This window comes from Vicinamibacterales bacterium (assembly GCA_041659285.1).
GTDB lineage: Bacteria > Acidobacteriota > Vicinamibacteria > Vicinamibacterales > UBA2999 > 12-FULL-67-14b.
In genome coordinates this window covers 344165-401835 of the sequence record JBAZYO010000005.1, presented here as the reverse complement: position 1 = coordinate 401835, position 57671 = coordinate 344165, and the positions used below count along the sequence as shown (strand labels likewise).

The window sequence follows — 57671 nt, the reverse complement described above, 5'->3', positions numbered from 1 at the left end:
TTATGAGAACAGGGGCATCAACAGCGCCCCGACGGTCAGGTTTTTGGCCGACAACCTCGCTGCGATGGCTACCGCGACAGTCAGGCCGAGCAGCGAGTTGACAGCCGTGTGGAGCGAGGGCGGAAGCTGATGGCGAGCGGCCTGAGCGAGGGCGAACGACAGGAGCCATTGCTCTGCGCGCGCCCCAACGGCGGGTGCGCCCCGGACATTGCCGTGATCGTGGGCGCCCCGAGCGCGTGTAGAATGCTGACGTGGCTACCAAAGTCGACAGCAGCGAAGCCCTCGGAATGGTCGAGACCCGCGGCCTCGTGGGGATGATCGAGGCGGCCGACGCCATGGTCAAGACCGCCAACGTCGTGTTTGTCGGCTGGCAGAAGGTTGACGCCGGTCTCGTCACCGCCATCGTCCGGGGCGATGTCGGGTCGGTGAAAGCCGCCACCGACGCCGGCGCCGCCGCGGCGCGCCGGGTCGGCGAGCTGGTCGGCGTGCACGTGATTCCGCGCCCGGCCGACGACCTCGAGAAGATCTTTCCGATGCTCCGGCAGAAGATCTAGGAGGCGCGAGCGCCAAGGTGTCCTCCAGGTCGGAGGTGCCCTCCCGTCAGGTTCGTTATAGGCTCTGCAGATGAAGCGCTTCGCTCCACCCGTCTTCCTCCTCGCCCTCGTCAGCCTCCTCGTCATCGCCACGGCGCCCGTCCAGCTGCAACAGCAGCCGGCGGCAGCCGATCGCTTCGAGGTGAGCGACGTGATGATCCCGGCGCGCGACGGCAAGCGCCTACACACCAAGATTTTCACACCCCGCCTTCGCCAAGGCTCCGGCGAGGCAGGCCCAGCCGGTGAGCCCCTCCCGATCATCTTCAAGCGCACGCCATACGGCATCGAGGGATCGGCCGGCAACTTCAACGCCTATTACAAGGCGATGGCCGAAGACGGCTACATCTTCGTGTTCCAGGACATCCGCGGCAAGTTCGGGTCCGAAGGCGACTTCATCATGCAGCGTCCAGCGCGGGCGCCGGGTGACACCACGTCGCTCGACGAAGGCACCGACACCTACGACAGCATCGAGTGGCTGATCAAGAACGTGCGCAACAACAACGGCCGCGTCGGCATGCTGGGCGTGTCGTACGACGGCTGGACCACCATCATGGGCGCCATCGAGCCGCATCCGGCGCTGAAGGCCATCTCACCGCAGGCCTCGCCCGCCGACATGTGGATGGGCGACGACTTCCATCACAACGGCGCGTTCCGATTGAGCTACGGCTTCGAGTACGCCGCGATGATGGAAAGCGGCAAGGACGTGCAGCAGTTCTCGTTCGACCGCTACGACACCTTCGACTGGTACCTGAGCCTGGGTCCGCTGGCCAACGTCAACGCGAAGCACCTGCACGGCAAACTTCCCACCTGGAATGACTACGTCGCGCACCCGGACTACGACGAGTTCTGGAAGCGCCAGACGATGATCCCGCATCTGAAGAGCGTGAAGGTGCCGACGCTGAACGTGGCCGGCTGGTGGGACCAGGAAGACTTCTATGGCCCCGTCCGCATCTACGACGCGCTCGAACAGTACGACACGCAGGGCATGAACTACCTCGTGGTGGGCCCGTGGCGCCACGGCGGGTGGGCCAACGGCGCCGGCGACGCCCTCGGCGCCATCCCGTTCGGCAGCAACACCTCCGAGTACTTCCGCGAGAAGGTGCAGGCGCCGTTCTTCGCCTACTTCCTGAAGGACAAGGGGACGCGCGACTTTCCGCAGGCGCTGACGTTCGAAGCCGGCGCCAACGAGTGGCGGCGTTGGGACGCATGGCCGCCGAAGGCGCAAACGGAAACGCGCGCGCTCGCGTTCGGCCCGAACGAAACGCTCACGCTCGGCGGTCGGGCGGGAGCCGAACCCGGCTTCGACGAGTTCGTCTCCGACCCCGCGCACCCAGTGCCGTATCGTCAGCGGCCGATCCAGCCGACCTATTTCCCGGGCGGCTCCAAGTGGTCGACGTGGCTCGTCGAAGATCAACGCTTCGTGGACGACCGCGCCGACGTGCTCAGTTGGGAGACTTCCGTCCTCGACCGGGACGTGACGATTGCCGGCGACGTGGTGGCGCACCTGTTTGCCTCGACCACCGGAACCGACGCCGACTGGGTGGTGAAGCTGATCGACGTGTATCCGGAAGACAACCCGTCGAACTGGAGCCTGGCCGGCTTCCAGTTGATGGTGTCAAACGAGGTGTTCCGCGGACGCTATCGCACCAGCTTCGAGAAGCCGGCGCCGATCGAGCCGAACGCGGTGCTGGAATACACGTGGAGCCTGCACACGCAGAACTACACGTTCAAGAAGGGGCACCGCATCATGGTGCAGGTGCAGAGCACGTGGTTCCCGATCATCGACCGCAACCCGCAGACGTTCGTGCCGAACATCTTCGAGGCAAGAGACGGCGACTTCAGGGCCGCGACGCACCGCGTTTATCGGACGCCGCAGTACCCTTCGCGCGTCGAGGTGCCGGTCGTTCGCGGGCGATGAGCTGGCGGAGCTTGATGTCTTCGCCCAACATCAGCAGCGGCTGCGCCGCATCGTCCAGGAGGTTGAACAGGTCGCCGGCGTCGTTGCGGGCGTAGATGTTCCCGCCGTCGCCCCTCGACTTCGCTCGGGGCGACCCTGAGCTGGTCGAAGGGTCGATGAACAGGGTGACGGGGCCGCCGCCTTCGATGGCCTCGTAGAGCCGCGTCTTGAAGCGCGACTTCAGCACCTGCAGCAGCTTGCGGATTCTCTGGACGGTGAAGCCCTTGCGGCGCAGGTCGGCCAGGACCATCAGCTCGAGCAGTTCGATTGGGGTGTAACGCCGTTCGGTGAAACCGCCGGCTTCGGTCTTGTGCGACGGCACGGTGGCGATGAACAGCTTCCGCTGCTCCCACCACTGAAGCTGACGCGCGGTGAGCCCTGTCAGCTGGGCCACTTCGCGCGACGAATACAGCTTCTTGAGCTTCATCGGTGTCTAATCGGTGTTAAGCGGTGGCCTACCCGTCGCCGAACTCTTCCAGGTGCGGCAGGCTGGCGGCGACCGCCTCCGCCATCGCCGCGCCCTCGATGTCTTTGCCGGTGACACCGCCTTCCGAATGCGTCGAGTACGACAGGACCACGCGCTTGTAGTGGATCTCGATGTCGGGATGGTGATCCGCGTCTTCGGCGCCGGGCACCAGCGCGCTCACGAACAGCACGGCTTCAGGAAAATCCTGGAACACGAACTCCTTGCGGATCGCGTTGCCGGCCGGCGCCCAGCCGTCGAGCATCTTGAGGAGGTCGGTGAGTTCTGCAGCGGTCAATACGGCCATGGCGGTTGATGCCCTCGAATCTCGTCCAGTCGAACCCGCAACGTTTCGAGCCGCGTCAGCGCCTCGAGCCGCCTGGCCCGCGACGCCTCGTCGTCTCCCCGGCCGAAGGCTTGCTCCGCCGTCAGTCGATGATACGCCGCTTCGGCGGTTTGCAGATCCGCGAGCGCCTGCTGGTGGGCCTGCTGCCAGCCGGCCCACTGGGCCCGGTCATCCTTAAAGTCGGCCATGGCGGGCGGGGTCCAGGTCGCGAAGCGCCGGGTCGCCGCCCTTGTCGAAGACCAGGTCGTGGACCAACTGCACCGTGAGGGGCGTGAACATCACGCCGTTTCGATAGTGAGCGGTCGCGTAAATCAGTCCCGGCACGACCTGGGACAGGCCGAGGATCGGGAGGTCGTCGGGCCCGCGCGGACGCAGTCCCGTGCGCACGCTGGTCATGGGCGCGTCGGCAAGGCTCGGCACCAGCGAGGCGGCGACGGCGCGCAGGCCGCGCACCCCTTCGTCGGTGTGGCTTTCATCGAAGCCCACGTCTTCGACGGTGGATCCGACGAGCACGGAGCCGTCGGGCCACGGCACGAGGTAGCCCTTCGGCCCCCAGATGACGCGGCGCATGGCACCCGGCTCGGCCTGGAGCTGAATGAGCTGGCCGCGAATCGGCTTCACCGGCACGGTGTCCGCGCCCTCGACGCTGATTTGCGACGACCAGCTGCCGGCGGCGAGCACGACGCGGTCGGCGTCCCAGGCGGATCCGCCGGCTTCAACGCCGACGCGGCCGGCGGGCATCGGGTAAATGCGGATGGCGCCGGTCTCGGTCTTGAACCGGGCGCCGGACTTCTCCGCGGCCGCGGCGGCCGCCAGCGTGAGCGAGGTGACGCCCACGAACCCGTGGGTGGCAATCAGCAGCGCGCCGAGCGCGGTGGACGACACCAGCGGCTCGTGATCCGCGAAGGCCAGCGGCGGCACCCAGCGCGCTTCGACGCCTTCCTTCCACAACGCTGCAGAAAGGGCGCTGAGCCGATCGACATCCGCTTCGTCGAACGCCAGCTCGAAGGTGCCGTTGCGTTGATAGATGACGTCGTGACCGCTGTCGGCGCGCAGGCGCTCGATGAAGCCGTCGTAGAGGTCGAGGCTGCGGCGGCCGAGGCTGCGCAGCGCCGCCGACTCGTGGCCTTCGATGTAAGGGGCAAGGATGCCGGCGGAGGCGCGGGTGGCGCCCTGGCCGGGCCGGCGCGTCTCGATCACCTGAACGCGTGCACCGGACTTGGAAAGAGCCTGCGCGACGGTGCAGCCGACAATACCGGCGCCGACAACGATGACGGAGGGGGAGTTCACTCCGACAGGATACCGGGAACCGGGAGCCGGGAGCCGGGAGCCGGGCTAGAAGCCGAACGAAGCGCCGATCTCGACGCGGCGCGCGGGGCCGGCCGAAGTGGCGGTGCCGAAGAACGACGACAACTGGTTGCCGACAAACGCGTTGTAGTTCACGTTGTTGAACGCGTTCTGGATGTTCACGAACAGGTCCAGGCGGTACTTCTGGTTACCGCCCTCCATCACCATGATCTGCGGGCCGTCGCCACCGCCGCCGGGGCCGCCGGGCATCCCGCCGGGGCCGCGCTGCGCCGCCACGCCGCCGGAGGGCGGAGGGGGCATGGGCATGCCACCGGGCATACCCGGACCGCCGGCGCGCGCGCCGCCGAGGCCAATCGACTTGTTGAGGCGGATGTTCGCCGTCCACTGCGCGGCGCCGCGGCCGCTGTTGCGTTCCACGCCCGCGGCGCGGTCGTTGAACACGGTGTCGCCGTTGGCGTCGAAACCGGTCGTGACGTTGTAGGGCAACGCCGACGATCCCTGCATGCCCAGGCTGAGGCGCACGCCGTTGCGGATCGGCGAGTTGAAGTTGAAGAAGATGCGGTGACGCACGTCCTGCGCCGCCGGGCCCCAATCCAGGCTGGGGTTGTTGCTGTCGGATGGCAGCGACAACGGGCCGTCGGCGTAGTTGCGCTGGCTGCCGAACTGATACATCACCATGCCGAGGATGCGGCGCGGCATGTAGCGCATGTTCAGGGCCACGGTCGCGCGGTCGGAGGCGCGCTTGCCGGTGGACTGGATCTCCGAGATGTTGCCGACGGTCGCGTCGGGCCGCACGCCGTTGATCGGCGCGTTGACGTTGATGGAGCGCAGCGTGTTGTAGCCGCGGGTCCACATGTAGTCAGCGCGGAAGTCGGCCCACGCCGTGAGCGGACGCTCGAGGCCGAACGAGGCCTGGTGGATGATGGGCTGGCCCAGCGAGGCCGAGCGAATCAGGCTGGCCGGCAGCCGAGTGCCGCCGCCTTCGCCCACCGGGAAGCCGGGGTTCTGGATCACCGCGTCAATCTGGTGGGTGCCGTCCACACGGATGGTCTGCTCGAGCAGGTTCGACTCATACCAGTCGTAGAAAATGCCGTAGCCGCCGCGCACCGTGGTCTTCTTGGTGGCGTTCCAGGTGAAGGCCGCGCGCGGCGCGAGGTTGAATCGCGAATCGACCTGGGTCTGGATTTCCTGGCGCAAGCCGAGGCTGACCTGCAGCGTGCGCGACGGCCGGAAGTCGTCTTGCAGGAACCAGCCCGCCTTGACCTGCGAGTAGTTCACCAGCGGGTTGCCGGTGCGGATGCTGTAGGTGGCCGGGGTGCCCGCCTGGTAGGCGTCGAGGCTCGTGAACGTATAGGTGCCGTTGGCGTTGGACTGCTGGTTGCTGTCCCACCAGCCGGCTTCAAACAGCACGCCGGCGCGCATCGAGTGCTTGCGGCCGATGGTGAAGTCGAAGTTCTGCGCAATCTCGAGTTCCCTGGCGGTGCGCTCGCCCGACTGCCCGGCGCCGCCCGCGGTGAAGGCCTCGTTGACGCGAATCGCCGGCAGCGCCGAGCCCGGCCGCGTGGCGTTGGTCGAGCTGTTGAATTCGGCTCGGAACTCGCTGAACACCTTCTTGCCGATTACGTTGGTCGTGCGCAGGCGGAAGGTGTCGGTGTTCATGTCGGTGGCATAGGCGCGTTCCGGCAGGTCGAAATCGCCGACGCCGAGGTTGCTGCGTTGGTTCTGCCGGCGCGAGTATTCCGCGCGGAGCTGGCTGCTGCCGCCAAGCAGGTGCTCCATGCGGGCGCTGAAGTTCATGGCATCGGTGGGCGCCACCGCGAGCGAGTTGAGCGCGGCGCCGGTCGGCGACTGCGCCACGATGGTCCGCGAATCGTAGGAGCTGTTGCCGTCGAACGACAGCGACAGGCCGGTGCGGCCCTTGGCGAGGGGTCCCGAGAAATTCACCATGTAGCGGCGCATCTGTTCGGCGCCTTTTTCATCGGCGAAGACGTTCTTCGCGTTCAGCGATTCGTCGCGGAACCCGAAGTTCGTGCCGCCGCGCCACCCGCCCATGCCGGGCTTGGTGATCACTTCCACGCGCACCATGCCGGCCTCGTGGTATTCCGCCGAGAACGAGTTGGTGTGGAAGCGGATCTGCTGAATCTGGTCCTTCGGCGGCAGCCGGCCGCCGCGGAAGCCGTCCACGAAGATCTGCGCGCCAGGTCCGGCCATGCGCGCGAGCTCGTCGGCCATCTCGTCCGGGTCGTCCGGCAGCGAGTCGATCTCTTCCTGCGACAGGGTTTGCGTGAAGCCGTTGTCGCGGCGATCCGCCGCGCTCTGGTCCTGCACCACCACCGTCTGCTCGATCGACGCCACCGCCAGCCTCAGCGTGGTCCGGTTCTCGCCCCGGCGCACGGTGAAGGGCGTGGCGATGGCGCGGAAGCTTTCGGCCGTCGCTGTCACCTGGTAAGCGCCGGGCTCGAGGCCCTCGAACACGGCCACGCCGCGTTCGTCCACCTGGGCGGTGTGCGACACGCCCTTGGCGTCCACGATCGTGACCTGCGCGATGATCAGCGCTGCCTCGGTCTGGTCGAGCACGCTGACACGGAGGACGGACCCCGTCCCCGTGCCCTGCACCACCTGCTCGGGCACCGAAGCCTTGACGGAGGTGGCCGCCGACGCCCCGGACGTGAAGGCGAGGACGAACGAGGCGACAACCAACATGCTTCCGATAATTCGTTTCATAACGGTCTCGGCGGCACTAAAAGTGCCGCCCTCCTGGCACCAGATCTCCAAATCACCACATCACGAGATCACGAGATTCGCGTTACTTCTTCTCCCAGGTGTCGGCCTTGATGGTCGGGTTCACCTTGTACTTCTCGACCGTCCACTCCTCGTTCGGCTGGCCGTCGAGCGAGATGTCGATCTTGTGGGGCAGCATCACGCCGTCCACCTTCTTGTATTCACCAAGGTGCATCGCGTAGGTGCCAAGGGCGGGCGGGTTGCGGCGCATTTCTTCCATGCGCTTCTGCATTTCTTCAGGCGACATCTGCGGACGTCCGCCGCCAGGACCACCGGGACCGCCACGACCGGGGCCGCCCGGACCGCCGGCGATCATCACCATGGGCTTGGGATCCTGGTACTGCACCATCAACGGCAGGTGCGTGCCCTGGTCGATGAACAGCCGCAGCACGCGGCCGGTGTCTTCCTTGGCTTCGAGGATGTCGGCCTTGCCGTCTGGGGATTCGGCGATGCCGGCATCAACCCAGGCCTGCGGGCCTTCCGTGGCCAACGCCGCGAGCCAACGCTGCATCTGCACCTTCATGCGGCGCACGCGCGCTTCGTTCAACTGCTCCTCGGTCAGCGGCGCCGGGCCGCCGGGGCCACCGGGGCCGTCGCCGGGGCCGCCACGCATTACGATCTGCATGCCGCCGCCCATGCCGCCGCGATTGGCGGTGTCGTCCCATGCCTTGGTGCCGGCCAGCACCGACGTGCGCTCGACCATCGGGCCGCCCACCATGCCGCCCATGGCGATCTCTTCAACGCGGCGCATCTTGTCGGGCCGGACGATGGTCAGCGTCAGAGTGCCTTCCATGTCGCGGCCGCCCATCGAGCGGCGGAACGGACCCTCGGCGGTGAGGCCCTTGAGCCCCGCCACCTTGTCTTCCCCGCCCAGCGCCTTCTTCGCGGCCGCCAACACCTCGGCGACACGGTCTTGCGCGGCCAGAGGAAGGATGGATACGCGGTCGATTTGAATGGTGGACGCCAGCATTACGGCCGCCACGGTTGTCACTAATGCGCGCATTCTCTGCTCCTTCAACGCGGGGCCGCATTCGGGGGTCCCGACTGGTTCCAGTTGATATTACGGTGGTGCCGGAGATTCAGACGTTAAGGCTGGGCAAAGAGGTTGTTAAGGATGTTAAATGCTTGATCTGGCTGGATTTATCGCTTTTTCTGCGTGCTAGACTTTGGCCATGAAGTACGGAACGGGCAGCCCAAAAGGCTTGTCCCTTCGTGGACGACGGGTCTCGGCGGTCACCGTGCTGGTGGGCCTGGTGATGCTCCTCGTGCCGGCGCTCGCCTACATGCAGTACCAGTGGCTCGGACAACTGAGCCAGGCCGAACGCGAGCGCATGCAGCGCACGTTGCGAACGGCGGCCTCGCAGTTCGCCACGGAGTTCGACACCGAGCTATCACGGGCGCTCGTGAGCCTGCAGGTGGATGGCGCCACCATCCGCGATGAGAACTGGACCGGCTACGCGCAGCGCTACTCCGCCTGGACCACGAGCGCGACCGAGCCGCGACTGGTCCGCGAGGTGCTGCTGGTGGACACGCTGCCCGGCACTGAGCTCCCCGCCCTCGGCACGCAATCCGTCGTCCCCGTTGAGCAACTCCGCCTGCGCCGATGGAACGCGCAAGCGCTGGCGTTCGAGCCGGCCGAATGGACGGCCGACCTCGCCGCCGTCCGCGCGTCGCTCACCACCCACTTCGTCGGCTTCCAGGTCGAACGCACGCGCGTGGGCGGCGGCGCGAACGGGAGCGGCGATCGCTTCCGCCGCGAGGGCAGCGTGTCGCTCTCCCTCGGCGACGACAACACCCTGATCTCTCCCGTCACGCTGTTCGAGCTGCCCGACGACCGCCGCGGTCCGCCCAAGATTACGATTCTCGGCTTCACGGTTGTGAGGCTCGACCCCGCCGTGGTTCGCGACACTCTGCTGGCGTCGCTCGCCCGCCGCCACTTCCATGGCGATGACGAGGAAGTGGACTACCGCGTCGCCGTGGTCCACAAGGACGATCCGAACAACGTGGTGTGGGAATCGGAACCGGGCGTGGCCAAGTTGATCGCGGCATCGCCGGATGTGTCCACGAATTTCATGGGGCCGCGGCCGGACCAGATGTTCGTGTTCGCGCGCGGCGGCTCCGGCGCGATCCCGCCGCCACCCCCGGCTCCGCCAGCACCACCTGAGACCCCGATTCCCGGCGTCGCCGGCGAAACGGCCAAGGTCCACACCGAGAATCTGGTGGTGTCGATGGTGGAGCGCGAAACGCGCGGTGGGGGCGGCGCCCGTGTCATCACGCGTGCCGGCCAGTTCAACCCCTTTGACGGCCGTTGGGTGCTGATGGCCAAGCACCGCGCCGGCTCGCTCGAGGCCGCGGTGGCGGCAGTTCGGCAACGCAACCTCATGGTCAGCTCGAGTGTCCTCCTGCTGCTGACGCTGGCGATTGGGTTGATCGTGGTGTCGGCCCGCCGGGCGCAGGAACTGGCGCGCCAGCAAATGGAGTTTGTCGCCGCGGTGTCGCACGAGCTGCGGACGCCGGTGTCGGTGATCGGCGCCGCCGCGGGCAACCTCGCCGACGGCGTGGTGGGGGATCCGGCGCGCGTGCGTAAATACGGGGAGACCATCCAGGGCGAGGCGCGCCGGCTGGCGGAAACGGTGGAGCGCGTGCTGCAGTTGGCCGGCATCGCCGCCGGCCGCGCCGCCGCCGCGCAGGAGCCGATTCACCCCGCGCAGCTCGTGAACGACTCGCTCGGCGCGTGCCGGACCGAGATCGACGCCGCCGGCGTGACCGTCGAGACCGACGTCGCCGACGACCTGCGCTACGTGCTGGGCGACGTCACCGCGCTGCGGTCGGCGCTGCAGAACCTGATCAGCAACGCGGTGAAATATGGCGGCGAGGCGCGCTGGATCCGCGTCAGCGTGCGGCCGTCTGGCACCGCCGGCCAGCGCTCCGAAGGCGTGCTCTTCACGGTGGAGGATCGCGGTCTCGGCATTGACGCCGACGATCGCAAGCACATCTTCGAGCCGTTCTACCGCGGCCGGGAAGCGGTATCGAAGCAGATCCACGGCAGCGGCCTGGGCCTCAACCTCGTGCAGCGCATCGCCGAGGCGCATGGCGGCCGCGTGACGGTGTCGAGCGAGCCCGGCAAGGGCAGCGCGTTTACCATTTCGCTGCCGGCGGTGCACGATCGCCCGGCGGCGGAAGCCGAGCGATCGCTGGCGTCGGCGCACTCATAAGCCTTGTCAGAAAAGCGCCTCTTACTCGTCGAAGACGAGCCGGGCCTGCAGCTGGCGCTGAGCGATCGGCTGACGGCGGAAGGCTACACGGTGGAGACCGCCGGCGACGGCAACGTCGCGGTGGCGCGGGCCACCGGCTCGCCCTTCGACATCATCGTGCTGGACGTGATGCTGCCGGGCCGCGACGGCTTCGACGTGGCCAAGACCCTCCGCCAGCAGGGGATCCTGACACCCATCCTCATGCTCACGGCGCGCAGCCAGGTGGTGGATCGCGTGGTCGGCCTCAAGCTCGGCGCCGACGACTACCTGACCAAGCCGTTCGAGACCATCGAGCTGCTGGCGCGGCTCGAGGCGCTGCTGCGCCGCGCCCCCAGCGGCTCACCGGGGCTGTCGTTGGAGCGTTACCAGTTCGGCGACATCACGGTGGACGTGCGCAAGGCGGAGGTCATGGGCAAGGGCCAGCCTCTGGACCTGTCGGCGAAAGAGTACCAGTTGCTCAAGTATTTCATCGAGCACCGCGGGGCCACCATCTCGCGCGACGAGCTGCTGCAAGAGGTGTGGGGCTACAGCGCGATGCCCTCAACGCGCACGGTGGACGTGCACGTCGCGTGGCTCAGGCAAAAACTGGAAACCAACCCGCGCGTCCCGCAGTTCATCCTCACCGTGCACGGGCTGGGGTATAAGTTCGCCGGATAAATTGACAGCCAACGTTCTTTACGTCTCGTCGCGACGGATCCACTTGGGAACGTCGGGCACTTCAATCGTTGACAGCGTGTCGAGCAAGCGGGCCGGGTCGTCGTCCACGACGATGGCGGCGCGGTGCACCGGCTTGATGAACCCCTCCGACACCGCCTGATCGATGAACACCGCGAGGGGTGTGTAGAACCCGGCCACGTTCAGCAGGCCGCAGGCCTTGCGATGCAGGCCCAGCTGCGTCCACGTGATGGCCTCGAAGAATTCCTCGAAGGTGCCGACGCCGCCGGGCATGGCGACGAAGGCATCCGACAAGTCCGCCATCATCGCCTTGCGCGTGTGCATGGAGTCAACGATACGCAAGTCGGTGAGACCGGTATGCGCGACCTCTCGGTCCGCGAGCGCCCGCGGGATCACACCGATTACCTCCCCACCGGCCGCCAGCGCCGCATCGGCGATCACGCCCATGAGCCCGACGTTGCCGCCGCCGTAGACCAGGCCGATGCCGCGAGTGGCCAGCAGCGCCCCCATCGTGGTGGCTGCTTCGGCATAGGCTGGATTGGTCCCGACGCTCGAACCGCAAAATACGCAGAGTCTTTTCATGATCAGATCTTCAGTATGAGGCCAGTGGCGGGCTTTCCGGTGGCCGTGGTGACCGCCTCGACGTAGAGCGCGACCTGGCGCACGTACGCGTCCTGCGCGGTCGCAATTTCGATGTCGGTCTTGAAGTCGATCACCATCCAGCCCTGATCGGTCTCGTACGCCAGATCGACCTGGCCGTCCACGATCTGCGGCGCGCCGCCGCTGTCGGCGATGCGAAGCGAGATCGGCGCCTCGCGCCACACCGGGCGGCCGGCCTTCTCCGCCGCCCGCGCCTCGGCCAGGCGCGGGTGCTTCAGCACGGCGACGGCGATGGCGCGCGCGGCCGCCTGCTCGTCGTCGCTCGATCCCAGGAGCTTCGCGTGGAGGGCGGCCAGCTCCGCGACCTCCTTCGCCTTGGCGCTCAACGGCACCGACGCCAGCAGCGCGTGCACGAGCGTGCCGAACCGCTTGCCGGATGGGCGCAGGCTCTTGATCGCCGCATCCTCGAGCACTACGTGATGAGCAGAAATGATCTGCGCTATCTGCGTCATCTGCGGCCCTGGCGTATCGGCCTGCGTCATCTGCGGCCCCCTTCGACTCGGCCCGACCTCGGGTCCGGCCTCGCTCAGGGCAGGCTGGTGCACGTCGGCCATCTGCGTGGGAGTCGTGACCACCATCGACGGCGCGGAGCCGGCGGCCCGCACGGCTTCCCGCCGTTGCTTCCACTGGTCGTACCGCGCGCGGTCGGCGGCCACGTCCGCGGGGCTCGCGTCCTTGGAGATCAGATCATCACGGCGCAAGCCGCGCGGGTCGTCGGCCGGGACATCGAGCAACACCGGATCCCACCACACCACTGAGTACGCCGCCTGCGATTCCGGATCGATCAGCTCATAGGTGCCTGGACGCACGGTCGAGGCATCCGGCTGCTGGCCGTCCGGCCGGGCCTCGGGTATCACCGTGTCTTTGCCCTTGAAGAGCGGCACGCCTCGTCTCGGTGACGGCGATTGTCGCTGTTCCCTGGGTGGATAGAGCGCGCGGTTGAGCGGCCTGACCCAGCCCTTTTGATACGGGCCGTCGCCGACCGCCGGCACCACCAGCACGTCGCGGGCGCGCGTGGCCGCGACGTAGGCCAGCCGCACGCCCTCCGCTTCATCGCGCCTGGCCTCCTCGTCGTTGTGCTCGAGCAGGTCGAGCGGCGACCAGCCGCCAATCGAAACGGCGCAGAGGCCTTTGGGCGAATCCAGGTAGCGCGACGCTTTCTCCTGGCTCAACTTGCAGCCGATGTCGGCGAGGATCACCACCGGGAACTCGAGGCCCTTGGCCTTGTGCACCGTCATCAGGCGCACGCCTTCACTGCCTTCTTCCAGGATCGGCGCCTCGGGCGCGTCGGCCCGGCCCGACGCTTCGTGCAGCAGGTCGACGAAGCCGCGGAACGACAGCCCGCCTTCCATCTCGTAGCGGCGGGCCATGTCGGCGACGTGCAGCACGTTGGCCAGCACCTGCTCGCCACCGCGCCACAGGATGAAGCCGGCATGCGCGCGGGTGATCGCGATCAGCCGGCCCAACGTGTCGGCCACCGGCCGGTGGTTCCTCGTCGCGTGCAGTTCCCGCAGTTGCCCGAGCGCCTGGGTCACGGGCTGCAGGCGGGCGGGCAGGTTGTCAGGCACGCGATACGGGTGAAACACCTTCGCGGACGCGTGGTACTCGAGCAGCTCTTCCTCGCCGATGGCAAACAGCGGCCCATGCAGCGTGGCGTAGACCGACAGCTCGTCCTCGGGCCACTCGATGGCGGTCAGAGCGGTGCGAACCGCATCCACCTCTTCGCGCTCGTGAAACGTCTTGCCGCCCACGAGCAGGTGCGGGATGCCGCGCGCCTCGAACGCTTCCACGTAGTCGCGTGTCACGTCGCCGCCGTAGTGCATGAAGCGGCGGAAGAGCAGGCAGATATCGCTGGGAACAATGCGCCGCCGGGTTTCGGGGTCGTCTCGGGTCGCTCCCTCCGCCTCCGCGCGCAAAGGGCCGGTGGCGGCCTGCGGCCGCGAAGACGGGCGTTCACCAACGCTCCAGGTACATTCAGGCGAGAGCAGCCACTTGACGAATTGGCCGATCGCCGGCGGCTGTGAGCTGGCCAGCGCGCCCTGCGTGACCTCGCGGCGGCCGTAAGGACGCGGCACCGGCAGCGCCACGATCGCCGGTTGTTCGGGATGGTCGGGGCGCTTGCCCAGCAGGCTGACGTAGTCGGCCTGCAACGCGACGCGGTCGCCGTCCATGTCGTCGCGAAACGCCGCGTTCACGAAATGCTGGATGGCGGGCACGCTGCGGAACGAGGTCTGCAGCGTCACCGGCGTGGCGCCGGCGCGGCCGAGCTCTTCGCTGATCCGGCGATAGGCGCCGACGTCGGCGCGGCGGAAGCGATAGATCGACTGCTTGGGATCCCCGACGATGAAGAGGGCGCCGGGGCGGAGGGCGGCGCGTTCGGTCCCGGCCAGCAGGAGGAGCAATTCGGCCTGCAGCGGATCGGTATCCTGGAACTCGTCCACCAGCAGCACGCGGAACCGCGTCCTGAACTGCGCCCGGACCCCGGCATCATCGCGGACCAGGTCGCGGGCCTTGATCAGCAGGTCCAGGAAGTCGAGCGCGCCGGCCTCCTGCTTGCGGTCCTCGTAGCGGCTCAGGCACTCGCGCATCTCCTCGTGGAGCAGCGCCGCCAGGTCCGCATCCGCCATGTCGCGAAAGGCGCCGAGGTCCTGCAGCAACTGCGCGTGCGCGGCCACCGCCTGGTCGCGCGTCACGCCAACAGCGAACGCCGCGCCGGATCCTTTCCGCGGACGGCCGAAATCGCGATTGTCGGCCAGGCCGACGAGCGCGGCCTCCCAGCCGTCGTACACGGATTCGGGCACCATGTCGCCGACCATCCGCCGCTGCCGCTCGATCTCGGTGCTGGCGGCGCGGGCGGCCTTGGTGTCGCCCGAGAAGTTGTCGCCCTTCTTGAGCGGCCGCGCGGTCATTTCCGCGAAGGCCTTCAGCTGCTCGCTGAGGGTCTTGACGGCCCGGTGGCGATCGTACGAAGGCCGCGACCACGGCGCAGTGTGGTCGCGCCACTCGCGCAACTCGCGGGCGGCGCGGCGCAGGCGTTCGATGGGCCCGTTGGTTTCCTCGTCATCGGGCCGCCACCGCACGGGTCGCCTGAGCGAGCGCCGGACGCCTTCGCGCGGCTTGCCGAGCTGGTCGTGGAGCCAGGTCGTGAACGCGTCGTCGAACAGGCGATCGGCCTGGGTTTCGGTGAGGACGGTGAACGCCGGATCCACCCGCGCCTCCACCGGCCTCTCGCGCAACAGCTCGGCGCAGAAGCCGTGGATGGTGCTGACGTGCGCTTCTTCGAAGTCGTAGATGGCGTCGGCGAGAAGGGCCGACTCCGGCGTGCCGGCGGCGTGACGCGCACGCGCCCGTTCGAGCTCCTCGCGCAGGCGCAACTTGAGCTCACCGGCGGCCTTCTCGCTGAAGGTCACCGCGACAATCTCACCGATGCGGGCGCGCTGGTTCTCGATCAGCGCGACAATGCGGCCGACCAGCTCGGTGGTTTTGCCGGTGCCGGCGGCGGCCTCGACCACCATGGTCTGGTCGAGGGCGGTGGCAATCAACTCGCGATTCTCGGCCCTCGGCTGCGCCCGCGGCACGCGCGTCTCGCTCATGGCAGCTCCCTCAGCGCGTCGAGATCCGCGAACAGCGCCACGTCCTTGCGGCGGGTCCGCCGTTCTTCGTCGCGGCCGCACACCGCCTGGAAGTCGCACATGGCGCAGGCGTCGGTCGCCGGGCGGGCGGCGAGCAGCCCGCGCTCGATCGAGCGGTCGATGACCTCGAGCACTTCGAGCCCGGCCTTCCGCGACTCGCCGAACAGCGGGATCTCGTGCGAGCTGAAGTTGCCGATGCTGGTGCAGAAGAACAGGCGGCTGGCCGCGACCGATTCGTTCGGCATCAGCGCCTCGAGGGCGAGGCCGTACAGGATCGGCTGCAGCAGCCGGCCGCCTTCGACCATGGTCTGGCCGCTCTTCGTGCGATTGCGGCCGGTCTTGTAGTCGGTCACCCGCAGCAGTTTCGTTTGCCGGTGGCGCTCGATCAGGTCAACGGAGCCGCGCAGCAAGAAGCGGTGGTCCACGAGCGCCGGCGTGGGCGTGCTGTGCTCGTCGCGATCCAGCGTGTCGGCGAGCCCGAACGCAAACTCGAATCGCTCGGGCGTCCACTCGACGCCCTCCTCGACCAGCAGTTCGAGCCAGTGCTTGAGGTCCCGGCTGATCGCGGCGATCTCGTCGGTCCAGACCCTCTCGATGGCGGGCGCCAGTTCGTCGCGTTCCTGGTTGCCGATTTCCGTGATGGTCTGATCGAGGCGCCGCTGCGCCCCGGCCAAGGCGTCCGCGGTCAGCGGCAGCATGCCGGCGGCCTGCAGCTTTCTGAGCGTTGCCGCCTGGAACATGTGGATCAAGCTCCCGCGCGTCAGCGGGTCGAGTTGCTGCAGCGGCGCCGGCACTTCGAGCGGGGCCAGCCGATACACCGCGGCCATCAGGAATTGGTACGGGCAGGCCGAGAAGCGCTGCAGCGCCGTGAGCGAGTACGGGCGCGCGCCGAGTCGCTGCGCCGCCAGCGCCGACGCGGTCGTGGCCTCCACGTTGCGGACCAGTCCGTCCGCAACACCCCATTGCTTGCTGTGGTACCGCAGCCATCGCGACGTGAGCGACCGGCGCAGCTCGGGACTGAGCTCGTAGAGGTAACGGGCACGGCCCTTCACCGCTCCGGAGCCATCATCGAGGAGCCGTTTCATGGTGGCCAGGTCGTGTTCGAAGTCGTCGATGGCCGCGCCGGGGTCGCGCGGGGCCGGCCACGCGAGCGTCGAGGCTCCGGCCTGGAACGCGCGGGCGCCCAGGCTCGACGCCGCCGGGATCACGCCTTCGATGGCGCGCACGAGGTCGAGCACGTAGAACGACGGCACGCGCGGGCGCGATTCGCTGAGCTCAATGCGCGGGAACGAGACGAAGAGCCGGTCCGACGCCGCGCCCACCGCGAGCGTGAGCTGCAGACGCTCGTCGGCGGCGCGCGTCGCCTGGGTGGCGAGCGCGGTGCCGCTGAAGGTGCGGCGCTCGTCCGGCAACAGCGCATCTTCGCGAATCTTTTGCGGGAACATCCGCTCGGCGAGGCCGGGCACGAACACCACGCGGAACGACCGGCCGCGCGCGGCATGAGGAGTGCCGACAAACACGCGGCCGTGCCGGCGTCGCGGTGGCTCGTGGGTGAGCGTCGACAGGCGCGGGGTCAGCACGTCACGGACCTCGCGGAGCCGGACGGGGCCGATCGCCGACAGCGGCGCCAGTTCCTGGAGCATCCGCAGCACGCGGGCGGGCTGCGCGATCACGCGCGGCGCCAGGCGGCGAATGGCGTCGAGCCAGTCGCCCCACACCTGTTCGGCGGGCCAATCGGCCATCTCGGCCAGCACGGGTTCCGCGAACGATCGCAGTGCGCGCAGTTGTTCGCGATCACGGGCGAGAGCGCGCGCCCGGGAGCCTTCCGAGTCCTCGGAGTTCACTTCGGCCAGCTTCCGCTCGTACTCGTTCTCGAGGCCGCGGAGACGATTCCGCCATCGGTCGAGGCCGCTCATGACAGCCGCTTTGACGATGAGCGTCTCCCACCGCCAGGGGGCGCGCAGCGTGCCGGCGACGTCGCGGTCGGTCTCGCCTCTCAGGCTCGCCGCGCGGGCCTCTTCGTCGGGCTGCGTGTCTTCGGCGCGATCCTCCGGCGTCAGCACGGCCTCGACCACTTCGTCGGCCGGGGGCGACCACTGGTCGGCGTTGCCGGCGTCGTTGAGCGGGACTTGTCCGAGCGAGACGTATTCGGCAAACCGGCGCGCCGACAGCTCCTCGTCGGCGCAGGCCAGCAGCGCGAGCAGGGCGCGGCCTGCCGGGTCGGGACGGCGGGTGCCGCGATGGAACCAGGCGGGAATGCCGGCGCGATCGAGCGCATGTTCCATCACGCCCAGGTAAGTCTGCGGCGCGCGCAGCAGCACGGCCATCTGGTCGAACGGCACCCCGCGCGCGGCTTCCTGCATCAATCGCCGCGCAATCTCGACGGCCTCGCGGCCTTCGCCAGGTGCGGAGAACAGCGTCACCGAATCATCCGTGGTCGCAGGGGCCGGCGGCTCGGTGGCAAACAGGTTGCGCTGAAGGGCGGACAGGGCGGTCACGGGTGCCTGAGGTGCCAGGGGTGCCAGGGGTGCCAGGGGTGCCAGGGGTGCCAAGGCATCAAGGGTCCGGGCATCACCGGTTGGAATCGTGACGATGGCCGAGCGCGCCGATGCGATCAGCGCGAGAGCAAACCCGGCCTCTGCTTTCGACGTGATCGCCACATCGAGCAGCACGATGGTCCGGTCGCTGAATAGCCCGGGGGTCGTCGTGATCTCTTCGGTGGCCGTCGCCAGCATCGTCGCGTAATCGACGGCGCCGGCTTTCTCGCGTTCCTCGACGCTGCGCTGCAGGAGCGCCGTCAGGTCGTCGCTCGCCGGGTGGCCGTTCAGGTGGCCGGGCTGCACACCCGACATCCGCAGTTCGGCGAGCGTCCGGCTGAGCGCGCGGGGGAAGCCCGGCATGTCGGCGACCGGTTCGAAGTAGTCCAGTTTGTGGCGCTTGAGCAGGTCATCCGCGACGCGGGCGGCGACGGCCTCGTCGCTGAGCGGCGCGCTGGGCGTCAGGCCGCGGCGCGCCAGCGCCGGCACGGCGAGTTTGGCCACCAGTTCGGTCAGGCCGGCCCTGGTCACGCCGAAGGTGGCGCCGCGATCGGCGGCGAGCCCGAACGCGAATTCATCGGCGGCGGCGCGGCTGGACGCGACGATCAGGATCGGTGGCTCGACAGCCAGCAGTTGCGATCGAGCCTCGGCGAGGCGGACGGCTGTGGAGGGTGAAACGATCGGCGCAACTGCGCTCATAGCGGCGCCATGCCCGGCAGAAAAGTTTCGGTTAGCGTGAAGGGATCAACATTGGTCGGCGCCTCCCATGCGGCCCGGCCAATCTGTTCCACCAGTGGAGATGCCGTATAGAAGCGGCCACGCTTCTCGCCAGTGGGTAATAAGAGCTTCTGGTCGACCAACACTTTCAGGTCGCGACTCGCTGTGAGTTCCGAAATGTCTGCGGTCTTTCGATAAAGGGCGTTCCTGACTTTGTAGCCAAGAGCAGCGTCGCTGAGCGCGAGCAGCATCCGGTCGGGCAGGCCTCGCTTGTTGATCTCGATCTCAAGGCTGTCCCACAGGCGTTGGTAAATGCGGCTCCACCGGACCAGCCGTGTGGCCTGTCGATAGTGCGCGGTGAGACAGAACCGGACCCAGGGCCGTGCATCGCGTTCGGGGTGCCACGCCCCTGCGCCCACCTGGCCGAGTACGTCGTAGTAGGCCTGCTGGTTTTTCCCCAAATACTCTTCGATGCTACAGAACGACGGGGCGAGGATGTTCTGGCGCGCGAGCACGAGGGTTTGGACGCAGCGACCCATGCGACCGTTCCCGTCGGAGAACGGATGGATCATCACCAAGTTGAGGTGTGCCATTGCGGCACGGACGAGGATCGGCGCGTTGTCGATCTCGTTGAGCGAATTGACCAGTTCGTGCATGAGGCCGTTGACCATGGACTCGGGTGGGCCTTCGTACACGGTCTCGCCGCTGGCGTCGTTACGTACGTAGATTGGTCCCGGTCGCCACTTGCCCGGATGCTTGGGCAGTTCATGCTGGAGCATCATGAAGTGCAAGCTTCGGATGAGTCCGCGCGAGAATGAAAAGTGAGGGTCGTCGGAGAGTTGGAGGACGTACGTCATCGCGGACTGATAGCCGGTGACTGCCAGCCAGGCTTCGCTCCCGGCCTCTAGCGGTTCCTCGTTGTCGACCGCCGCGATCGCATCGTCAACAGTGACGTGAATGCCCTCGATGCTGTTGGAGCCTTGCACCGCCTTGGCCTGCACGATCCGGCGAATGCTGACAGTCCAATGACGGGCGGCCACGGCGTAACTAAGGGTTCGCCGGACTTCGTCGATCCTGGCGAGGACCTCCTGTTCCTGTTCGTCTAACACCGGTGTTTTGAACAACATAAGGCCTGCCCATGACGGATAGTGTGTTTCATTCACCATCCGAGATAGATATTATCTATCATTGAGCTGGCCGATGTATAGCTGAGATCAGCGCTGGACTTGACTGGTGTCAAACAATTGTTTTATACATACGTTTGACCATGGCCAAACGTCTCCTCATCCTTGCCATCGTGGCCGGCGCCGCCTACGGCGCGTATTACGTCTACTCGCAGCCGCCCACCGCACTCGTTCTCACCGGCATCGTCACCACACACGACGTGGTGGTGTCGCCGCAAATCGGCGGCCGGCTGGCGCGGTTGAACGTGAAGGAAGGCGACACCGTCACCAGGGGCCAGGTCGTCGCCGAAATCGAGCCCGCTGAACTCGCGGCCGAGCGCGCCTACTACGACTACAGTGCCGAAGGCATGGCCTCGCAGGTCCGCGAAGGCGAAGCGGCGCTGCGGTACGAAGAGAAGCACAACGCGGATCAGATCAAGCAGGCCGAAGCCGCCCTCACCACCGCCGAAGCCCAGCGCGCCGCCGCCGTGGCCGACGCCGAACGCGCCAAGGTGACGTTCGACCGCACCCGCGAGTTGTTCACCGCGAAGCTGGCGCCGGCGCAGACGCTGGATGATGCGCGGACCACGTTCGAGGCGGCGCAGGCGCGGACGGAGTCGCTGGCCTCGCAGGCCAACGCCGCGCGCGAGGCGCTGAAGTATGCGCGCGCCAACGCCGAACAGGTGGCCATCCGCCGCAACCAGATGCAGGCGAGCCAGCACCAGCTGGCCGCGGTGGGCGCGCAGCGGGCCAAGGCGGACGTGCGGCTCGGCTTCGCGCACGTGGTCTCGCCGGTGGACGGCATCATCGACGTGCAGCCCGTTCGCGAAGGTGAGATGGTCAGCGCCGGCCAGGCGATTGTCACGGTGATCAACCCGGACGACTTCTGGGTGCGCGCCGACATCGAGGAAACCTACATCGATCGCGTGAAGATCGGCGACACGCTCACGGTGCGCCTGCCCTCCGGCGAGGAGCGGATCGCCACGGTGTTCTACCGCCGCGCCGACGCCGCGTTTGCCACGCAGCGCGACGTCAGCCGCACCAAGCGCGACATCAAGACCTTCGAGACCCGCCTGCGCGTGGACAACAAGGACCGGCGCCTGGCCGTGGGCATGACGATCTACGTGATGCTGCCGCTGCAGGGGGCGTGATGGCCGCCATCGACGTCCAGGACATCCGCAAGACCTTCGGCGACTTCACCGCCGTGGCCGGGGTGTCGTTCCAGGTGCAGCCCGGCGAGGTGTTCGGCCTGCTCGGCCCCAACGGCGCCGGCAAGTCCACGCTGATCCGCATGCTCACCACGCTGCTGCCGCCGTCGGGCGGCACCGCCCACGTCGGCGGCTTCGACGTGGTCAAGGACGCCGACGGCGTGCGGCGGGTGATCGGCGTGATCCCGCAGGCCATGACCAGCGACACCGAGCTGAGCGTCGAAGAAAACCTGCTGATCTTCTCGAAGCTGTACGGCGTGCCGCGGGCCAGGCGGAAGAAGCTGATCGACGACTTGCTCGAGGCCGTGGACCTCACCGAATGGCGCGACAAGCAGGTGATGTACCTGTCGGGCGGCATGCGCCGCCGGGTCGAGATTGCCCGCGGCCTGGTGCACGAGCCGAAGATCTTCTTTCTCGACGAACCGACCACCGGCCTCGATCCGGTGTCGCGCGTGGCGGTGTGGGAGATGATCCGGAAGGTCAAGCACGAGCGCGACCTCACGGTGCTGCTGACCACCCACTACATGGACGAGGCCGACAAGCTGTGCGACCGCATCGCGATTGTCGATCACGGCAAGCTGGTGGCGCTGGACTCACCGCTCAAGCTGAAGGCCTCGATCCCGAGCCAGAACCACATCGAGGTCAGTTTCTCGTCGGTGCCGTCCGGATGGGAGGCGAAGCTCACGTCCCTGCCCCACGTCCAGTCGGTTACCAGTGACGACCACGTGTTCCGCATCGCCACCTCGAACGGGCCGGCCACCACCATGGCCCTGGTGGCGGCCACCGAGGCCATCGGCCTCGCCGTGCTGTCGCTCGCGGTGAAGAGCACCACATTGGATGATGTGTTCGTGCACTACACCGGACACGACCTCCGCGACGCCCTGCAGGATCCGGCGCCGCGGCAATTCATGCTGCGCAGGTAAAGGGACGCCATGCACCGCACCTGGGCCATTGTCGAACGCGAGATGCGGCGCTTCCGCCGCAGTCCCTTCCTGATCATCATGTCGCTGGTGTTTCCGCTGATCCAGTTGATCGTGCTGGGCTACGCCTTCGGCGGCAACGTCAAGAACCTCACCATTGCCGTGGTCGATCAGGACGGCGGCGTGCCGGCGATCAAGATCCGCGAGCTGGCCGGCGCGGTGGCGGCCAACGCCAACACCTTCCACACCGTGAACTACGCCGATGAGGGGCAGGCGCTCGACGCCCTGCGCGCGGGCCGGGTCAACGGCGTGCTTACCATCCCGCCGGACTACTCGCGGCGCGTGCTCTCGAACCGCGAGCCGCGGCTGGCGATCATCCAGGACAACACCGACAACTTCGTCGCCGCGACCATGGCCGGCTCGATGTCGAGCCTGGTCGCGGCGCTCGAGCCGCGCACCCACCAGGAGCGCACCTTCACCTCGACGCGCCTCGACCTCGTCGAGCTCTACCCGTACGTGCCGTACGTGCAGTATCTGCTGCCCGGCTCGGTGGTGATGTCGATCTTCATGATGGTGATGATCGGCGGCGGCATCATCTTCATCGACGACAAGGCCCGCGGGCTGCACGAGGGCTACCTGGTCACGCCGATCAAGCGGCTCGAGCTGATTGCCGGCTTCAACATCTCCGGTACCATCAAGGCGGTGATGGCCGGATTCGTGCTGATGACGATCGGGTCGCTGATCGCGGGCGTGCCGGATCCCTTCGAGCCCATGCGCCTGTTCCGGCTGTTCGTCGTCATCAACATTACCGCGCTGGCGCTGGTCAGCATGATGTTCCTGATCATGGTGCGGGTCTCGGATCCGCTGATGCCGCGCGCCATCTTCGGCGTGCTCAACACGCTGCTCTACTTCCCGAGCGGCGCGGTCTATCCGCAGCAGGCGTTCCCGGGGTGGATGAAAGTGATCGCGGTGATGGATCCGTTCACCTACGCGGTGCACGCGTTCAAGAGCCTGCTGCTCAAGAACACCGGCTTTGGCGCCATCAGCTACGACCTGGGCTTTCTCGTGGTGTTCTCGATTGTCGCGATGACGTCGGCGACGCTGCTGTTCAAGAGGACACTGTGAGCGCCGACACGCAAGACCGGTTGATCAAGGCGGCGGCGGTGCTGTTCGCCGAGCAGGGGTTCGACAACGTCACGGTCCGCGAGATCTGCAAGGCCTCGCACGCCAACGTCGCCGCGGTGAACTACCACTTCGGCGACAAGGCCGGCCTTTACCGCGCCATCATCAAGTACGCCATCGCGGTGATGATCGAAACCAACGAGCTGTCGCAGAAGGCCGGCGAGGGTCTCTCGCCCGAGGACCAGATCCGCGAGTTCGCGAAGGTGTTCGTGCGGCGGGTGACCGGAGACGGCCCCAACGCGTGGATCCACAAGCTGATGGTCCGCGAGATGGAGCAGCCCACCGAAGCCCTCGACCTGGTGATGAACCAGGTGATACGGCCGCGCCTCGACTACCTGAGCCGCGTCGCCGGCGCCATCATGGGCCTGCCGCCCGAGGATCAACGGGTGAGGCGATCGGTAGCGAGCCTGCAGGGCCAGGTCCTGATGGCGGCACGCAAGGTGCCCGCGCCGCTGGCGAAGACCTGGGGCGGGGTGGCGCCGGACCTCGACGCGCTCGCCACGCACATCGCCGAGTTCTCGATCGGCGGCATGCGGACAATCGCCTCGCGGGAGCCCGCCAACGGCGATCAGCGTCCGCGATAGCGAAGGCTGTTGCCGATCAGCTCGAACGCCGGCGCGTACTTCGTATACATCGCATCCGGCCCGTAGTAGCTCACCACCGCCATGTGCTGCGCGTAGTCGATGACGACCGTCATGTGGCTGAATGGAACGGCCCTCGCCTGCGCCTGCAGCGCGTAGGTGCCGGTGACGATGGCCGTGGTCTGGCCGCGCGAGGTCTCGCCGGTCCGCGGCTGCTGGACCCTGGCGCTGGGCCGCTGCATGAGACTGCCGTAGATCTCCTGCGCCACGTCGAGAATCGTCGCCCCTCGCGCCTCGGCTTTCGGGATCACCTGGAGTTCCACCGACACCTCGTAGGCCTCGGTCCCCTTGGCGCCCTCGAAGACGATGGTCCCCGACTCGGTCTTGCGCGCACCCCAGTCGGCGGGAATCTCGCCGGTCAACGGCGTGCCGTCGATGGCAAACTCCCGCGTCGCGCCCGCCGGTGGCGCCGGTGACGCCGGCGGCGGCAGCGTCGCGGCCGGTTTCAGGAGCCCCACCGCGTCATCTGGCGGCGGCAGCGCCGCCATGCGCGCCTTCATCCTGGCAAACGCCGGCGACGCCACCTTCGCCGGCCGGGCCGGAAGCAGCGTGCTGTATTCGGTGACGCTGTGCACGCGATCGATTGAGAACGGGTGCGTGCGCATCATCAGGTCCCAGGAGCTGCGCGATGAAGGCGACATCGACTCGAAGGTGCGGAACATGCCGACCAGGCCATCAGGATTGAACCCGGCGTCGTAGGCGATGTGCACGGCCAGCCGATCGGCCTGCGCTTCATTGTCGCGGCTGAAGGTGAGCTGGCCGAGCGGGTTGCCGGCCTCGAGCATCTTGGCCAGGAACTGCGAGAACCTGCTGTTGGACTGCTTCAACTCCGCGACCTGCTGCTGATCGAGCGCCTGCTTGGTCTGCGCCTTGGCCACGTGGTGCGCCACCGAGTGCCCGATCTCGTGCGCCAGCACGCCGGCGAGCTCGTCTTCGGTCTTGGCCGCGTTCAGGATGCCGCGATACACGAAGATGTAGCCGGGCGTGGTCATCGCGTTGACGGTGGCGCTGTCGAGGATGAAGACCTCGTAGTTGGTCGGGAACTGCTTGGCGTGGGCCACCAGCGCCTGGCAGAGGTCCCGCACGTAAGCGGTGATGGTGGCGTCCTTGATCAGCGGCACGCCGGTCGTGGAGAGTTGCTGCGCGTAGCCGAGTCCCCACGCCAGTTCCTGCTCCGGCGTGGCGAGGTTCTTGGCGCCGCCGCCGGGGTTCTCGGCAATTTCGTAGTACTGGGCAAACAGGTCGCGGGCGCCGGCGAGCATCCTGTCGGCGTCCGCCTTCTCGGCCGCGGGCAGTGGCGTCTTGCTGTAGCGCAGCCACACGCGCACGGCATCGGCGTAGCGCTGCATGTCCTCGTGGGCGGCGGCCATCCCGACGATGGCGCGGCGATTGGCCGGCTCCTTCTTGTAGATCTTCTCGTAGCGCTTCAGCGCATCGCCAGCGCGGTGGAGCTTCAGGTAGGCATACGCGGCCGCGAAGACGTAGTCCTGCACGTCGTCGCTGGTCTTCTTCTCGGCGGTGCGCAGGTCTTTCTCGGCTTCTTTCCATGCGCCCTGGCTCACGAACACCAGGCCGCGGTCGTAGGCGGCCTTCGCCTCGGCGACGTCCTTGGGCTTCCTGGCTTGCAACTCGCCCGGGATGACAATGGCCGCGGCCTGCGGCGCCAGCACCTTGTCGAAGTAGGCGAGACGCTCATCCGCGCCGAACTGCAGCGAGGCCGCAAGGAATAGCACCGTCAGGATTCGCGCGATCATCATGAACTCCGTCAGTAAGCCGGGCACGTCGCCCTACTTGTTGCGACCCTGCGCCAGGCGGATGCGGAACAGGTGGTCGGTCACCGCCTTGTCCACGCCGCACACGCTCAGCCGATACGTGTCCATCGGCGGCGCGTCCCGGCTGCAGCCGAAGGCGTCCAGCAGGCAGAGGCCCTTTGACACATCGGGATTGCAGCCCTTCCCGAGCGGCTCGTAGTTCCGGTTCATCTGCCGGCACAGGCAGGCCAGCAACTTTTCATTGTCGATGTTCCGCAGCACGGCTTGGAGCTTCAGCGGCGTCAGGCTCTGGAGTTCGCGGGCGACGCCCTTCTGCCGGTCTGCCTTGATGCGCGCCAGCGGCCGGGAGAGCCAGCCACACCGATCGATTCTCTCGCCCAGCGCGTCGTAGTAGGCATTGGCGCCTTCCTGAATGTAGGTGCACGCCAGTTGCTGCACGCCGAGATCCATCATGCCGTCGGAGCTGCACTCGGTGCCCGACCGCTGCCAGCTCCGGAACTCGCGATTCACCTGCACGTGCAGTGCCGCGTATTTCTTGAAGCGTTCGATGGCCTCGTAGCAACTGTCCCAGAGCTTGTTCCAGGTACGGCCTGTGGTGCGGCCTTCCGGCCAGACCTGCTTGTCGAGCGCGGTGCCCACACAGAACTGGTCGCTCTTGCCGTACGCCTGCCACGCCCGCGACAGCGCCTCGGTGTGATTCGCTGCCGCGGCCTCGGCCTTTTGCCAGGTATCGAACTGCTTTAACAAGAACTTGTCCGCCTCGGCATCGGTGATGTTGCGCTCGGCGCCGGTGCGCGGGTCCACGCCGGAGCCGAGTGAACGCATCACCCGCTTTGTCGCGAGCAAGGCCTGGTTCGTGAAGCGGTACTTGGGGTCGAGGTCGTAGTCGCCCTTGGGGTTCTCTTTCCACGCCGCGTACATCGCGGTGACCTCGCCGTCAGCGACGTAGGTCTGGGCGGCGACCGCACCCTCGTTCATGGCCAGCAGCGACGACTTGACCAGCGCGAACTGGGGCGACATCGTGGTCGCCAGGTTCAGCACCAGTGTCTGCATGGCGTCGCGCACTTGTCCCTCTGACAACTCGCCGGTGGCCGTTCCGAGGTCGAGGGACATGCCGGTGGTCAGCGCCTCGACGTACTTCGGTTGATCCTTGAGGACGATCTTCAACTTGTCGATCACCATGTCGCGCTGGTGGTCCGGGATGCTTCGCAGGTAGGTCTGCAACCAGCTATGGCCGGCCTTGCTCAACTTGCCGAAGTGGGCGGGGCCTTCGACTTGCGTCAGGAGGTTCTTGAGCACGAGCGTGGTGATGGTCGCACTGGCCTGCTCGTACTCTTCGGCGCCGACCTGCTCGCCGAGCGCCGTCAACATGCCGTAGTGGTCAACGACACGCTCGGTGATGTCCTTGGCGATGGCCGCGCCGCTGCCTTCGGGCAGCTTGAGCGCGCCGAGCATCGAGGTCGTCAGGTCGGTCAGGCGGCCCTTGAGGTCGGGCCGCTCGCCGATGACCGCGTTGATGCGCCGCGCGTCCTGGATGTACCCCTCGATTGACGCGTTGCACTGGCCGGCAGGCTGGGCCGGCGTCCATGACACGCCCGGCGCCCACGACACACGCTGCAGCATCGGCTTCGGTACCGGCGGCGGCGATGGCCGGGCCGGGGCAATGCGTGGCGCCGGCACGATGCCGCGCAAGTAGCTCCCGATCGGGTTGTCGTCGAGCGTGCCCAGCAACCGCTTGACCTCCGCCGCCCCGTCGGCGGGAGCCTCGCTGATCGTCAGGCCGCACGACTTCGCGCTGGGACAAAACACCAGGGTGCCGACCGTCAGCTCGCTCGTGCCGCCGCAGCCCTGGTGGACGAGCGAGACGGTCATGCGCGAGAAGGTGACGTAACGGTACGTGACGTGGTGCAGCGGAATGCGCACGATGCCGGCCGCGACGGGCAGTTCCGTCGCCTTTCCGGTGTTGCGCAAGGTGCGCGGGATCAGGCCACCAGCGTAGTACTCGCGCTGGCCGATTTTGACGCCGGCTTCGTCGAACAGTTCCACGCGAATGAACACGGGTTGCGCGTCTTCGTCGCTGGAGCGAAAGACGACGAACGCATCCAGGTAGGCATCGTAGGCCTGCACCTTCGCCGCGTCGAACGAGCGCGTCACCGACACGGGGCGGCATTCGCCGTTACCGGGAGCCGCGGTGGTGCGCAGGGCCTCGCCGATCCCCGAGGGGGAAGGCATGATCGAGGCGGTCAGGACCGGGTTGGTGTTCGAACCGCCGTCGGCGCGCCAGCGATCGAGGGCGCCGGGGCCCCAGCTCTCGACGACAGCCGGTCCGGCCAGGGTCTCGGTCTTGGGGGCCTGTCGCACCGTGCCTGCGGCAGTGGCAGCGGTGGCGGTGGCGATCAGCAGGATGAAGAGCGGATTTCGCCGGGATTGCATGACTCACCCTCGACGGGTGGAAAGCAAGAAGATGGCCAGCCGGGGCAACAACGAAATCGGCCCCAGCGGGGCCGATTTCGCGTCAATTTCCCGAGGTGTTGCTGAAATTCCCTGACGGGATGGGGATTCCTTCTATTGCTGGCCGGAGGTCGTGGGCGACTGCGGTTCGGCCTTGCCGGCGTCGAGGTCGTTCCAGTTCATGAGGGCGTTGAAGCCCAGCGAGTAGGTGCCCTGGGTCTGCCACCGCCAGAACGGGCGAATGGCGAACATCACCACGTGGCCTCGGCCGAGCGGCACATCCACCAGCGCGGCGCGGTTCGAGAGGAACTGCCCATTCGCCAGCGTGCCCGACAGCAGCATGTCGTTCGGGTTCTGCGGGAACGACATCACCACGCGCGGGCGCGATTCGTCGAAGGTGACGCCGGCCTGGCGCGCCCGGTTGCGGAACTCTTCCGCCGCGTCGGCTTGCGGCCGCTCGCCGGCCTGGGCCGCCGCCTCGTCCGCCTCGAAGGGCGAAATGTGCACGGGCGTGGCGTTCGGCGTGACGTTCTGGCCAAGGCCGGCGTTGGCCGGGCCGCCACCACCACCGCCGAAGCCGCCAAACCCGCCGGGACCACCGCCTCCCACGTTCAACACCGGTGACTGGTTGAAGTACACCGGCAGATCGGCGTTGTCGTAGCCGTAGGCGAGCGGACTCTTCGCATCGCTCCACTTGCCGCGAAGGATCGAGCCGCGCACGAACAGCTGCGCCGGCGTCTCCACCGTGACACCCGTCGTCACCGCGTAGGCCGGGAAGATCGTGGCCGTCGATCCTTCGGTGATGAGCGTGCCGCCGTCCTGGACGAACTTCGCCAGGTTCATCAGCCCTTCGAGGCCCATGCCGCCGCGGATGTCGTCGGACTGATCCACGAAGGCAAGGTTCGGCGTCTTGTCGGTCTTCTTGTAGGGCAGCGGGGCCTTGCCGGTCATGGCCATGCCGTTGACCTGCGACTGCGCGGTGCCGCCGACGTGCGGGAAGATGATCACGTCGTACTTCGACCGCAGGTTGGGCTCGCCTTTCAGCCTCTGGTCGGCGAAGTAGGTGTAGGGCACGCCGTAGGTGTCGAGGGCGGCGCGGACCCAGCCTTCGTCCTGCGTGCGCGTCCAGCTGTGGATGTAGCCGATGCGCGGGATGTCGAGGTCGTGCGTCTTGACCGACGGCGCCGCGGCCACGGCCCACGCCGACAGGCCGAGGTCCCGCAGCATCGGCTCGAACCTGGCGCGATCGGCGTTGGGCACGATCAGCGCGCCGGCGCGGAACTTCCGGCCGTTCAGCTCGAAGTCCTCTTCGGCGGCCATCATCCTGACATCGGCGTTCTTGAAGCGGAACGTGACGAGGTTGTTGTCGGCGGTGTGCTCGACGACAAGTGTCGCGCCGGCACCTTCGATGCCGCCGGCGGCCTTCACCGGGTCGGTGACCTTCGTCATGGGCTGCGTGAACACGCCCTTGTCGTTGACGGTCGCCATCTTGATGTTGCGCATGAACTGGAACGTCCAGCCGGTGTCGTCATAGGGACTGGGGTTCTGCGGCGGATAGTTCTGCACCGAGAAGTACATCTCGGCCAGCGTGCGGTACGGCTGGTCGCCACGGACCACGTAATCGCCGGCGGCGACGTTGACGTTGCCGGCCTTGAAGGCGCTGCCGGCGCGGTGAATCTCGAGGCCCTGGCGCATCAGCTCGTTCACCGCGTCGGCGGCGTCGGCCTTGCGGCGCTGGCCGGCGGGAATGATCCACGCGTTGATCGGGCCGTCGGTGCCCTCCGCGATCGACCGCTTGTTCTTCAGCCAGTAGTTCTCGAGGTAGGTCTCCTTGTTCTTCGCCACGTGGCTGAGGGAGAAGAGCACGGCCGACTGCTGGATGTTGGTGTTGTTGCGCGGCCCCCACTTGATGAACGGCAGCGGCGGGTTGGGCCGGAACCATTCCTTGCTGGTGGTGGTGGCGCCGGGGCGCACCTCGTAATTGTCGGGGCCGTAGCTCTGCACCTCGTAGAAGCGGCCGACCGAGTTGTGCGAGTGGGCGATGAAGAACATGTAGTTCGGCACCCAGCCGTCGTAGAAGCCGTAGGTCCACACGCCGGGCACGCCGCGCTTGGTCATTTCCATGACGTCGTTCTGCGCCAGCTGCCACCACTCGCTGATCACGATCGGATCGAGCGCGTCGTTGTAGGGGCCGGTGCCGGTGGACGAGTAGAGGTAGGTCTGCGCCTCGTGCAGGTCGTGCATGACGGTCGGGTACCACTGCAACTGCGTGCGGGTCACCGCCTTGGTCAGCTCGAGGAACTGGCCCATGCCGTCGCGGTTGTTGTCGTGCTGCACGTACTTGCCCCAATACATCAGCGGCAGCCGGGCGTCGCCCTGGGCGCGGGTCTTGTTGAAGTAGTAGGTGTCAACCTGCTTCTCGCGGCCGTCCACTTCTATCACCGGCGTGATCAGCGTGATCACGTGGTTGCGGATGTTCTGAATGAACGGCGTCTCCTCGACGATGAGGCGGTAGGCCAGTTCAACCAGCATTTCGGGCCCGCCGTTTTCCGGCGAGTGGATGCCGCTGGTGAGGTAGTAGATCGGCTTGGCGGTCTTGAGCAGGGCCTGGGCCTGCGCGTCGGTGGTCTTGCGCGGATCGTTCAACGCCGCCAGCTGATCGCGGTACTTCTCGAGGTTCTTGATCGTCGCCTCGTCCGCAATCGCGAGCGCCACCATGTCGCGGCCCTCTTCGCTCGTGCCGATCTTCCAGTAGCGGGCGCGGGGCGACACCTTCGCGAGCTGCTCGTAGTAACGATGGATGTCTTTGGCGTAGGTCAGCTCGCCGGGCTGGCCGACGTAGCGGCCCAGGAACTTGAGCGGCGACGGCACGGTGTCGGACGCCGGCAGGTGATCGACCAGCTCCGTGGTGATCCGGGGATCCTGGAGCGCTTCCTTGATCTTGGCGGTGTACTCCGCGTCGATTTTCTGGGGTGAGGCCTTGGACTGGGCGCTCAAGGCCGTGATGGCGCCGGCGGCCATGGCCACGGCCGCCACGCCTGCGATGAATCTCTTCATTCGTCCTCCGAAGGCCAGTATAGGCCCGAGGGGACACCTTCCACGGATCAGGACACCCGGCAGCGGAATTCGACGTGAAAACCGGCGTAGAATGCCGGTTTCCGCCTGTTTTCGCACGGCACGGCCCTTGCTGAAACGACGGCAGGGAGCAATGGCAATGGAGTTCAACAAGCTGGTCTTCGCGGGATTGTCGATTGGGTGCCTGGCGGCGGCAGCCGGCGGGTCCTACCTGGCGGTCCGGCAGAATCAGACATCGGGTGCCTCAGGTGCCTATGGTGCCTCGGGGGCCTCGGGGGCGCCCGTCGAACCTGCTGCGGTTGCGACGCCAGGGGCGCCTGTCACCGAGTCCGAAGGCGTGATCGCCCCGGAGGCCCCGCGCCCGAACGCTCCCGACACTACGCAGATCAGCCCCGCGCCGAGCACGTCGCGCCGGATGCCGGCCATCTCGAGCGCGCCGGCGACCTCGTCGCGCGCGGCGGCCTCGCTGCCCGCGGTGCCCTCGCGTACGCCGGCGCCCGTGCCTGAAGCGACGATTGCCTCGTCGAATCCAGCGCCCCGTGAAGAAGCGCGCAACACGCCGTCCGGCGGGACGATGTGGGAGTCGCGCGCCCCGGTGCAGCCGTCGGTCCCGGAGTACCGCGAACCCGAACCGCCTGCCCTGAGCGAGCGGTCACGCGAGTCGAATGGGCCGGCACCACCGCCGCCGCCCGCGCCGGAATTCGTGGAGGTCACGGTGCCGTCGGATGCCGTGCTCGGCTTGCAGATCGAGCGCACGGTGTCGAGCGAACTGGCCCGCGTCGAAGACAAGGTTGACGCGCGCGTCACGCGCGACGTGCGCGTGGAGAATCGCATTGCCATTCCGGCGGGCTCGACCGTCCGCGGTTCGGTGACCGAAGTGGACAAGGGCGGCCGCATGAAGGGCAAGGCGCGCCTGGCGATCCGGTTCCACACCATCGTGCTGGCCGACGGCACGCAGCTCGCGCTCAAGAGCGACCCGGTCGTCCGCGAGGGGCAATCGCCCGGCGGTGAAAGCGCAGCCAAGGTCGGCGGTGCGGCCATCGGCGGCGCCATTCTCGGCGCCATCCTCGGCGGCGGCAAGGGCGCGGCCATCGGCGGCGCGGTCGGCGCCGGCGCCGGCACCGCGGCGGCCATGAGCAACGACCGCAACCCGGCCACGCTGTCGGCCGGCACTACGGTGACGGTGCGCATGCAGGCGCCGGTCACGGTGACGGTGCAGAAGGAATAGTCCAGATCGGAAGGGTCAGGCGAGAATAACACGCGTGCACGCGCGACCGGTTGATCGCTAGGTGGTCTCGAGGGAGAACGGGCGCCAGCGATCTTCAGCCAGAGGCCGCCGATCGAGAGCCCCCGGGCCGACGATGTCAGCAATCTGCGTCCAGTTCAACTCGAACCACGATGGCAGGTCGGCGCGCAGGCGTCGCTGTGCCTCCACGTCGGCCGCAGTCACCGGCAGATCCCGATCGAGATCGAACAGCAACTCAGCGGCCATGCGTCAGCTGCTCCCATCGATCGGACAGGCCCGCTTTCACGAAGTAGCCACGCGCCTCGACACCGTCCGTTCCTGGGAGCGACAGCAAGTAGGCGATGTCCGCCAAGTCTTGTAGCGCGCGATCGGGTGCGTTCTTCATGGCTTGCACTTTCATGGCAATCAAGTGCTCGGCCCGAGGAACCAGCACTGACCGTCCCGCCGGACCTGGTAACGGTCGCAGGGACGCAAACAGCTGGCGCGCCGTACCGCCATCCACATAGATGAAGTCCAGACGCCCCCACTGCGATTCGGGATGGCGATGGTTCGAGAAACCCGTGGATCGGTAGAGCGTGACGTAACCGGCCGCCTCCAATCCCGACACCACCGTGTCTTGCGCCGCCGCTTCGGTGACAATGTCGAGGTCCAGGGTCATGCGCGGGTTGCCGTAGGCAGACAGCGCCACGCCGCCGGCAACCGCCCACTGCCAACTCCCCGCGGCCAGCACGGTGCCCACACGATCGAGCGCCTCCCCGAAGTTCACTGGTCGAATTCTGGCACAACCGGGGCTATCGCAGGACGCTGCTCTTCTCAGCCTGCGCCACCAGCTTTTCCGCGTCGTCCGGCAACAAGAACCGTTCGGCCACCGCTCGCGCCGCGGCAGCCTTGACGCGTGCGACGTACGCGTCGTGCGTGACGTAGCGTTCCTCCAGTGACAGGCGTGGATCGCCTGCGGCCACGCGTTGCGCCTTGGTCCTGGCGAATGGAATGAAGCCGCCGCCAAGCGCCTGGATGTCGCCCTTGAAGAACCCACGGGCGATGGGATTCCAGCCGGTATAGGTGCCGAGCGGCGCCTCGAGCAGCACGCTGCGAACCCCAGCCAGTTCGTTCCCGTCAGCATCCACGCGAGGCACGAGCATCGGCAGCGTCTGCCGGACGATGGGCGGCTGCACCGAGACGACGCCGGAGACATCGGCATTGCGGAAGCCGGGCCCGAAGTCGTACTCGTAGAACGGCACGATCACGCCGTCGGGGAGCGAAACGCCTGGAATCAGCGGAAACCCCAGGGCCGCCTGCGTGGGCGGCACCAGATCACCGCGATCCCATCGCGGATAGCGGCTGGGGGGCGGTGGCGCGTCCTTTACGACCCAATCGACGAGTGCGTGCAGCAGCGCACGATTCGTATCGGCAGAGGGGTTCGGGTTGGATGCCAGCTGGCAACACGCATCGATCGGCACATCCACGTTGAACCCGCCTTGGCCACCGCCGTGACGGGTGCTCGGCGAGTAATAGCGCCGGGCGTTGGCCGGAAGCGGAATGTCCCGGTCCGCGCGCGTGCCGACGAGGTTGGGCGAGGCCCTCAACGAGTAGAACTCGGCCGAGCCGAACGTCTCGACAATGCGCGGGCACGTCCCGGTGGCCTGGCACCGCGCCAGCAGTCCGCCAGCCTGACGGCCCCGCGCCTGATCGGCGTAGTCGCTCCACCACAACACGCCCTCGCTGCCCGGCTCGAACATCTCGGCCGCGCCGCTCGGTGCGCTGAAGCGGATGTTCATCGCCAGCTGACGCGCCGCGATGTTGGGGTTCATGCCATCGAACACGCGGCGTCCGGCCTCGTCCTGGTTGAAGCCGAGGTGCAGCAAGCTCCTTAGGTAGTTGCCCGACTGGGAGTTGCCCTGCGCGATGGTGTGACGGACCGCCGCGGCCAGCGGATTTCCGGTGGAGCCGTGGCGCAGGAACGCAATCAGATCGCGGGTGGCGGCGAAGCCGATGCCGTGGACCGGTGGATCCTTGGCGATGTAGGTCAGCTCGTAGAGCGACGCCGGATCGAAACCGCCCTTCAGGCACACCTTGTCGGGCGCCGCGCGGCCTGGAAACGGGGTCGCGGAGCAATCGGCAAAAGCCCACTCGTCGGCGCGCAGGGGCACCCGGCTGCCGGCCTCGGACGCGCGGCGCGTCAGCGTCGCCTTGGTGGTATCGAGGCTCGCCGGCGTCGCCGTGCCCGTTACCCGGCCACGAATGATTGTCTGCGTGTTGGATCCGGCGGGAGCGTCGGCGATGCGCGACATCACGGGCCCGGTGATGCTCGAGCCATCCGCGTGCTTGGCAATGGGCGTCACCAGCGTCTCGATGCCCGCGCCAGCAGCAATGTCGGCCTGCCATCCATTCGCGACCAGCACATGGCCCTGCGAACGGAAGTCGGCGAAGTAACCGCCACCCTCGATGCCCGCTCGTCCGCGGTTCGGTACCTGATAGACGAGGACGCCGGTAACGCCCGTCATGTCCACAGGCTTCAGGATGGTGAAGGTGGCCGAATACTCGACCTGGCCCCGCGCGTTGCGGGGTGCGTGCTCGATGTCGGTGATGACTGCGTTCAGCGGGTGCCGCGCGTCCAGCTCGCCGTAGAAGCGGCCGGTCAGCTTCTCGTAGGGCCGGCCCTGGTTGGCAAACGCCTCGCGTTTCTCGACCACCAGCTTCACCACGTCGGCGTGGGCGGCCGAGCCGAACAGGACTACGCAGGTGGCGAGGCAGAGCGACCGGAGGGTCAGATGCACGGGCCCAATCCTACGTCAGACCGGGCCGGGAGAGTGGTTCACGCGATGTGCAGGCTGACGTGGTACACCTTCCATCCGCGTTCGTCCTCGCCGCTACGCCCGGCGCGCGTTGGTGATGTAGACCTGGATCACCACGAGGTCCGGCGCGTCGTCGCTCTCGAGCGGCATGACGTGCTCGTCGACGAACTTGGCGCGCATCCCTCACTTTACAACGAAAAGTAATTTGGTTTGAGGCTACATTCGTTCGGCGCTGAGATAGCCTCTCCATCCCCCGCACGCCGTGATGTCCCGAGCGCCGGCGAGGGCATAGGCCTCGCACAGGAAGCCCTTAACCCATTGACCCGTCGCGAGTTCGACGCTGCCAATGGCCAGCGGCGCGGGCACGGCGTTCACGAATGACCCGAAGCGTTCTTCCGGCATCTCCCACACTTCGACCTCGATGCCGGCGCCGTTCGGCCCCGGCGTCCGGACGAGTCCAGGCTTCTGCGGTTCGGTGCCGGCAAGCGCGTACAGGCGATACGCCGGGGCCGTGAGACCCGCATAGACCAGCCGCGCGCCCCGTTCGATCAGTTGCGCGTTCAGCGGCTGACCGCTCAGGTGCGCCCCGACCACGCCCACCTGCACGCGTCCCGGGCAGGGCTCATCGGCATGGGCCTCGCCGCCAAAGGATTGCGCCAGCCTGAGGAGCGCGCGGTCCGACAACGCGCGGCCAATAAACGTAAGGCCGAACGGCAACCCCGCCGGAGACACGCCCGCGGGAACGGCCACAGCCGCAAGGTCCATCAGGTTCACGAAGTTGGTGTAGTACCCCAGATTCGCGTTGAGCGCGATGGGATCGGCCGCCACCGCCGCCTTCGTGTAAATCGTCCCCGTCGTCGGCAGCACGAGGACATCGATCTCACGCCACACGGGGGCCATCCGGCGCCTCAGTGCGTCGAGCGCATCGAAGGCGCGAAACGCCTCGACGGCCGAGAAACGTTCTCCTGAGAGGATGATCTTCGCGACCGTCGGGTCGGCATCGAGGGGCTCGCTCTTCAAGAACTCGCCGACTGCCGCATACCGTTCGGCGACCCACGGCCCCTCGTAGAGGAGCGCCGCCGCCTCGCGGAACGGGGCGTAGTCGATTCGTACTTCGGTCCCGCCAAGGGTCTGGCATCGCTCGACCGCGCGGCGAAAGAGCGCCTCGGCGTCGGCGTCGCCGAAGAACCGCAGATCCTCGTCGCGAGGGACGCCAAACCTCCAGCCGACATCCGGTATCGACCGGACGCCGCTGTCCGGAGCGGCCTCGTCCGAGCGAATGGCGCTCCACACCCTCTCGGCATCGCCCGCGGTGTGAGTGAAGATCGACACGCAATCAAGGGAGCGGCACGCCGGGACGACGCCGTCGGTGCTGACGGTGCCGCGTGTCGGCTTGAGACCCACGAGCCCATTGAATGCCGCCGGCACCCGGCCGGAGCCCGCCGTGTCGGTGCCGAGCGAGAAGGCGCACAGCCCGTGCGCGACCGCGACGGCGGAACCGGAACTCGAGCCGCCGGAAATGTAGCGGTCGTCGAAGATGCTGGAACACGCGCCATAGGGCGTCCGCACGCCGACCAGGCCGGTGGCGAACTGATCCATGTTGGTCTTGCCGATCAGGATGGCGCCAGCCTCGAGCAGGCGGACCACCGCCGCCGCGGTCTGGCGTGCGACGTAGGCAAACGACGGGCAGCCCGCGGTCGTGGGCATCCCCTTGACATCGATGTTGTCCTTCACGGCGAAGGGAATCCCGGCGAGCGGCTTCTGCGGATCCCACGCTTTCGCGCGGAGCATCGCCTCTTCCTCGTCGGCCAGGGAAATCCACACCGGCCCAAGCCCTGACGACCGAATGCGCCGGAAGATCCCGGCGACGACACCGTCCGGTGAGCGGGCACCTGTCCGGTACGCCGCGTGCAGGCCGCTGACCGTCGGGACGAAGGTTGGCCGTTCCACTACGCGAGCACCTGCAGGGTCACCAGGTGCTGACCCGCCGTCACCATCCCGCTCTTCGCGCAGTGGATGCCGTCGACCAGGCCATCAGTGGCCGCCACGATGGGGACTTCCATCTTCATCGCCTCGAGCACGAGCAGCTTCTGTCCGGCTTCGACGCGCTGTCCGGGCTCGACGGCGACCTGCCACACGTTGGCCGTCATCGGCGAGCGGACGGCGATGCACCCTTCGGGCAACGCGACATGAGAAGCCGGCGGCGGAACATCCGGCGGCTCCATGAACTCGGCCTGCCCGGCCGCGGCCCAGCGCTCCCGTTCCGCCACGAACGCCGCGTGCTGATGCCGCTTGAAAGCCTTCGCCTCGGAAGCGGTGTCCTGCAGGAACTTCCGATACCCGCGCAGGCTGAAGGAGTTACCTTCGATCGGAATGCTGTACTCGCCGTGAGGAAAGGCCTCCCGCATCTCCAGCAGCTCGGCGGCCCCGACCGGGAAGAAGCGAATCTGATCGAAGAAGCGCAGGAGCCAGGGACTTCCGGGCACGAACTCCTTTGTCGTCCGGTGCGTGTTCCACATCTGCACCGTGCGTCCGACAAACTGGTAGCCGCCGGGCCCTTCCATCCCGTAGACGCACATGTACGCGCCGCCGATGCCGACGGAGTTTTCCGCCGTCCACGTCCGCGCGGGGTTGTACTTGGTCGTGACCAGGCGGTGGCGCGGGTCGAGCGGCGTCGCCACGGGCGCCCCGAGGTAGACGTCGCCCAGGCCCATCACCAGGTAGCTGGCGTCGAACACAATCTTGCGGACCTCGTCCACCGACTCGAGGCCGTTGATCCGCCGGATGAACTCGATGTTGCTCGGGCACCACGGCGCATCGGCGCGCACCGACTGCATGTATTTCTCGATGGCGAGTAGCGTCGCCGGGTCCTCCCACGACAGCGGCAGGTGCACGGTGCGCGTCGGGATGACGAGATCGTCGAGGTCGGCCAGCGACCGATCGCAGTCGTCGAGGCAGGCCATGAGCTCTTCGCGCGGCAGCAGCCGGCTGTCGTAATGCACCTGCAGCGAGCGAATCCCGGGCGTTACGTCGATGATGCCGCGCAGGCCCTGGGCGCGCAGCGACTGCTCGAGCGCGTGGATGCGGAACCGCAGGTTCAGGTCGAGCTCGTTGGTGCCGGTCTCGATCAGGAGGTTTCTGTCGCCGTCGGCGCGGTAGGTCACGCGCGGCCCTGCCTTCAGCACCGCGGGATCGGGCGTCTCCACCGCGGGCTTCGGCAGCCGGCCCGAGAGGGTGGTCACCACGTGGTCGAGTTCCCGCGCCATCTCCAAGGCCTGCCGGTTAGTGATCAACCGGAGACGCACGGTGTCGCCGGCGCGCAGCTGCCCGAGCTTCCACAGCTCCGCATCGGCCACGACCGCCGGACAGACAAACCCGCCAAGGCTCGGCCCATCGGGCGCCAGCAGAATCGGCATGTCGCCGGTGAAGTCCATCGACCCGACGGCGTAAGCGTTGTCGTGGAGATTCGACGGGTGGAGCCCGGCCTCGCCGCCGTCCCTGCGCGCCCACTTGGGACGCGGTCCGACCAGGCGCACGCCCGTGCGATCCGAGTTGTAGTGGACCTTCCACGACTGGTCGAAGAGGGTCGTGATGTCCTCGTCCAGGAAGAAATCCGGCGCCCCATGCGGGCCGTAGACCGCGCCGATCTCCCATTCGCTCGAATAGGCCGGGGTCAGATCCGCCGGGAGCGGCGAGGCGGGCGGCATCGGCGGCTCATCGTCCAGCCACCGGAGCATGTCGCCGCTCCGCAGCGTGCGGCCGGCATGTCCGCCGAACTTGCCGAGAATGAACGTGGCCCGGCTCCCGAGGTAGACCGGCACGTCGAGACCGCCGCGAATGGCGAGATACGCGCGCGCGCCGGGCCCGGCCGCGGCGCCCATCCGGAGCTCCGAACCCGCGCGAACGGTCACCGGCTCCCACAGGGGCACGGCGGCGCCGTCCAGCCGCGCCTGCATGTCGGCGCCGGTCAGCGCGACCACGGCGTCGGCATGGAAACGCAGGGTCGGCCCGATCATCGTGCACTCGAGGCCGGCGGCGCCGTCGCCGTTCCCCACCAGGCGGTTGGCGAGTCGAAACGCGAGAGCATCCATCGGTCCCGACGGCGGCACGCCGACGTGCCAGAAGCCGGTTCGCCCCGGGAAGTCCTGCACGGTCGTCTGCACGCCGGGTTCGACCACTTCGAAGGCGCGGGGCCGGTAGGTGACGCCCGTCAAGAAGCTCGTCGAGAATCCGCCCGCGGCGAATGCCGGCGTGGCGACGACCTGCCGCAGGTAGTCGAGGTTGGTTTCGACGCCGGCACACCGTGCCGCCGCGAGCGTCGTGCGCAGGAGATCGACGGCCCCTTCTCGACTGTCGGCCTTCACGATCACCTTGGCCAACATCGGGTCGTAGTACGGGCCGACTTCCATTCCCGCTTCCACCCACGTGTCGCACCGCGCGTCGCCTGGAAAATGCACGTCGGTCAGTGTCCCGGTGCTCGGCCGGAAGTCGTGCGCCGCATCTTCCGCGTAGACACGGACCTGGATCGCCGCGCCCGTGGGTTCCACGCGCAGCGCCTGGAGGGGAGGAAGCTCTCCTGCGCCGAGGCGCACCATCCACTCTACGAGGTCGATGCCGGTGACCGCCTCCGTCACGCCATGCTCGACCTGCAACCGCGTGTTCACTTCCAGGAAGAAGAAGTCCTCGCGGTCGGCGTCGTAGAGAAACTCCACCGTGCCGGCCGAGCGATAGTTGACGGCCGACGCGATGCGGATCGAGGTCTCGAACATCCGCCGGCGCGTCTCCGCCTTCAGGCCCGGAGCGGGCGTTTCCTCGATGACCTTCTGGTTCCGGCGTTGCGCGGAGCAGTCGCGCTCGCCAAGCGCCACGACGTCGCCGCGGCCGTCACCGAATATCTGCACCTCGATGTGCCGGGCGTTCTCGACAAACCGCTCGAGGTAGAGGCCGCCGTGCCCGAAGTTCGCCGTGCCCAGGCGCACCACCGCCGCATACGCGTCTTCCAGTTCCCGCGGCGTGCGGCAAATCCGCATGCCGATCCCGCCGCCTCCCGCGGTGCTCTTGAGCATCACGGGATAGCCGCAGCGTGCGGCCTCGGCGAGCGCGTGCGCTTCGTCCGTCAGCAGGAGGCTACCGACGAGCAGCGGGGCGTCCTGCTGGAGCGCGATCTCGCGGGCCGCGTGCTTCAGGCCGAGCGCGCGCATCTGCGCGCCGGTCGGCCCGAGAAAGGCGATGCCGGCACGCTCGCAGGCATCGGCAAAATCCGGGTTCTCGCTGAGGAAGCCGTACCCGGGGTGGATGGCCTCGGCGCCCGTCTTCCGCGCGGCTTCGAGGATCGCCTCCTGGCGCAGGTAGCTTTCGGCGGCCGGCGCCGGCCCGAGCCGCACGGCGTGATCGGCCGCCGCGACATGACGGGAATGGCGATCGGCGTCTGAGTAGACGGCTACCGGCGAGACGCCGAGCTTGCGAAGGGTGGGACAAATCCGGCAGGCGATCGCACCGCGATTGGCCACGAGGACGCGACGGAACATCACGCCATCGCATCCCAGATCAAGACGCGGACCGGTGTGGGGTTGTAGGCGTTACAGGGATTGTTCAGCTGCGGGCAGTTGCTGATGAGGGCGACAACGTCCATCTCCGCGCGCATCTCCACGTACTTGCCAGGTGCCGACACGCCGTCCTCGAACGTCAGGCCGCCGTCCGGCGTCACCGGCACGTTCATGAAGAAGTTGATGTTGTGCGCGATGTCTCGCTTCGAGAGTCCATGGCCCCAGGCGAGCACGCCCCTCACGAAACTCTGGCGGCACGCGTGCATGTGGCCCTTCTCGAGGGCATAGCGCACGCGATTGCTCTCGGTGGCGCACGCGCCCCCGAGCGTGTCGTGTCGCCCGCAGGTATCGGCCACGATCGTCAGTAGCGCCCGTCCCAGGTTGGACATGAGCCGCGTCCCGGTCGTCAGGTAGATGTTCGCCTGCTCTCGAATCGTGTCCTGCGCGGAGTAGCGCTCCCCGTAGTCGGCCGCGTTGAAGAAGAGCGTATCCGCCGCCTGGTTGCCTTCGAGATCGACGATGCGGAAGATCTGCCCCTTTGCGACCTCGTGCACCCAGGGCTCGCCGGCCGGCACGATCGCGTCGTAGACGGCACGCGCGGGGTCGAGCCGGCTCCGGACCGGGCTTTCACTCGATTCGATCTCCGACGCCCCGACGAGATTGGCTTGTGGCATCACAGGAAGTACCGCTCCGTTAATTGGAACCCGCGCCCGTTCTCCGGGCGGAAGATCCGGCAGGGATCATCGACCGCTGGAGGCGGGGTACGGCGGACCGACAGGTGCACCGGCCGTGGACGATGGGCCGGCGACGGGTCCATGGGGTGCTGGCACGAGTTGAGCACCATCAGCACATGCATCTCCGCGCGCAGGTCCACGAACGTGCCGGCGCCCGAGTGGTTCTCGACAAATCGCATCGCGCCGCCGCCAGCCACCGTGACCTTGCTGAAGAAGTTGATCATGGCCGTCATGTCGCGCGCGTCCAGCCCGTGCTTGGCCAACTCGACGATGAAGCTGTCGTAGGCGTTGCGGTGCCAGTCGTTGCGGCAGTCCTGGTAGGTCCCGGCGCCGTACTTGTCGAGGACGAGCCTGGCGTTCGAGCAGCCGCCCAGCGGATCGTGCCAGCCCACCGTGTCGCTCGTCACCGAGCAGAGGATCCGGCCCATGTCCGAGTAGAGGACCGCGCCGCTCGTCAGCTTCGCGATGTGCTGCGCCTTCAGCGTGTCCGGCATGTTGTAGCGCTCGGTTGGATTCTCCGAGTTGTACAGGAGGGCGCCCACGTTGGCGCCGCCCTCCATGTCGGTGATCCGCAGCGTCGTCCCGCGCTTGAGCACGTGCGACCACGTCGCTCCCGGCGCCAGGACCTCCTCAAACAATATGTCGCGTTCAGGAAGAATATCGTTCATGTGCTCATGGCCTCAGGGCTGTTTCGGATCCAGCCGCCAGACATTTTGCTGGCGCAGGTTCGACAGCCACACCGATCCGTGGCCCACGCGCACCGCGTCTCCGCCGGCGCCGACCCACTGCTTCACCACCTTGTTGGTGTCGGGGTCGATCTGGGTCAGGGGAAGCTCGAACAGCGTCACCCACACGGCCCCTTCGCCGTAGGCAATCTCTCCGCCGCCGCCCGGGCCGCCAATGTCGACGTTCGTGACGAGCTTCCGCGACTTGACGTCAACGCGCGACACCGTGCCGTCGCCCTGGTTCAACGTCCAGACGGCGCCGCCGCCGACGGTCGTAAAGCGCGGCCGCGGGCCGACGTCGATGCGGTCCGTGATCAGGTTCGTGGCCGGGTCGACGCGGACCACCTGGCTCTTTTCCGTGCTGACGACCCAGATCGCCTGGTCCTCGCTCACGACCACCACGAACGAGCCCGCCGGCATGCCCAGGCTGGCGACGGCGCGATTGGTGGCCGGATCGATCCGCAGGAGCGTCTCGCCGCCATCCGAGAGCATCCAGATGCTGTCCTTGCTGGCCGCGAGGCCCCCCTCGCTCGCCGCCGGGCCGTAGGGCAACGTCGCCACCACCTTCCCGGCTTTGATGTCGATGCGCGAGAGCGTCTGGTCGCCGCAGTTGGGCACCCACACGCTGCCGAAGCCGGAGGCCAGGCCCGAGCAGGGCTTCTTGCCCACCTCGATTGTCGCGACCACGGTGTTCGTCTTCGGGTCCATCCGGTGCACGGTGTTCTTCGGCCCGTTGGCCACCCACACCGCGTCGGCGGTCACGACCTGCCAGTCGGGCGTTCCTTCGACGGGAAAGACCGCGATCGGCGTGATCGTGCTGATGTCGCGCTTCACACCCGGGGTGCTGACCCCAGGCCGCGGCGGACGCGGAGGCCGGGCTTGCGGCGCGGGTTCCTGGGCGGAGACGGCGGCCAGCAGGAGGAGCACACCGAGGCCCGCCAGCGTCGAGGACTTCTTCACTCTCTCAGACTCCTTCCTGCGCGATTTCGTTGAGCACGTAGTGCCGGCTCGGCACCGTCTTCCACGTAAGTTGGCAGGTGACGTAGAACGTGATGGCGCTGAGCACCGGCGGCACGAGCGTGTCGAGGCCCGCCCACTCGGCCGGCGTCACGAAGTGCGCGACTAGTCGCGCGAGCGTGCCGACGACGACGGAGCCGATGGCGCCGGTGCTGTTCGCCTTCTCCCAGTACACTCCGGCGAAGAGCGGGACCACGCAGCCCGCAAGTACGATATCAAAGGCGATGATCAACAGAATTCCCGGCTCGGGCCTGATAAACGCCACCAGGGCCGCCGCCGCCGTCGGCAGCGCCATCACCCTCGACAGCCGAAGCATCCCGCCATCGTCCATGATGGTGGAGCGGTGCCGCTGGATGACGTTGCGCGCCAGCACGACGGAGATGACGAGGATGGCGCCGTTCGCGGTGGACATCGAGGCGCCGAGAACGCCCAAAAACACCATGACGCCCACCCAGTAGGGCAGCACGGTGGACGCCATGGCCGGCAGGACCACTCGGGGATCGTCGATGCCGGTGACGCTCGACACGGCCGCCACGCCGACCACGGCGACGCAGACGCCGATGACGAGCGTCATCGTCGCGCTGTAGTAGCAGCCGCGACGCGCCGTCGATCCGTCCTTGGCGGCAAAGACCCGTTCCATGAAGTCGAGCGCCATCGTGTTCCCGAGGGCGAGCGCGATCGCGCCGGACCAGTTCACCAGCGCGCCCCCTTTGACGGAGGCGAGCGCCGCGAGGTCGATGACCGGCGGTGGCACGGCGGCGAGCATGTTGCCGAGCCCCCTCGTGGCGATGAGCCACACGGCCGCGGCCACGAAGCCGATAAGGGCGACATAGACCTGGAAGAAGTCCGTCCATACGGCGGAGTAGAGGCCGCCGGCGATCGTGTAAGTAACGATGACCACGGTCGAGACGACGAGCGCCGGCAGGTAGTCCATGCCGCTGACGACGGACAAGACCCAGGCGACGGCGCTCAGGTTGCCGGCGATCAGGATCGTGAACGACACGATCGTCAAGAGCGAAACCAGCAGTTCCGTCCCCGTGCCGTATCGTCGATAGAAGAACTCCGGCAGGGTCAAGAGGTCCATCCGGTTGAGCGGTGCGGCCAGGAAGCGGCCGACGATCAGCAGGCTGGCGGCGAGGCCCAGCGCGATCATGAATCCGGACCAGACGCTGCTGGTGTAGGTCAGGGAGACGGCGCCCAGCGTGGCGTTGCCATCCACCGCCTGGGCCATCAACGTGGTGCCGACGACGATGAAGGGCAGCGACTTCGCACAGACGGTGTAGCGCTCGCTCGAGCCGCGCACTTGCGTATACGTGTACAACCCAATGGCCAGGGAGATCGCCATGAAGATGACGACGGGCCAGAACATCACGGTCATGGAGCCTCCACCGACTGAAACGGCCACTTGGTCTTGATCCACTCGCGCACGGCGGCGGACAGGCAGAACGCGAAAAACAGTAGGCGCGTCATCCGATCGGCCTAGGCGATGATGCCGTGGATGACCTCTCCGGCCACGTCCGTCAGGCGGAAGTCGCGGCCGGAGTAGTGATAGGTCAGCTTGGTGTGATCGATGCCCAGCAGGTAGAGCATGGTGGCGTGCAGGTCGTGCACGTGCACCTTGTTCTCGACGGCCTTGAAGCCGAACTCGTCCGTCGCCCCGTAGGTCGTGCCGCCCTTGATGCCACCGCCGGCGAGCCAGATGGAAAAGCCGAGCGTGTTGTGGTCGCGGCCGTTGACGAGGCCGACGGCATTATCGTTCGAGGTCTGGATGGCGGGCGTGCGGCCGAACTCGGTGCCGCACACGACCAGCGTGTCCTCGAAGAGACCGCGCTGCTTGAGGTCCTTGATCAGCGCCGCATAGGCCTGGTCGGAGTCCTTGGCCAGCTTCCGGTAGGTCATGATGTCGTTGTGCGCGTCCCACGGGTCGCCCTTCCCGTAGTAGGTCTGCACCATCCGCACGCCCTTCTCGACCAGCCGGGCCGACATGAGGCACCCGAGCGCGGTGCTGCCGGACCCATACATGTCCAGCGTCGCCTTGCTCTCCTTGCTCACGTCGAACACGTCTGGCGCCTCGGTTTGCATCCGGAACGCTGTCTCCATCGAGCGGATGGACGCGTCCAGGTCGGAGTCCCGCGCCTGCATGTGCTTGATGTTGGTTTCGTTCAGGTAGCGCAGGAAGCTGATGTCACGAATCTGCGATTCGTGATCGTTCAGGTTCAGCACGTTCGGGATCACCTTCTCGGGCTTGAACGCCTCGCCCTCGACGTACTGGTTGTGCACGACGACGCCCTGGTGGACGGCCGGCAGGAACGAGGAGCTCCATAAGGGGCTGCCCACGGTGAGCGGCTCGGTGGGCGTGAGCACCATGTAGCCGGGCAGGTTCTGGTTCTCGCTGCCCAGGCCGTAGGTGATCCACGCGCCCATCGACGGGCGGCCGATCAGCAACGAGCCCGTGTTCATCAGCGTGATCGCCGGTTCGTGGTTCGGGATCTCCGACCACATCGAGCGCACCACGCAGATGTCGTCGGCGACCGAGCCCAGGTGCGGCCACAGGTCGCTCAGCTCCGTGCCGCTCTGCCCGTGCTTCTCGAACTTGAAGGGCGACTTCATCAGGTTGCCGGTCTTGCGCTGCGTGAGGATCTGTCCGCCCGGCAGGGGCTGGCCGTGGTACTTGTCCAGCATCGGCTTGGGATCGAACGTGTCCACGTGCGACACGCCGCCGTTCATCATCAGGAAGATGACGCGCTTGGCCTTCGGCTTGAAATCGAGCTGCTTGATGACGCCGTTCAAGGCCGTGTTGACCGGCTTTGCCGGCTTGGCCGCCGCTTGCAGGAGCGACTCGCTCAACATGCTGGACAGGGCGACAAGGCCGAAACCGCCGCCCATTCTCGAAAGCGCCTGACGGCGGGTGATGGGCTTGAACGTGTGGTTGCATGACATGACGACTTGCTCCGTGAGGCGACGTGGCCTAGTTGACGAACAGGAACTCGTTTGAGCTGAGCAGCGCCCAGCAGAACGACCGGAGCAGGGAATCCGGCCGCTTCGGTGGCGCGGCCTCGGCGTCGCGGACCCCTTCGCCGCCCCCCTGCTCGACAGCGTGCGCCTTCAACGGCGGCCGGCGCAGGAACCCCACCGCCTCCCGCAGTTCTTCCGCCGTCGGGTCGCGCTGCAGCACGATCTCGAACGCGCGCGTCGCTTGCGCGGCCTCGTCGCCGGCGGTCTTCACCTGGTCGGCCAACTTCTGCGCCTGGGCCTCCACGAAGGTGTTGTTGAGGAAGAAGAGGCGCTGTTGCGGCACGTTGGTCGCGTAGCGCTTCTCGGTTGAGATCGTCGCCGTCGGCGCATCGAAGACGGTCTGGAAATCGGCCGGATACATGCGGCTCACCGCGCCGTAGACCCCGCGTCTCGTCGTCTTTTCGGTGAGGGCCTCCGAGGGGCCGCCGATGCCCTTCAGGTCGAGCGAGCTCGACGCCAGCAGAAGGTTGTCCCAGATGCCTTCGGCGGTCAGGCGCTGACGGTTGGCACGCCAGAAGAACCGGTTATCGGGGTCCTTGGTCATGTTCCCGGGCACGGCGGCCGTGCTCAACTGGTACATCCGGGACATGACCACGAGCTTCGCGAACTTCTTCCACGAGCGGCCGTCAGCTTCGAACCGGGACGCCAGGTACTCCAGCAGTTCCGGATTCGACGGACGGTCGCCCGCCATCCCGAGGTTGTTCGGCGTATCGACGATGCCGCGGCCCGTGTGCCAGCGCCACAGCCGGTTGACGACCGTGCGGGAGGAGATGGGATGCTTGACGATCTCGTCGGCGAGCTCGAGGCGGCCGCTGCCCTTCGAGAACACCTTCTGCGTCCCGTTGTTGAGGATCGACGGCAGCGCGCGAGCGGCGTCCTCGCCGAAGGCGTAGGGATTGCCGCGCACGAACACCTTGAGGTCGGCCGGCTCCTTCAGGTCCTCGATGCCATAGACAAACGGCGGCCGCGGCGGCATCGCCTTCTTGAAGGCGTCGATCTCCACGCGCGCGCGGTCCACGTGCAGCTTCAGGTCGGCCGTCAGCCGGCGCTCCAACGCCCCGTCGGTGAGCTTCAACAAGCCGGGCTTGCGGCGCCGCGGATCGGGGTCGACATCAGCCGTCGCCTCCGGGACGTCGGCGTCGAAGACGTCGCGCCACAGCTGGTTGTCTTCGCGCTCCAGGCTCTTCAGGTCGATCTGGTAGGCGTTCAGCTTGCGCTTCTTACCGTTCGGGAGCGGATCGAAGAAGTCGTCGGCGTTCTTGTACTGCGCGAGGGTGACCTCGTTGTCTTTCGTGAGCGCGATCTGCTTCTCGTTGATCTCGGCGACCTTCGCGACAAACTCCTTCGCCAGCGCCTTGGCGTCGTCTTCCGTGCCCTTCTTCGCAATCATTCCCTGCCACGGCGTCAGCGCGGAGTAGTTGTCGGGCTTCTTCTTCAGGAAGCGGACCCACCGGCCGAGCAGCTCGGGATCGAGCTTGGTGTCGTCGGCCACGGTCTCGACGGTGGCCCGCTTCGCGGTCTCCACCTTCCACGCGGCGAGCATGTAGGTCTCGGTCTGCGCGAAGAGCATCTGGGCGTAGAGGGCCGAGGCGTTGTCGAGGAACTTGGTCAGCGCCTCGTTCTTCTTCTCGAGGAGCTTGGTCTGCTTCTCGTACTCGTCGGCCACCGCCTTCGGGACGCGCGCGTAGTCTTTGAAGCGCGAGCTGGCGAAGACGCTCGCCATCGAGTAGTAGTCCTTCGTGTAGATGGCGTCGAACTTGTGGTCGTGGCAGCGCGCGCAGCCGACCGTCAGGCCCATGAAGGCCTTGCTCGTGACGTCGACCTTGTCGTGCCACTCGTCAGCGCGCTCGACCGGCGCGGGACCGGCCGTGAAGATCCACATGCCGTTGCCGTTCATGCCGAGCGCCGCGATGTTCTTGTCGCGCACCTTCTCGTCCAGGAGGTCGGCGGCGAGCTGCGTCTTGACGAACATGTCGTAGCCGATGTCGTCGTTCAGGGCGCCGATGAGCCAATCGCGATACAGGTAGGCGAAGGGATACTTCTCGGTGCGCTCCGGTCCGCCGCCGACGTTGTAGTCGTCTTCGCCGTAGCGGACGGTGTCCATCCAGTGGCGCGCCCACTGCTCGCCGTACTGCGGCGAGGCGAGCAGCCGATCGACGATCTTCTCGTAGGCGTCCGGCGAGGTGTCGGCCTCGAACGCCTCCACCTGCTCGTGGCTTGGCATCAGGCCGACCAGGTCGTTGCTGACCCGGCGCAGGAGCGTCCGGCGATCGGCGAGGGCGCCGGGCTTCAGGCCCTCCTGCTCCAGTTTCGCGAGGACGAAACGGTCGATGTCGTTCAGCGGCCAGGCCGCGTCCTTCACGTCCGGCACCACCACCTTCTGCAGCGGCTGCACCGACCATAGCTTCCGTTGCTCCGCCGAGTACTCCTTCACGGTGGTCGTCTCGACCGGCCAGAACGCGCCATCCTTGATCCACGCGGTGAAGTTCGCGATGTCGGTGTCGGGGAGGCGCGTGCCGCCCTTCGGCATCCGCAGCGCGCCGCTGTGGCGAATCGCGCTCAGCAGGACGCTCTTGTCGGGGTCACCGGGCACCACGGCGGCGCCGGAGTTTCCGCCTTGCAGCAGCCCGGCCCGCGAGTCGAGGCGCAGCCCGCCCTGTTTCGAGCTCGTGTGGCACGAGAAGCACTGTTGGGCGAGCACCGGCCGGATGTGCGACTCGAAGAACTCGGTCAGGACGGCGACGGGCTTGCCGCTCTCCGTCGCCACTTCGGGCCACACGAGGCCGTCCTTGATCCAGGTGGCAAGGTCGGCGATCTCGCTGTCGGCCAACTTGCCGCCAAGCGGCATCTTGACGGCGCCGGTGTGCCGCACCGCCGCCATCAGGAGACTCTTGTCCGGGTCGCCGGTGACGACCGCAGGGCCGGACTTGCCGCCCTTGAGCAGCGCCTCCCTCGAGTCCACGCGCAGGCCGCCGCGCGCGGTGTCCCCGTGGCACGCCAGGCAGTTGGTCGCGAAAACCAGCTTGATGTGCTTCTCGTAGAACTGCGGGTCGGGCGCCGACTGGGCCTCGAGGGTGGACATCGACACCCACAGAAGCCCGGTGGCCGCAATCCCGAACAGGGCAATCGCAGAACGCCTCATCGTCGTTTTCTCCATCGCCGATCAGAACTCGTAGCGAAGCGCGAACTGCATGACCCGCGGCGGGGTCGTGCCGGTGAACTGACCGAAGCTCGCGGGGGAATTCGCGTCGAGCGCGACGTTGGTGAAGTTGACGTTGTTGAAGGCGTTGAACGCCTCGGCCCTGAACTGCAGGCGCTGGCCGGCCCACGGCAGATTGAAGGACTTGGTCACCGCGAGGTCGGTGTTGTAGACATCGTCCAGGCGCACCGAGGCCCGCATGCCCACTTCGCCCGGCAGCATCGGCCGCCAGTTGGCGGCTTCGGTGGTCGAGTCGAAGAGGGCGGGATTTCCCTTCTGGTTGGTGGTGATGTGATCGCTGTAGTCGCCGACCGGATACGCCACCGCCGACACCGCGTAGTGCGTCGGCCAGATACCCGAGTAGGCCACCGCGGTGGGCAACCCGGAGTTGTAGCGGAAGATCCCGGAGATTTGCCATCCCTCGACGAGCGCGTTGACCAGGCCGCCGGCGTTCGACAGCAACGCGTGACCCTGCCCGAACGGCAGCCCGACAACCACGTTGACGTTGAGGTTGTGCCGGATGTCGAAGTCCGAATCCCCGTAGAAGGCGTTGTAGTCGTAGGGGTTCAGCATGATCGCGCCCGACGTCCCCGCGCCGGCCTCCGCCGCACCACCGTTGTCCTGCGAATGCGACCACGTGTAGTTGATATCGAACGAATAGCCCTGGCTGAAGACCTTGCGGAGCGAGAGCGTGGCGCCGTTGAAGTTCGAGTAGCCGGCGTTGGTCCACATCGACATGGAGCTGCTCTGCGACGGGTAGAGCGTGTTGCATCCCGTCTTGATGATGCAGTTGGGGAACTGGGCCGACCGCACCCGGTCGATGGCGTGCGTGGCGTCGGCGTCGCTGCCGCCGTTCTGGCCCCAGATGAGGTTGTAGTAGTTCGCCGTGGCGCTGCCCGGGAAGTAGAGGTTGGCAAGCCGCGGCATCATGCTCTCGATGAACGGAATGGGCGCCACCAGGCCGGGATTGGTCCTGATGGCCGTGGGGTCGACGCCCGCGTCGCGATACCCGCGAATGGCCTGAGCCATCTCCTTCCAGCTCTGTCCAGTCGCCGGGTCGCGGAAGAGCACCGCCCAACCGCCGGCGTCGATCTGCATGAGCGAGTCGCGGCCCCAGCGGCCGATGTACCCGGCTTCCACCGTCATGCCGCCGCGCAGCGGACGCGCCACCGAGACATTGGCGTTGAACGCGTAGGGCGCGTGGAGGTCGCTGGCGATGCCCATGTAGCCGCCGCCGATGTAGTCGACGAGCGGCGCGGTGTACGGAAACGCGTGCGCGGGGCCGTCGGCAATCGCCGGGAACGCGCCTTGATACCGTGGCCCGGTCGTGAAGTTGACCGTCGGGCCGCGCACGATCTCGCTGAGGCCGAACGAGGCCGAGCTATCGAACTGCGTCACCAGGTTGCTGCCGAAGCGGTCGTAGACGATGCCGGCACCGCCACGGACGACGCCGCCCGTCCCGAGCAGCGTCTCCAGGAACCCGCCCGACGGGGCGTAGGCGAACCCGACCCGCGGCGCGAAGTTGTTGTTGTCAGGGCGATACCAGCTGGTCGCGCCATTCGCCGGGCCGCTCAGGTCGTAATCGAGCCAGTTATGCGGCATGGCGTTGCTCGGCACGCCTTGGCTGGACAGCGTCTTGCGCTCGTCGAAGTACTGTTCGAGCGGGAAGGTCGACGCGACCTGGAAGCCGTTCTGCTCGTACGGCACGCCCAGGTTCATGTAGCGCAGGCCGTAGCTGAGCGTGAGGTTCGGCGTCACGCGCCAGTTATCCCCGACGTACACCTCCCACTCGTTGCTCGCGAAGTTCCTGACCGCCGGGGTCCCGATCGGCAGCGGCTTGCCGTCGCGATCGTAGGTGTAGGTCATCGACGCGTTGGTGAGCACACCGAACAGGTCGCCGAATGCGCGACCAACCGCCGAGGCGTCGGTGAGCCGGATTCCCGGGTTGCCCGTTTGCGCCGCCAGGTAGGACTGCGTGGCATTCACGATGTCCGAACCCAGGCCGAGCAGCGTGCCGCGGCTGTAGCCGAACGCCTGGAACGCGTTGGCGTAGCTCGTGCGGTCGTTCCTGACCATCCGGAAGTTGACGCCGGCCGTAATCGAGTGGCGCCCCTTGGTCCACGTCAGGTCATCGATAAAGTTGTAGGTCGGCGCCACGCGGACGTAGGGCCGGGTGAAGTTGGTGGCCACGTCGATGCTGTCCAATGTGAACGACGTCGACTGCGAGCCCGTCCGCTGCAGGTCGATCCGCGTCAGGCCGAAGTTGGCGCTGTTCACCAGGTTCGGCGAGAGCACGCCGGTGTAGGCCGCCGAGATGCCGTAGCTGTTGTTGATCAACCGGGCCGCCGACTCCTGGCCGGGGTACTGCGCCAGGGTGTCGTCGCGATTGGCATCGGCCAGCGACAGGCGGACCGAAAGATTATGCGAGCTGGAGCGATCGAGCTTGACGTCCACCTTGCCCACGTAGGCCCGGTTGTCCAGGCTCAGGGGCGCGTTGAAGCGGTAGCCCGAGAAGTTCAGGCCGGCGTCGAAGCCCGCCGAGGGGTCATTCCCCAACGGCAGCGCGTTCAGCAGCGATAGCATGGCCGGGCTGTTGCCGAGGCCCAGCGGATCGATGGCCTTCAAGGCATCGGGACCGAGCGCGTACGTCCGGCCGTCGTTGGCCTTCGCCATGATCGTGCCGGCGCGCAGCGTTGCCGACGGCACCCGGCGCAGCACGCTCTGTGCGCTGTCGTCGGTGCGGCGCTCGACGTTGCCGAAAAAGAAGACCCGGTTGCTCTTCACAGGGCCGCCGAGCGAGGCGCCGTACTGATCGCGCTTCAGCTGCTCCTTCGGGATGCCCGCACGATTGCTGAACCAGCTGTTGGCTGAGGTCGCGGTGTTGCGGTTGTACTCGTAGCCGGAACCATGAAACTGGTTGGTCCCGCTCTTGGTCACGAGCGACACCTGGCCACCGGAACTGCGGCCCTGGTCGGAGTTCTGGCCGGCCACGGTGACGCGGAATTCCTGGACCGAGTCGAGGGGCACCGGCAACGCCGCGTTGAACCCGCTCTCGCGGAAGGAGTTGTTGGTGCTGAAGTTATACCCGGCCGTCGGGCCGTTGGTGTCGATGCCGGCCGTCTGGTTGTCGTTGACGTCGACGCCGTCGAGCGTCACGTTGTTCTGATCGCGCCGCGCGCCGACGACCTCGCCAGTCGGCGTCACGCCGGGTTGAAGGCTCAGAAGTTCGACCACGTTGCGCGTCAGGAGCGGCAGCTGCCGCACCTGGCGCTCGTCGAAGGCGTTGCCGACGCTCGCGTCCGTGGTGTTCAACCTGATGGCTTCAGCCTGCACCGTGACCGTCTCCTCCAGCGCGCCGAGGGCCAGCTTCAGGTCGACGGTCGTCGGCGTGCTCACCCGGAGGGTCACCGGCTGCTTGACCGGCGCGAAGCCTTCGAGCTGCGCAGAGAGCTCATAGGTGCCGGGCGGCACCTGGGGGAACTGGTAGGTCCCGGACGCGTCGGAAATGATCGAACGTGCGAACGCCGACTGCGCGTTCGCCAGCTGGATGGTGACGCCGGGGAGAATGCCGCCCTGGGCGTCCACGACTTTTCCGCGTAGTGAGGAAGCGGCCTGACCAAACGCCGATGTGGCAACACTCAAGACGAAGACGGCGAGCCAAGAAATCCGACAACGAGGCATGGAAGAGTTCTCCTGAACGTGGGCGTGTGAGCGCACACGGCAATGAAGCAAGGGGTAATGGACACCCCCATCAGCAACTCCCGTGCCGAATAGTCGTTCGCCCTGATGCGGAGTCTGGCGCTACAGAGGGGAACTGACCGCGATCGAGATCGCGCGGGGCAGGCGCGCGCGAAGGCCGCGCGCGACAAAGATGGCGGCGGAAGATCGCGTCCCGACAGATTCGTCGGCTCCTCGAAGGGTCAAGCGTGAAGGTGGGTTTTGGGGACGCGGGTCGACGACAGGGCGGTGATTCGCCGCGACCATAGGTCGACAATTTCGTCGCTTCGAGAAGGCTGCGACGACATTATTCGAGGCATGAAGAGGCGCCGCTCAACCGGGCGTCGCCCGTGTCCGTGACGACCGTCGGGAACGGCCGGCGCAATCCTGCGCCGGCCGCCCGCAACGTCTCTCTTCTCTCCTAGAAGCGGTAGCTCAGTCTCGTAAAGACGACATTGGCGCTGTAGGGTCCCCGGTCGCCCTTCATGAAGATGTAGACGGCCTGCGGCATGAGCAAATCGCTGGCCGTGTAGGCGTCCCGGAAGTCGTACTTCTCGTACCAGTAGCCCGCCGTGATCGTCCACGCGGTGGCGACGGCGTAGTCGACCTGGGCCACGACGGTCGTCAGCTTCGTGTCGTCCCAGTCACTGATGTCGGCCGCCCCGCCCTGTCCCGATGGAATCAGCGTGGTGCGGCCCGGTGTGTAGAAGTTCCCCGCTTCCCTGGCCGTGATGTCCATCAGGCCATCCACCTTCTGGCGCATGGCACTGAAGGTGCACGACCACTTCTCGGGCACCAGCTGCAGGACGGCGTTGACGCCGAAGGTGTTGGTCTCGTCGGTGCCGGCGTAGTTGAGCAGGTTGTTGAGGGCGACCCCCGTGGTCGTGGACCACTGGTTGGTGGTCGCGTCCTTCTCATACGTGTAGTAGGCGGTCAGCTCCGCGCGCTCGTTCGGGTTGAACGAGACTTCACCTGTGTACGAGTCGTACTTCGCCTCGAGCAAGCCGCTGGGCGTGCCGGGGATTGGCGACGCACCGGGCGACGGGGCGCCTGATGTCACGGCGATCCGGTCCGGCCGGTTGGGGTATTGGACGTCGCGACGCAGGTAGGCGAACGACACGTCGACGGTGTCGGACGGCATCAGGTCGACCTGGATGCCGGTGCGCTTCGTGTCGCGCTCGGCTTCGTCCATCTGGAACCCGTAGAGCGTGTGACCATTGGCGGTGCGCGTGGCATCGTCGTAAGTGGCGCGCAGGTTCAGCCAGTCGGAAGTGCGGAACAGCGCGGTCACCGCGTAGCCGTTGTCGTCGCCCGACGTCGCTTCACGGCTGGTGCGGGTGATCGTGGCCCGACGCACCAGTCCCTCGAGTGTCAGCGCGCCGAAGTCGTAGCTTGCCGACCCGGTGAACCGGCTGGTCTTGGTGTCGTAGTGGTTGGCCGTCGCATGGCCGTAGGGGTTGTCGGCGGTTGGCGTCACCGCGGTCCATGCCCGATCCGAAATCGCGGTGTCGCCCGTGATAACGAAGCGGTTGGTCTTGTTCGCGAGGTCGTAGCTCCGGTACGACGCCCGGAGGCCGAGCCTCTTGGCAGGCCGCGACGTGAACGTGAAGTTCAGGGTCGTGGTATCGATCTTCCCGTCGAACGATGGCTGCGGGAGAGCGGACAGGCTATCGGCCCTGGCCCCGGTGGGCGTCAGGATCACCGTGTTGAGCGTGTAGGGGTAGAACGCCGCGTTCTGCGTCCATCGCGCGAGCGAGACATCGCCGCCAATGCGGGTCTGCCCCTTGAACTTGAGCAGGAAGCCGCCGTTGCCGGTGGTGGCTTCGTTGTCCGGCGCGTTGATGAAGCGGGCGCTCGAGGGGCCGCCCACGGTGGCCGTGTACGGCGTGTCGTAGGCCTGGAACGGATTGTCGACAATCAGCGTTTCGGCCTGGTTGTCGTAGAGGTTGCGGTTGAGTGCCGCGTGCACGTTACCGGCCTTGAAGTTCCACGCCGCCCGAATGCCGAAGTCCTGGGTGACGTCGCTCAGCGGCTCCGGCACCTCATAGGACGGGTTCACCTGGGCGCGGACGTTGCCGCCGCTTTCGGTGCGATAGCCCGATTTGAGCTCGCGCATGTAGGTGAAGGCGAGGTCGATCGGCAGGTTCTTGCCGACGGCGAACTCCGCCGTGCCGCGATTGCGCTGGCTCGACAGGTCGATGCTGTTGGCCGCCGCAAAGGTGGGCGCCAGCAACGCATCGTAGAACAGCGCCGTCCGGGTCGCGGTCGGCAGCTGCGCGTCATTCGCGTTCTGGAGCACCAGGCGCTCATGCGTGCTCATGCTCCACACACCAGGGGCCGTCTCGGTGAAGATCGACTTGCCGTTGTTGGCCATGTTGTGGGGAATCTGGTTGTAGTCGAACTTGAGTCCGCCCCACGCGGCCGTGGCGAGGCCGCGATAGCGCTGATCCGCCTGCGAGACGTTCTCGCCCCACAGCGCGAAGTTGTTGCCGTCGCGGCTGCCGGCGAGGTTGAACACCGGCATGGACACGCCCTTGGGCACCACCCGGTATTCCTCGAACTTCGACGAGCTGACGTCCTCACGGCCCTGCAGTTGCAGTGTGGCCTTCCCGTCAAACCAGTTCGTGGTAGCGGCCGGTGTGCCCTGGGCCCCAACAGGCAGGCTCGATGCCAGGAAGCTGCATGCGAGCGCCATAGTGACGATGGTTATGCGCTTCATGGCTTACCTCACAAAATACGCGCCCGAAGGCGAGTTGGAACCGTGGATGTTGGCATGGCAGTTCTTGCAGGCCTTGCCGATGAACCGGGCGTTCGCCGTCGGGAACCCGCTCGGCGCTCCGGCGGGGGCCACGCGGGCGCCCAGCTCGGTGGCGAGGTTGTCGCCTGATCCGAAGTGACCCGAGCCGGTGAGGTGGCAGTTCCAGCACAGGTTCGGCAGCTTCTGGGTCAGCAGGCGCTTGTGGTTCGTGCCGTGCGGCTGGTGACACGCCACGCAGTCCTCGCGAACCGGGGCGTGCTCGAACAGGAACGGGCCCCGCTTTTCGGTGTGGCACGTGTAGCAGAGCTCGTTGGTCGACTCCGCCTTCAACATGTGTGGACGGGAGCCGTCATGCGGGTTGTGGCAGCTGGCGCAGGCCATCTTGCCTTCGCGGACGGGATGGTGCGACGTCTTCTGCATCTGCGATCGCACAGTCTGGTGGCAGGTGGCGCATGTCTCGGCGTCGTTCTTGGTCTTGAGCTGGGCCTTGATCGACTTGGGTGAGTGCACCGAGCGGCAGGTCGTGCAGGCCACGTTGCGGCGCGCGTGCGCGCTACTTTGGAAGTTGGCCTGGTTGGCCTTCTCGTGGCAGGTGAGGCAGGTCTTGGTAACCTCATTCGCCGTCAGTTTCTTCATCGACGGCACGGGACCACCGGTCTCGCCAGCCGACTGGGCCTTGAAGTGCTCGGCCACGTTCGTATGGCAGCTCGCGCAGCTCTCGGTGAGCCCCGCGTGTTTCGTACGCTCAAACTTGGGCCCGACGGCCGTCTCGTGGCACGTCTGGCAGTCGGCCGCACTCCAAGTTCCTCCGGCCGGCGCCGGCTGGGCAGAGGCGGTCGTGACGCCTCCGGCCAACAGGAAGGCGGCCGCGAGTACCAGTCCGGATAGCCTGTACCGCATGTGATCCCCTCTCTAACGCTGTGCATCGCCCTGGGGTGAGGGTGGTGAGCGTGGGAAAGACTGAAGAGATAAGTGCGAGAGAGTCGTACCCCTGCGTGGGGCTCTGCAAAGTTGACGCCGAAACGGCCAACGGCAAGACGTCAGGAATCAGGCCGAAATCGTGAGGGCGTGCCCGGTCTGGCGGCCAACCGGGCCGGAAAGTTGCGGAATTTTACGGATTCCCCGGGGGGTGGCGCAAAGGGCAGGCGGCGGTCCGGTCATCCACGGATCGACGGATCCCGGCATATGATCAGCCCCGGAGGCTCCGATCAATGCGTTCACTTATCACCACCCTTATCCTCGCCCTGGGCGTCGCCACCCTGGCGGCCCAAACGAAACAAGAGCGAGCCGGCATCGTCAATTTCACCAAGGTCGATGCCGTCGTTGCGTGCGGCGGCGCTACTGACACCGCGGCCCTCGAAGGGCTGGCGAAAGACGGCTTCAAGGCCGTCATCAACCTGCGCATGCCAACCGAGAAGGGCGCCAACCTCGAGGAGAACGCGGCGCGCGCCAAGGAGGTCGGGCTGAAGTACATCAGCATCCCCTTCAACGGTCAGCAGCCGGACCCCAAGGTGGTCGATCAGTTCCTGGCGACGATCGCCGACAAGTCGAACCAGCCGGTGTTCGTCCACTGCGCCTCGGCCA

The 57671-nt window shown here is 67.1% G+C and carries 37 protein-coding genes (1 of these 37 cut by a window edge); 10 read left to right on the top strand and 27 right to left on the bottom strand.

The genetic code is table 11. The features are described from left to right. Positions 1-287: 287 nt before the first annotated feature. Both WC815_10830 and WC815_10825 read left to right on the top strand, forming a co-directional pair. Positions 288-554, top strand: coding sequence for a BMC domain-containing protein (locus WC815_10830; GenBank protein ID MFA5909262.1), 267 nt, complete (start codon positions 288-290; stop codon positions 552-554). A gap of 70 nt (positions 555-624) precedes the next feature. Next, a complete protein-coding gene (locus WC815_10825) occupies positions 625-2511 on the top strand; it encodes a CocE/NonD family hydrolase (GenBank protein ID MFA5909261.1) in 1887 nt (628 codons plus the stop codon). Here the strand turns inward: WC815_10825 and WC815_10820 are convergent. From WC815_10820 to WC815_10795, 6 genes are all read right to left on the bottom strand, one after another. Continuing rightward, positions 2432-2977 carry a MerR family transcriptional regulator gene (locus WC815_10820; GenBank protein ID MFA5909260.1) on the bottom strand — a complete coding sequence of 182 codons (546 nt, stop codon included), beginning with the start codon at positions 2975-2977 and terminating at the stop codon, positions 2432-2434. The genes WC815_10825 and WC815_10820 overlap by 80 nt on opposite strands. A gap of 28 nt (positions 2978-3005) precedes the next feature. Continuing rightward, complete coding sequence (locus WC815_10815) at positions 3006-3320, bottom strand: 4a-hydroxytetrahydrobiopterin dehydratase (GenBank protein ID MFA5909259.1); 315 nt, start codon at positions 3318-3320, stop codon at positions 3006-3008. Further along, on the bottom strand, positions 3308-3547 hold the full coding sequence (locus WC815_10810) for a hypothetical protein (GenBank protein ID MFA5909258.1): 240 nt from the start codon (positions 3545-3547) through the stop codon (positions 3308-3310). The genes WC815_10815 and WC815_10810 overlap by 13 nt, the downstream gene beginning before the upstream one ends. After that, positions 3534-4649 (bottom strand): glycine oxidase ThiO, encoded by a 1116-nt coding sequence (gene thiO, locus WC815_10805; GenBank protein MFA5909257.1) that lies wholly within the window; start codon positions 4647-4649, stop codon positions 3534-3536. The genes WC815_10810 and thiO overlap by 14 nt, the downstream gene beginning before the upstream one ends. A 45-nt stretch (positions 4650-4694) precedes the next feature. Beyond that, complete coding sequence (locus tag WC815_10800; protein MFA5909256.1) at positions 4695-7370, bottom strand: carboxypeptidase regulatory-like domain-containing protein; 2676 nt, start codon at positions 7368-7370, stop codon at positions 4695-4697. A 103-nt stretch (positions 7371-7473) separates the two neighbouring features. Next, entirely contained in the window at positions 7474-8439 is a 966-nt protein-coding gene (locus WC815_10795) for a hypothetical protein (protein MFA5909255.1), read from the bottom strand. Positions 8440-8620: 181 nt separating this feature from the next. Between WC815_10795 and WC815_10790 the strand changes: the two genes are divergently transcribed. Beyond that, complete coding sequence (locus tag WC815_10790; GenBank protein ID MFA5909254.1) at positions 8621-10663, top strand: HAMP domain-containing sensor histidine kinase; 2043 nt, start codon at positions 8621-8623, stop codon at positions 10661-10663. Between the two features lie 3 nt (positions 10664-10666). Then, on the top strand, positions 10667-11359 hold the full coding sequence (locus WC815_10785) for a response regulator transcription factor (protein ID MFA5909253.1): 693 nt from the start codon (positions 10667-10669) through the stop codon (positions 11357-11359). 18 nt (positions 11360-11377) lie between these two features. On the opposite strand, the gene WC815_10780 is transcribed toward WC815_10785, so the two are convergent. From WC815_10780 to WC815_10765, 4 genes are read right to left on the bottom strand one after another with little or no spacing between them, the layout of a single operon-like run. Continuing rightward, positions 11378-11959, bottom strand: coding sequence for a TIGR00730 family Rossman fold protein (locus WC815_10780; GenBank protein MFA5909252.1), 582 nt, complete (start codon positions 11957-11959; stop codon positions 11378-11380). Positions 11960-11961: 2 nt separating this feature from the next. After that, on the bottom strand, positions 11962-15630 hold the full coding sequence (locus tag WC815_10775) for a UvrD-helicase domain-containing protein (protein MFA5909251.1): 3669 nt from the start codon (positions 15628-15630) through the stop codon (positions 11962-11964). Further along, the gene (locus WC815_10770) at positions 15627-18905 is read right to left on the bottom strand and encodes a PD-(D/E)XK nuclease family protein (GenBank protein ID MFA5909250.1); all 3279 of its coding nucleotides are present in this window, start codon (positions 18903-18905) and stop codon (positions 15627-15629) included. Before WC815_10770 ends, WC815_10775 begins: the two co-directional genes overlap by 4 nt. Then, positions 18902-20050, bottom strand: coding sequence for a Fic family protein (locus tag WC815_10765; GenBank protein ID MFA5909249.1), 1149 nt, complete (start codon positions 20048-20050; stop codon positions 18902-18904). The genes WC815_10770 and WC815_10765 overlap by 4 nt, the downstream gene beginning before the upstream one ends. A gap of 140 nt (positions 20051-20190) precedes the next feature. On the opposite strand from WC815_10765, the gene WC815_10760 reads away from it, so the two are divergent. The 4 genes from WC815_10760 to WC815_10745 are packed head-to-tail and all read left to right on the top strand — an operon-like array spanning position 20191 to position 23980. Continuing rightward, positions 20191-21237, top strand: coding sequence for an HlyD family efflux transporter periplasmic adaptor subunit (locus tag WC815_10760; GenBank protein MFA5909248.1), 1047 nt, complete (start codon positions 20191-20193; stop codon positions 21235-21237). Next, positions 21237-22217, top strand: coding sequence for an ATP-binding cassette domain-containing protein (locus tag WC815_10755; GenBank protein MFA5909247.1), 981 nt, complete (start codon positions 21237-21239; stop codon positions 22215-22217). The genes WC815_10760 and WC815_10755 overlap by 1 nt, the downstream gene beginning before the upstream one ends. A 9-nt stretch (positions 22218-22226) precedes the next feature. Next, on the top strand, positions 22227-23339 hold the full coding sequence (locus WC815_10750; GenBank protein MFA5909246.1) for an ABC transporter permease: 1113 nt from the start codon (positions 22227-22229) through the stop codon (positions 23337-23339). Further along, positions 23336-23980, top strand: a complete 645-nt coding sequence (locus WC815_10745) for a CerR family C-terminal domain-containing protein (protein MFA5909245.1) — start codon at positions 23336-23338, stop codon at positions 23978-23980. Before WC815_10750 ends, WC815_10745 begins: the two co-directional genes overlap by 4 nt. On the opposite strand, the gene WC815_10740 is transcribed toward WC815_10745, so the two are convergent. The 3 genes from WC815_10740 to WC815_10730 form a co-directional block, all read right to left on the bottom strand. After that, the gene (locus WC815_10740; GenBank protein MFA5909244.1) at positions 23965-25818 is read right to left on the bottom strand and encodes a M48 family metalloprotease; all 1854 of its coding nucleotides are present in this window, start codon (positions 25816-25818) and stop codon (positions 23965-23967) included. The genes WC815_10745 and WC815_10740 overlap by 16 nt on opposite strands. Before the next feature lie 6 nt (positions 25819-25824). Further along, complete coding sequence (locus WC815_10735) at positions 25825-28242, bottom strand: hypothetical protein (protein MFA5909243.1); 2418 nt, start codon at positions 28240-28242, stop codon at positions 25825-25827. A gap of 132 nt (positions 28243-28374) precedes the next feature. Then, positions 28375-31317: a M14 family zinc carboxypeptidase gene (locus WC815_10730; GenBank protein MFA5909242.1), complete on the bottom strand. Its 2943-nt coding sequence runs from the start codon at positions 31315-31317 to the stop codon at positions 28375-28377. A 157-nt stretch (positions 31318-31474) separates the two neighbouring features. Between WC815_10730 and WC815_10725 the strand changes: the two genes are divergently transcribed. After that, positions 31475-32563 carry a hypothetical protein gene (locus WC815_10725; GenBank protein ID MFA5909241.1) on the top strand — a complete coding sequence of 363 codons (1089 nt, stop codon included), beginning with the start codon at positions 31475-31477 and terminating at the stop codon, positions 32561-32563. Positions 32564-32620: 57 nt separating this feature from the next. On the opposite strand, the gene WC815_10720 is transcribed toward WC815_10725, so the two are convergent. The 14 genes from WC815_10720 to WC815_10655 all read right to left on the bottom strand — a co-directional run bounded on the left by WC815_10720 (position 32621) and on the right by WC815_10655 (position 56987). Continuing rightward, entirely contained in the window at positions 32621-32827 is a 207-nt protein-coding gene (locus WC815_10720) for a hypothetical protein (GenBank protein ID MFA5909240.1), read from the bottom strand. Next, on the bottom strand, positions 32817-33347 hold the full coding sequence (locus tag WC815_10715) for a nucleotidyl transferase AbiEii/AbiGii toxin family protein (protein ID MFA5909239.1): 531 nt from the start codon (positions 33345-33347) through the stop codon (positions 32817-32819). The genes WC815_10720 and WC815_10715 overlap by 11 nt, the downstream gene beginning before the upstream one ends. Positions 33348-33372: 25 nt before the next feature. Beyond that, complete coding sequence (locus tag WC815_10710; GenBank protein ID MFA5909238.1) at positions 33373-35358, bottom strand: alpha/beta hydrolase domain-containing protein; 1986 nt, start codon at positions 35356-35358, stop codon at positions 33373-33375. Between the two features lie 234 nt (positions 35359-35592). Next, complete coding sequence (gene atzF, locus WC815_10705) at positions 35593-37326, bottom strand: allophanate hydrolase (GenBank protein ID MFA5909237.1); 1734 nt, start codon at positions 37324-37326, stop codon at positions 35593-35595. Beyond that, a complete protein-coding gene (uca, locus tag WC815_10700; GenBank protein MFA5909236.1) occupies positions 37326-40904 on the bottom strand; it encodes an urea carboxylase in 3579 nt (1192 codons plus the stop codon). The genes atzF and uca overlap by 1 nt, the downstream gene beginning before the upstream one ends. Then, positions 40904-41596: an urea amidolyase associated protein UAAP2 gene (locus WC815_10695; GenBank protein MFA5909235.1), complete on the bottom strand. Its 693-nt coding sequence runs from the start codon at positions 41594-41596 to the stop codon at positions 40904-40906. Before WC815_10695 ends, uca begins: the two co-directional genes overlap by 1 nt. Then, a complete protein-coding gene (locus tag WC815_10690) occupies positions 41596-42324 on the bottom strand; it encodes an urea amidolyase associated protein UAAP1 (GenBank protein MFA5909234.1) in 729 nt (242 codons plus the stop codon). The genes WC815_10695 and WC815_10690 overlap by 1 nt, the downstream gene beginning before the upstream one ends. A 12-nt stretch (positions 42325-42336) precedes the next feature. Then, positions 42337-43341, bottom strand: a complete 1005-nt coding sequence (locus WC815_10685; protein ID MFA5909233.1) for a hypothetical protein — start codon at positions 43339-43341, stop codon at positions 42337-42339. Between the two features lie 4 nt (positions 43342-43345). Then, positions 43346-44776, bottom strand: coding sequence for a hypothetical protein (locus WC815_10680; protein MFA5909232.1), 1431 nt, complete (start codon positions 44774-44776; stop codon positions 43346-43348). 101 nt (positions 44777-44877) lie between these two features. Then, positions 44878-46338: a DUF1501 domain-containing protein gene (locus WC815_10675; protein MFA5909231.1), complete on the bottom strand. Its 1461-nt coding sequence runs from the start codon at positions 46336-46338 to the stop codon at positions 44878-44880. A gap of 28 nt (positions 46339-46366) precedes the next feature. Then, positions 46367-49555 (bottom strand): DUF1549 domain-containing protein, encoded by a 3189-nt coding sequence (locus WC815_10670; protein MFA5909230.1) that lies wholly within the window; start codon positions 49553-49555, stop codon positions 46367-46369. Positions 49556-49576: 21 nt separating this feature from the next. Then, positions 49577-53293, bottom strand: coding sequence for a carboxypeptidase-like regulatory domain-containing protein (locus WC815_10665; protein MFA5909229.1), 3717 nt, complete (start codon positions 53291-53293; stop codon positions 49577-49579). Between the two features lie 457 nt (positions 53294-53750). Beyond that, positions 53751-56048 (bottom strand): MtrB/PioB family outer membrane beta-barrel protein, encoded by a 2298-nt coding sequence (locus WC815_10660; protein ID MFA5909228.1) that lies wholly within the window; start codon positions 56046-56048, stop codon positions 53751-53753. A 3-nt stretch (positions 56049-56051) separates the two neighbouring features. Beyond that, entirely contained in the window at positions 56052-56987 is a 936-nt protein-coding gene (locus WC815_10655; protein ID MFA5909227.1) for a DmsE family decaheme c-type cytochrome, read from the bottom strand. 311 nt (positions 56988-57298) lie between these two features. On the opposite strand from WC815_10655, the gene WC815_10650 reads away from it, so the two are divergent. After that, positions 57299-57671, top strand: the 5' portion of a protein-coding gene (locus WC815_10650; protein ID MFA5909226.1) for a sulfur transferase domain-containing protein. The gene runs 149 nt beyond the window's last position; 373 of the gene's 522 nt are visible here — the first part of the coding sequence; it begins with the start codon at positions 57299-57301; its stop codon lies beyond the right edge, outside the window.

Excerpts from the sequence above, each read along its gene's own strand:
- WC815_10830 (MFA5909262.1), top strand. The coding sequence starts at position 288 with ATGGTCGAGACCCGCGGCCTCGTGGGGATGATCGAGGCGGCCGACGCC.
- WC815_10825 (MFA5909261.1), top strand. The coding sequence starts at position 625 with ATGAAGCGCTTCGCTCCACCCGTCTTCCTCCTCGCCCTCGTCAGCCTC.
- WC815_10820 (MFA5909260.1), bottom strand. The coding sequence starts at position 2,977 with ATGAAGCTCAAGAAGCTGTATTCGTCGCGCGAAGTGGCCCAGCTGACA.
- WC815_10815 (MFA5909259.1), bottom strand. The coding sequence starts at position 3,320 with ATGGCCGTATTGACCGCTGCAGAACTCACCGACCTCCTCAAGATGCTC.
- WC815_10810 (MFA5909258.1), bottom strand. The coding sequence starts at position 3,547 with ATGGCCGACTTTAAGGATGACCGGGCCCAGTGGGCCGGCTGGCAGCAG.
- WC815_10800 (MFA5909256.1), bottom strand. The coding sequence starts at position 7,370 with ATGTTGGTTGTCGCCTCGTTCGTCCTCGCCTTCACGTCCGGGGCGTCG.
- WC815_10790 (MFA5909254.1), top strand. The coding sequence starts at position 8,621 with ATGAAGTACGGAACGGGCAGCCCAAAAGGCTTGTCCCTTCGTGGACGA.
- WC815_10780 (MFA5909252.1), bottom strand. The coding sequence starts at position 11,959 with ATGAAAAGACTCTGCGTATTTTGCGGTTCGAGCGTCGGGACCAATCCA.
- WC815_10775 (MFA5909251.1), bottom strand. The coding sequence starts at position 15,630 with ATGAGCGAGACGCGCGTGCCGCGGGCGCAGCCGAGGGCCGAGAATCGC.
- WC815_10770 (MFA5909250.1), bottom strand. The coding sequence starts at position 18,905 with ATGAGCGCAGTTGCGCCGATCGTTTCACCCTCCACAGCCGTCCGCCTC.
- WC815_10765 (MFA5909249.1), bottom strand. The coding sequence starts at position 20,050 with ATGTTGTTCAAAACACCGGTGTTAGACGAACAGGAACAGGAGGTCCTC.
- WC815_10760 (MFA5909248.1), top strand. The coding sequence starts at position 20,191 with ATGGCCAAACGTCTCCTCATCCTTGCCATCGTGGCCGGCGCCGCCTAC.
- WC815_10755 (MFA5909247.1), top strand. The coding sequence starts at position 21,237 with ATGGCCGCCATCGACGTCCAGGACATCCGCAAGACCTTCGGCGACTTC.
- WC815_10750 (MFA5909246.1), top strand. The coding sequence starts at position 22,227 with ATGCACCGCACCTGGGCCATTGTCGAACGCGAGATGCGGCGCTTCCGC.
- WC815_10735 (MFA5909243.1), bottom strand. The coding sequence starts at position 28,242 with ATGCAATCCCGGCGAAATCCGCTCTTCATCCTGCTGATCGCCACCGCC.
- WC815_10730 (MFA5909242.1), bottom strand. The coding sequence starts at position 31,317 with ATGAAGAGATTCATCGCAGGCGTGGCGGCCGTGGCCATGGCCGCCGGC.
- WC815_10725 (MFA5909241.1), top strand. The coding sequence starts at position 31,475 with ATGGAGTTCAACAAGCTGGTCTTCGCGGGATTGTCGATTGGGTGCCTG.
- WC815_10720 (MFA5909240.1), bottom strand. The coding sequence starts at position 32,827 with ATGGCCGCTGAGTTGCTGTTCGATCTCGATCGGGATCTGCCGGTGACT.
- uca (MFA5909236.1), bottom strand. The coding sequence starts at position 40,904 with ATGTTCCGTCGCGTCCTCGTGGCCAATCGCGGTGCGATCGCCTGCCGG.
- WC815_10695 (MFA5909235.1), bottom strand. The coding sequence starts at position 41,596 with ATGCCACAAGCCAATCTCGTCGGGGCGTCGGAGATCGAATCGAGTGAA.
- WC815_10690 (MFA5909234.1), bottom strand. The coding sequence starts at position 42,324 with ATGAACGATATTCTTCCTGAACGCGACATATTGTTTGAGGAGGTCCTG.
- WC815_10680 (MFA5909232.1), bottom strand. The coding sequence starts at position 44,776 with ATGACCGTGATGTTCTGGCCCGTCGTCATCTTCATGGCGATCTCCCTG.
- WC815_10675 (MFA5909231.1), bottom strand. The coding sequence starts at position 46,338 with ATGTCATGCAACCACACGTTCAAGCCCATCACCCGCCGTCAGGCGCTT.
- WC815_10670 (MFA5909230.1), bottom strand. The coding sequence starts at position 49,555 with ATGAGGCGTTCTGCGATTGCCCTGTTCGGGATTGCGGCCACCGGGCTT.
- WC815_10665 (MFA5909229.1), bottom strand. The coding sequence starts at position 53,293 with ATGCCTCGTTGTCGGATTTCTTGGCTCGCCGTCTTCGTCTTGAGTGTT.
- WC815_10660 (MFA5909228.1), bottom strand. The coding sequence starts at position 56,048 with ATGAAGCGCATAACCATCGTCACTATGGCGCTCGCATGCAGCTTCCTG.
- WC815_10655 (MFA5909227.1), bottom strand. The coding sequence starts at position 56,987 with ATGCGGTACAGGCTATCCGGACTGGTACTCGCGGCCGCCTTCCTGTTG.